Source organism: Erwinia sp. S43, from assembly GCF_016624745.1.
Taxonomy (GTDB): domain Bacteria; phylum Pseudomonadota; class Gammaproteobacteria; order Enterobacterales; family Enterobacteriaceae; genus Erwinia; species Erwinia coffeiphila.
In genome coordinates this window covers 1-57671 of record NZ_JACVTX010000031.1, presented here as the reverse complement: position 1 = coordinate 57671, position 57671 = coordinate 1, and the positions used below count along the sequence as shown (strand labels likewise).

Below are 57671 nucleotides of genomic sequence, written 5' to 3'. Positions count from 1 at the left end.
AGACCTGGCCTTTCTTGTCCGCCAGCGCTTTGAAGTCTTCGTACAGGGTATCCAGATTATAATCCGATTCGCTGTAGCCCATTTCTTCCATACGGTGCTTAACGGCTGCGCGACCGGAACGTGAGGTCAGGTTCAACTGTACCTGCTTCAGGCCAATGGATTCCGGGGTCAGGATCTCGTAGTTTTCACGGTTTTTCAGCACGCCGTCCTGGTGGATACCGGAGGAGTGAGCGAAGGCATTGGAACCAATTACCGCTTTATGCGCCGGGATTGGCATATTGCAAATCTGGCTGACGGTCTGGCAGGTACGGTAGATTTCCTGGTGGTTGATGCGGGTATGCACATTCATCAACTGACCGCGGGTTTTAATCGCCATGATGGTTTCTTCCAGCGCACAGTTACCTGCACGTTCGCCCAAACCGTTCATCGCACCTTCAATCTGGCGCGCACCGGCGTTGACGGCGGCCAGCGCGTTGCCAACGGCCATGCCCAGATCGTCATGGGTGTGTACGGACAGAATCGCTTTGTCGATATTTGGCACGCGTTCGCGCAGCTGGGTGAAGATGTTGGCGTATTCGTAAGGCAGGGTATAACCGACGGTATCCGGAATGTTGATGGTGGTGGCACCGGCGTTAATTGCGGCTTCCACTACGCGGCACAGATCGTCGATTGGCGTACGCCCGCCATCCTCGCATGAGAATTCCACGTCATCGGTATAATTACGCGCACGCTTCACCATCTTCACCGCACGCTCGATGACTTCCGGCAGGGTGCTGCGCAGTTTCGTGGCGATGTGCATTGGCGACGTCGCCAGGAAGGTGTGGATACGGTAGGCCTCTGCCACGCGCAGCGCTTCGTAAGCTGCGTCGATATCTTTTTCCACACAGCGTGCCAGCCCGCAGACGCGGCTGTTTTTGATTTGGCGAGCGATAGTCTGTACGGATTCAAAATCACCGGGTGAAGAAACCGGGAAGCCGACCTCCATCACATCCACGCCCATACGCTCCAGTGCCAGGGCAATCTGTAGTTTTTCTTTCACACTCAGGCTGGCCTGTAATGCCTGCTCACCATCACGCAGAGTGGTATCGAAAATAATGACTTGTTGGCTCATGGGTTAATTCCTTGTCTTGATTACGTCGGGCCTGGCCGCGAGCATAAAAAAACCCGCGCATTGGCGCGGGTTTCTTAGGTCTTGCAGGCCTGAATCAGTGATTGATTCCGCCCACTCGTCTACCGCGCAACGAAGATGCGTTTAGTAGTAGACCGAGTAGGCGGATGGAACGAATCATTGATTCAAACCTCATAAATTCAAAGTGACATTATTGATACCTGATAACGGGGCGGGCTGTCAACTTTCGCTATGGGGTTATTAGCGCGTGACCCACAATGCCTTAAGGAAAATATTCTGGCGGCTGGCTGCACTTCAGAAGAATAGCCAGCTGAAATGTGTTTTCGATCGAGAAATGACGGGCTTAACGATGATTTGCTGCGTTATTTTTATTTTTAACTGATTGATTTTAAATCTTTTTATTGGTTTTTTTGTAGTGATGGTTTGAAGTGATGCTTTCGGTTTTTTTGGATAAAAATATTATCTTTTCTTTAAAACTCAGAAGATATAACTAAAAAAAACCAACAGCCAGCGTGGCCCTCCATGTTTTTTATCCCGCTCAGTTTTAATAACAAAACGATCGCGCTGATAATTAACTAAAGTGCAGTACATTCAGCTTTTATAACGCTTTAAGTTCAGTGTTATTGTCGATAGCAGAGGCTGCGGGGCAGAGCCTTAATCATCCCTTTCCGTACCCTGTGTGTGGTTTGCCGTTTGCCTGCCAGGTTTTCTACGGTTATGGTAATCGGCATAACCTCAAACCAAAAAAATGACCAGGGTTCTGCCCTGTACCTGGATTTTGGAAATGACTTCCAATTTCTGAGCATATAAAACACGGGTTTTGATCTTATCTGACAGCGGGTTCAGCGAGTCAAAGAAAGGCTGCTTGTTGGATAACTCAGTACCTTAAAGCCTGGAGGCAAAGATGGAGATGTTGTCAGGAGCCGAGATGGTGGTCCGATCGTTAATCGATCAGGGCGTAAAACATGTATTCGGCTACCCCGGTGGAGCGGTCCTTGATATTTATGACGCTCTGCAAACCGTTGGTGGTGTTGACCATATCCTGGTCCGCCACGAGCAGGGCGCAGTGCATATGGCGGATGGTTATGCGCGCGCAACCGGCGATGTCGGTGTCGTGCTGGTGACCTCCGGCCCTGGCGCGACTAATGCGATCACTGGTATCGCTACGGCCTATATGGATTCCATTCCAATGGTTGTACTTTCCGGCCAAGTGATGTCCTCTCTGATTGGCTACGATGCCTTCCAGGAGTGCGACATGGTGGGAATTTCGCGCCCGGTTGTGAAGCACAGCTTTATGGTGAAAAGCGTTGAAGAAATTCCGACCATCATGAAGAAAGCCTTCTGGCTGGCGGCGAGCGGTCGTCCTGGCCCGGTTGTTGTCGATCTGCCGAAAGATATGATGAACCCGGCGAATAAGCTGCCTTATGTCTGGCCGGAAGAAGTCAGCATGCGTTCTTACAACCCGACAACGCAGGGTCATAAAGGCCAGATTAAACGTGCGCTGCAAACGCTATTAGCGGCGAAGCAGCCGGTGATTTATGCCGGTGGCGGCGTGATTAACGCCGCCTGTCATGATGAGCTGCGTCAGCTGGCGGAAAAACTTAACGTACCGGTTACCACCTCGCTGATGGGCCTGGGAGCCTTCCCCGGCACGCATCGCCAGTGCGTGGGCATGCTGGGCATGCACGGCACTTACGAAGCCAACATGACCATGCACCATTCCGACGTGATCTTTGCCGTTGGCGTGCGCTTCGATGACCGTACGACTAATAACCTGGCAAAATACTGCCCGAATGCCACCGTGCTGCACATTGATATCGATCCGACATCAATTTCCAAAACCGTGGCAGCGGATGTACCGATTGTCGGTGATGCGAAGCTGGTTCTGCAGCAGATGCTGGAACTGCTGGCACAAAGCGACGCGCAGCAGAACTATGACAGTCTGCGCGACTGGTGGCAGCAGGTTGACCAGTGGCGCGCGCGCCAGTGCCTGGAGTTCGATCGCACCAGCGATAAAATCAAGCCGCAGGCGGTTATCGAAACCATTTGCCGCCTGACCAAAGGTGATGCCTATGTTACCTCTGACGTGGGTCAGCACCAGATGTTTGCTGCGCTTTACTATCAGTTTGATAAACCGCGTCGCTGGATCAACTCCGGCGGTCTGGGCACGATGGGCTTCGGTCTGCCTGCCGCGCTGGGCGTGAAGCTGGCACTGCCGCAGGAAACCGTGGTGTGCGTAACCGGTGACGGCAGTATCCAGATGAATATTCAGGAGCTGTCTACCGCCCTGCAGTACGGCATTCCGGTGCTGGTGCTGAACCTCAACAACCGTTTCCTGGGCATGGTGAAGCAGTGGCAGGATATGATTTATTCTGGCCGCCACTCCCAGTCGTACATGGAATCGCTGCCTGATTTCGTTCGTCTGGCTGAAGCTTACGGCCACGTGGGCATCTCTATCAACCGTCCGGAAGAGCTGGAATCGAAGCTGGCCGAGGCGCTGGAGCAGGTGCGTAATGAGCGTCTGGTGTTTGTGGATGTGAATGTAGATGGCACCGAACACGTTTACCCGATGCATATTCGCGGTGGCGCTATGGATGAAATGTGGCTGAGCAAAACGGAGAGGACTTAATTATGCGTCGTGTATTATCGGTTCTGCTGGAAAACGAATCCGGCGCATTGTCCCGCGTGGTTGGGCTGTTTTCCCAACGCGGCTACAACATTGAAAGCCTGACGGTTGCACCGACTGACGATCCAACGCTGTCGCGCATGACGATTCAAACCGTCGGCGATGAAAAAGTGCTGGAGCAGATTGAGAAGCAGCTGCACAAACTGGTAGATGTGCTGCGCGTTAGCGAACTGGGTCAGGGCGCTTTTGTTGAGCGCGAGATCATGCTGGTGAAAATCCAGGCGACCGGTTACGGCCGCGAAGAAGTTAAACGCAGTGCGGAAATATTCCGTGGTCAGATCGTGGATGTGACGCCTTCGCTTTACACGGTTCAGCTTGCCGGCACCAGCGATAAGCTCGACGCTTTCCTCAGCACCGTGCGCGAAGTCGCGGAAATTGTTGAAGTTGCGCGTTCAGGTATCGTTGGCGTGGCACGCGGCGAGCGCATCATGCGTTAATCGTCGCTGACGATTTTACAGACAGTCTGCTAACCCGGCGTAATGCCGGGTTTTTTTATTTTTTGCTCAATTGCCCCCGCCGCTGATGAAAAGCTGTTGCCCGCTAAACTATTCTGCGGTTAGATGTTATAAACGACTTATCCATAGATGTACTGTGGCTATTGGCCGCAGATACGCGACAGAAGTGTGGGGTTATTGTGAAACTGGATGAAATTGCCCGCCTGGCCGGTGTATCACGCACGACAGCAAGCTATGTCATCAATGGCAAAGCAAAGCAGTATCGTGTCAGCGATAAAACCGTCGAGAAGGTAATGGCGGTGGTGCGTGAGCATAATTACCATCCGAACGCGGTAGCGGCGGGGCTTCGTGCCGGCCGTACCCGATCAATAGGACTGGTTATTCCTGATTTGGAGAATACCAGCTATACCCGAATAGCGAATTACCTGGAACGCCAGGCGCGTCAGCGCGGCTACCAGCTGCTGATTGCCTGTTCAGAAGATCAGCCGGATAACGAAATGCGCTGTGTGGAGCACCTGCTTCAGCGCCAGGTTGATGCGATTATCGTTTCAACCTCGCTGCCGCCGGAGCATCCGTTCTATCAGCGCTGGATCAACGATCCGTTACCGATTATTGCTCTGGACCGTGCGCTGGATCGCGAGCACTTTACCAGCGTGGTCGGTGCCGATCAGGACGATGCCCAGGCGCTGGCTGCTGAACTGCGCAAGCTGCCGGTTAAATCGGTGCTGTTCCTTGGCGCGCTGCCGGAACTGTCAGTTAGCTTCCTGCGTGAGCTGGGTTTCCGAGATGCGTGGAAGGGCGATGAACGACAGATCGATTTCGTCTATGCCAACAGCTTTGAGCGCCATGCCGCCGCTGCGCTATTTGAAAAGTATCTCGAAACGCACGACATGCCGGAGGCGCTGTTCACCACCTCTTTCGGTCTGCTGCAGGGTGTAATGGACGTGACGCTGAAATCGGAAGGACGGCTACCGCAGGATCTGGCGATCGCCACTTTCGGTGACCACGAACTGCTCGATTTCCTGGAATGCCCGGTACTGGCCGTGGGCCAGCGGCATCGCGACGTTGCGGAACGCGTTCTGGAGTTAGTATTAGCCAGCCTTGATGAGCCGCGTAAACCGAAACCCGGCCTGACGCGTATTCGGCGTAATCTTTATCGTCGCGGGCGTTTAAATCGTAAAGCGCTCTAACTATTCAGAGAGAAAAAGGCAGCTAAGGCTGCCTTTTTGATATCCATGCATTTACTCTGAGTTACTCTCTGAGGGCGTAGCATAAGATGGCAAATTTATCTTGTATTTGAGATTCATCTTATAGGTATTTAGTAAATATAAGTAAATGAGACAAAAAATTTTGCACCGCTGATTAAATAAGCTAGCGAATAATAATAATTCTGTGAACGTTCGATGCTGTCAGCTGCGCCATGCCTGCACCGTACTGGGAAAAGCCTCGGAAATACCCTAAAATGCAGCCCGCGTCGCAAAGCTGAGCACTTATTTCCTTTTATCTCTGAGTGGTATATTTTTGAGCAATTTAAATGGCCGGGCAAATTTCCTGCCACTATTCATTAGTTTATTCTCCGGTGCTCTCTTCAGGTGGTTTGTTTTTAACTTCTCCGCATTTTATTCCTCTGAGAAATAATGCCTTTCTGCCATGACTGCGGCTTGACAATGTTTTCCTTCGCTCCGTAAACTCTTTTAGTGGGAATTTGTGGTGTAAAGTGGTGTTTTGGGGTAACTGGAGGGGCAGACTGGCATGTTCCGCGGGGCAACGTTAGTTAATCTCGACAGCAAAGGTCGGCTTGCCGTACCAACGCGTTATCGCGATACGCTGATCGAGGAGTCTCAGGGGCAAATGGTTTGTACCATTGACCTCCACCAGCCATGCCTACTGCTTTACACGCTGCCCGAATGGGAAATTATCGAACAAAAGCTGTCTCGTTTATCCAGCATGATCCCGGCAGAGCGGCGCGTGCAGCGCCTGTTACTGGGGCATGCCAGTGAATGCCAGATGGACAGTGCAGGTCGCTTGTTGTTGGCGAACACCCTTCGTCAACACGCGGGCCTGACTAAAGAAGTGATGCTGGTTGGGCAGTTCAACAAGTTTGAGCTGTGGGATGAACAGACCTGGTATCAACAAGTCAAGGATGATATAGACGCAGAGCATTCCTCTCAGCAGCCTTTGTCTGAGCGGTTGCAGGATTTGTCGTTATAGCTATGCAGGATACTTTTAATCACACCACGGTGCTGTTGGATGAGGCGGTTAACGGCCTCAATATTAAATCTGACGGCATCTATATTGATGGCACCTTCGGGCGCGGCGGGCACTCACGCCTGATCCTCTCCCGCTTAGGCGATCATGGACGTCTTTATGCTATCGACCGCGATCCGCAAGCTATAGCAGCCGCTGCTGAGATTACCGATCCGCGTTTTAGCATTATTCATGGCCCTTTTTCAGCGTTGGCAGAGTACATGGCCGAGCGTGGGCTGAGCGGCAAGATCGATGGAATTTTGCTCGATCTGGGTGTTTCCTCCCCGCAGCTGGATGATGCGGAGCGCGGTTTTTCGTTTATGCGTGATGGACCGCTGGATATGCGTATGGACCCAACGCGCGGGCAATCAGCAGCAGAATGGCTGCTGCAGGCCGACGAGAGCGATATCGCTTTCGTGTTGAAAACCTTTGGTGAAGAGCGCTTTGCCAAACGCATCGCTCGGGCGATCGTAGAACGCAATCGCGTGGAGCCGATGACCCGAACAAAAGAACTGGCCGATGTGATTTATGCCGCAACGCCGGTGAAAGATAAGTTCAAGCATCCGGCAACGCGCAGCTTCCAGGCGATCCGCATATGGGTTAACAGCGAGCTGGAAGAGATTGAACAGGCGCTAAAAGGTGCGCTTAGCGCGCTGGCACCGGGTGGACGGCTGTCGATTATCAGCTTCCACTCACTGGAAGACCGTATCGTGAAGCGTTTTATGCGCGAGCAGAGTCGCGGACCTCAGGTGCCACACGGCCTGCCAATGACCGAAGCGCAGCTTAGCAGCCTTGGCGGTCGTCAGCTGAAAGCGCTGGGCAAAATGATGCCGGGTGAGGCGGAGACCGCTGAAAACCCACGTGCGCGCAGTTCCGTACTGCGTATTGCGGAGAGAACAGCGTCATGATCGGCAATGAGCGTCACAGTTTACCCGGCGTTATCGGTGGTGACCTGTTACGCCACGGTAAGATCCCGCTGATCCTGCTGATTTCGGTGCTGGTCTCATCGGTACTGGTGGTGACGACCGCACACAAAACGCGTCTGCTTACCGCTCAGCGCGAGCAGCTGGTTCTGGAACGTGACGCGCTGGATATTGAATGGCGCAACCTGATCCTTGAAGAGAATGCGCTGGGCGATCACAGTCGTGTGGAGCGGATAGCAACAGAGAAACTTCAACTGCAGCACGTTGATCCTTCTCAAGAAAATATTGTGGTACAGCAATAAGGAAACACGGACTCAATGAGAGCCGCAGGCAAAACGCAGAAACTGAAACGCACGGAAGATAAGGCCAGCTTCGTTAGCTGGCGTTTTGCGTTGCTGTGCGGCGGTATTTTTCTGGCGTTAGTCGGACTGCTGCTGCGTGTTGCCTATTTGCAGGTGATCAATCCGGACCGGCTGGTGCGCGAAGGGGATATGCGTTCCCTGCGCGTGCAGGCGATCCCCACGTCTCGCGGCATGATCAGCGATCGCGCCGGGCGTCCGCTGGCGGTTAGCGTGCCGGTCAATGCCATTTGGGCTGACCCGAAAGAGCTGCACGATAAGGGCGGTATTACACTCGATAGCCGCTGGAAAGCGCTTTCAGATGCACTATCCATTCCTCTCGATCAATTGGCAACGCGCGTTAACGCGAATCCCAATGGGCGTTTTGTCTATCTGGCACGCCAGGTCAATCCAGCGATTGGCGATTACATCAAAAAACTCAAGCTTCCTGGTATCTATCTGCGCGAAGAGTCCCGCCGTTACTACCCGGCAGGGCAGGTGACTTCCCATTTGATTGGTTTTACCAATATTGATGGCCAGGGCATTGAGGGTGTTGAAAAAAGTTTTGATAAATGGCTGACTGGCCAGCCCGGTGAGCGGACGGTGCGTAAAGACCGCAATGGACGAGTGATTGAAGATATCTCCTCCGTAGATAGCCAGGCTGCGCATAACCTCGCGTTGAGTATCGACGAGCGTCTGCAGGCGCTGGTGTACCGCGAGCTGAACAACGCGGTGGCGTTTAACAAGGCCGAATCAGGTACTGCGGTGCTGGTTGATGTGAACACCGGCGAAGTCCTGGCGATGGCCAACAGCCCGGCATATAACCCGAATAACCTTTCCGGCACCACCAAAGATGTGATGCGTAACAGGGCGATTACCGACATCTTCGAACCGGGTTCCACGGTGAAGCCGATGGTGGTGATGACCGCGCTGCAGCGTGGTGTGGTGCGTGAAAACAGCGTACTGAATACGATCCCTTACCGAATTAACGGCCACGAAATCAAAGACGTGGCGCGTTACAGTGAACTCACCCTGACCGGGGTGCTCCAGAAGTCGTCTAACGTTGGGGTTTCTCGCCTTGCGTTGGCGATGCCATCCAATGCGCTGGTAGATACTTACGCGCGCTTTGGTTTTGGCAAAGCGACCAATTTGGGGTTGGTCGGAGAAAGCAGTGGCTTATATCCTCAAAAACAACGGTGGTCTGACATAGAGAGGGCCACCTTCTCTTACGGCTACGGGCTGATGGTAACGCCGTTACAGTTAGCGCGAGTCTATGCAACCATCGGCAGCTACGGCGTGTATCGCCCGCTGTCGATCACCAAAGTTGACCCCCCTGTGGCGGGTCAACGCGTCTTCCCGGAACAAATCGTTCGCACCGTGGTGCATATGATGGAGAGCGTGGCTCTGCCGGGCGGCGGCGGCGTTAAAGCTGCCGTTAAAGGCTACCGTATTGCGATTAAAACCGGTACGGCGAAAAAAGTCGGTCCGGACGGCAAATACGTCAATAAATACATTGCTTATACCGCCGGTGTGGCACCGGCAAGCAACCCTCGTTTTGCGCTGGTGGTGGTGATTAACGATCCGCAGGCCGGCAAATATTACGGTGGTGCGGTTTCTGCACCGGTATTTGGCGCCATCATGGGCGGCGTACTGCGCACCATGAACGTTGAACCGGATGCGCTACCGACCAGTGACAAAAACGAGATGGTAACTAATAAGAGTGAGGGATCGCGTGACCGATCGTAATCTGCACGACTTACTGGCACCCTGGGTGACTGGTTTGCCCGCGCGCACGCTGAATGAAATGACACTGGACAGCCGCGTGGCGGCTTCCGGCGATCTCTTTGTCGCGATTAAAGGACATGCGGTTGATGGCCGCCGTTTTATCCCCCAGGCGATAGCCCAGGGCGTTGCGGCGGTAATTGCTGACGCCGATGGTGAAGCCGAAGATGGCAGCGTTGTGGAAATGCACGGCGTGCCGGTGATTTACCTGTCGCAGCTTTCCCAGCGCCTGTCTGCGCTGGCCGGGCGCTTCTATCAGCAGCCGGGTGAAAAGTTAAAGCTCATCGGCGTGACCGGAACCAACGGAAAAACCACCACGACACAGCTGTTGGCACAGTGGGCACAGCTGCTGGGCGAAACCGGCGCGGTGATGGGAACTGTAGGTAATGGCCTTTACGGTCAGCTGGCCGCAGCGGAAAATACCACCGGCTCAGCGGTTGATGTTCAGCATCAGCTGGCGTCGCTACTGGAAAAAGGCGCGACGCTGGCGGCAATGGAAATTTCTTCTCACGGTCTGGTGCAGCATCGCGTTGCCGCGCTGCCGTTTGCCGCAGCGGCATTTACCAACCTGAGCCGCGATCACCTCGACTATCACGGTGATATGGCCCGCTACGAAGCAGCAAAATGGCTGCTTTTCTCCGAGCATCAGGTGGGTGAAGCCATCATTAATGCCGATGATGAAGTTGGCCGCCGCTGGCTGCAACAGCTACCTGATGCTGTTGCCGTGACCATGGAAAATAATTTGCAGTCTGACTGCCACGGGCGCTGGTTAAAAGCGACCGAGGTGCAGTATCACGACGGCGGCGCGAGCGTGAAGTTTGCCTCCAGTTGGGGCAACGGTGAATTTGAAAGCCGCCTGATGGGAGCCTTTAACGTCAGCAACCTGCTGGTGGCGCTGGCGACTCTTCTGGCATTGGATTATCCACTGGCCGCGTTGACCGCAACCGCAAACCAGCTACAGCCGGTGACCGGGCGTATGGAAGTGTTCACTGCGCCGGGCAAACCGACGGTGGTGGTGGATTATGCTCACACCCCTGATGCGCTGGAAAAAGCACTGGCTGCGGCCCGCCTGCATTGTAAAGGCAAACTGTGGTGCGTGTTCGGCTGCGGCGGCGACCGTGACAAAGGCAAGCGTCCTTTGATGGGGGCTATCGCCGAGCAGTTTGCCGATGTGGTGGTGATCACCGATGACAATCCGCGCAGTGAAGATCCGGCGGCAATTGTGGCCGATGTGCTTACCGGCCTGCTGGACCCGAGCCGTGCTCGCGTTGTTCTTGGTCGTGCGCAAGCGGTCACTAACGCCGTGATGCAGGCGCAGGAAGGTGACATCGTGCTGGTGGCGGGTAAAGGCCACGAAGATTATCAAATCATCGGCCAGCAGCGTTTTGATTATTCCGACCGGGTCACCGTCGCGCGGCTGCTGGGGGTGGTGGCATGATCGCCTTTAGCCTCAAGCAACTGGCAGACATCACCGGAGGAACGCTGTTCGGTAACGATGCCACCATCGACGCGGTGACTACCGACACCCGGAAAATTACCGCCGGTTGCCTGTTTATTGCGCTGAAGGGTGAACGCTTCGATGCGCATGACTTCGCCGAGGATGCGGTTAAAGCCGGTTCTTCAGCACTGTTGGTGAGTAAGCGCTTACCAGTAGAGATCGCACAGGTCGTGGTTGCCGATACCCGCCTTGCGCTTGGCCGTATTGCAGGCTGGGTGCGTCAGCAGTCTTCTGCCCGCGTGGTGGCGCTGACCGGCTCCTCCGGTAAAACCTCCGTTAAAGAGATGACCGCCGCGATCCTGCGCGAATGCGGCGAAACGCTCTACACCGCGGGCAATCTGAATAACGACATCGGCGTGCCGTTGACGCTGCTGCGCCTGACGGCGGAACATCAGTATGCAGTGATTGAACTGGGTGCGAACCACCAGGGCGAGATCGACTACACCACCGAATTAACCCGCCCTGAAGCCGCGCTGGTCAATAATCTGGCCGCAGCGCATCTGGAAGGCTTTGGCTCCCTTGCCGGAGTAGCAAAAGCTAAAGGCGAAATCTTCAACGGGCTGCCGCTGCACGGCACCGCCATTATCAACAGCGACAGCAATGACTGGCCGCACTGGCAGCCGTCGCTTCAGGGCAAAACCGTCTGGCGTTTTTCGCCGGAGCAGCAGGCCGACAGCGATTTTTATGCCAGCAAGGTGAGTTTCAGCACTCGCGGAACGCTCTTCGTGCTGCATACGCCGCAGGGAGAGATCGATATCACCCTGCCGCTGCCGGGCCGTCACAATATTGCCAACGCGCTGGCCGCCGCTGCGCTGGCCTTGTCGGTAGGCGCGCCGCTCAGTGCCATTCGTCAGGGATTGAGTTCGCTGCAGGCCGTTCCGGGTCGTCTGTTCCCGATTGTGCTTGATGACGATCGGCTGTTGCTGGACGACAGTTACAACGCCAACGTCGGATCAATGACGGCGGCCGCACAGGTGCTGGGTGAAATGCCTGGCTACCGTGTGATGATCGTCGGTGACATGGGTGAGTTGGGGGCGGAAGCCGCCGAATGCCATCGTCAGGTCGGTGAAGCGATTCGCCTGGCCGGGATTGATAAAGTTTTAAGTACAGGCAGCCTCAGCCATGACATCAGTGATGCCAGCGGCGTTGGGGAGCATTTCAGTGATAAGGCATTACTTAGCGCTCGCGCGCTGGCGCTGCTTTCTGAACATCAAAAGATAACCGTATTAGTCAAAGGATCGCGTAGTTCTGCAATGGAGCAGATCGTACGTACCTTACAGGAGAAAGGCGCATGTTAGTCTGGCTGGCCGAGCATTTGGTCTCTTTATATTCTGGCTTTAACGTCTTTTCCTATCTGACGTTTCGCGCCATTGTCAGCCTGCTGACCGCACTGTTTATCTCGCTGTGGATGGGGCCGCGTATGATTGCCCGCCTGCAGGAAATGTCATTTGGTCAGGTCGTGCGTAATGATGGCCCGGAGTCGCACTTCAGCAAGCGCGGCACGCCGACCATGGGCGGGATTATGATCCTGACCTCGATCACCATTTCCGTTCTGCTGTGGGCGTATCCTTCTAACCCTTACGTCTGGTGCGTGCTGTTTGTGCTGGTGGGTTACGGCATCGTCGGCTTTGTGGATGATTACCGTAAGGTGGTACGTAAAGATACCAAGGGGCTGATCGCTCGCTGGAAATACTTCTGGCAGTCAGTGATTGCTCTGGGAGTTGCCTTTGCCATGTACGCGATCGGCAAAGACACGCCCGCCACTCAACTGGTTGTGCCGTTCTTTAAAGACGTGATGCCGCAGCTGGGTCTGCTCTATCTGCTGCTGACCTACTTTGTGATTGTCGGCACCAGTAACGCCGTTAACCTGACCGATGGCCTGGATGGCCTGGCCATTATGCCAACGGTGTTTGTTGCCGCAGGCTTTGCCTTAGTTGCCTGGGCCACCGGTAACGTGAAATTTGCTGAGTATCTGCATATTCCTTATCTGCGCCATGCCGGTGAGCTGGTGATTGTCTGTACCGCTATTGTCGGTGCCGGGCTTGGATTCCTGTGGTTTAACACTTACCCGGCTCAGGTCTTTATGGGCGATGTCGGCTCGCTGGCCCTCGGCGGTGCGCTTGGGACTATCGCCGTGCTGCTGCGTCAGGAATTCCTGCTGGTGATTATGGGCGGCGTGTTCGTGGTTGAAACCCTGTCCGTTATCCTTCAGGTCGGCTCGTTTAAATTACGCGGCCAGCGTATTTTCCGTATGGCACCGATTCATCACCATTACGAACTGAAGGGCTGGCCGGAGCCGCGCGTGATTGTGCGCTTCTGGATTATTTCACTGATGCTGGTGCTGATTGGCCTGGCAACGCTGAAGGTACGTTAATCATGGCTGACTATCAGGGTAAAAAAGTTGTCATCATCGGGCTGGGCCTGACCGGCCTTTCCTGTGTTGATTTCTTTTTAGCGCGTGGCGTGACGCCGCGCGTGATGGATACCCGTGTCGTTCCGCCTGGGCTGGAAAAACTCCCGGCGGCGGTTGAATGCTGGCTGGGGTCGCTGAACGACAGCTGGCTTCTGGACGCTGACCTGATAGTCGCCAGCCCGGGAATGGCGCTGGCGCATCCTGCGCTGATGGATGCAGCGGAAGCGGGCGTTGAAATTGTCGGTGATATCGAACTGTTCTGCCGCGAGGCTCAGGCACCGATTGTCGCCATTACCGGCTCTAACGGTAAAAGCACCGTCACCACGCTGGTCGGCGAAATGGCCGAGGCCGCAGGCTGGCAGGTGGGTGTTGGCGGCAATATCGGCCTGCCGGCGCTGATGCTGCTGGATAAACCGGCGCAGCTGTACGTACTGGAGCTTTCCAGCTTCCAGTTGGAAACCACAAGCAGTCTGCACGCGGCGGCGGCAACGATCCTCAACGTGACTGAAGATCATATGGACCGCTACCCGCTCGGCATGCAGCAGTATCGTGCGGCTAAGTTACGAATTTATGAAAACGCTGCGGTATGCGTGGTCAACGCGGATGACGCTATGACCATGCCGGTACGCGGTGCAGACCAGCGCTGTGTCAGCTTCGGCGTGGACGTTGGTGACTACCATCTTAATCGCCAGCAGGGCAGTACCTGGCTGCGGGTTAAAGGTGAGAAGGTGCTGAATACTGCGGAAATGAACCTGACGGGCCAGCATAACTACACCAATGCGCTGGCCGCGCTGGCGCTGGCGGATGCCGCTGGCCTGCCGCGTGCGACCAGCCTGAAAGCACTGACGACCTTTGCCGGGCTGGCGCATCGCTTCCAGCTGGTGCGTGAAAATAACGGTGTGCGCTGGATTAACGACTCTAAAGCCACCAACGTCGGCAGTACCGAGGCGGCGCTGAATGGTTTACAGGTTGCTGGCACGCTCTGGCTGCTGCTGGGCGGGGACGGCAAGTCCGCCGATTTCAGTTCGCTGACCCGGTTCCTGCAGGGCGATAACATTCGCGTTTACTGCTTTGGTCGTGATGGTGCTGAGCTGGCGGCGCTGCGGCCTGAAATTTCCGTACAAACAAACACGATGGCTGAAGCGATGGCGCAGATTGCCGCTCAGGTGAAATCGGGCGATATGGTGCTGCTGTCACCCGCCTGTGCCAGCCTCGATCAGTTCAAAAACTTTGAGCAGCGCGGCGACCTGTTTGCCCAGCTGGCACAGGAGATGGGCTGATGCGATTACCCGGTCTGAGCCTTGCTGGTGGCATTTCCGATCGCCTGAAGGGCTGGGTGATGGGATCGCGCGAAAGCGATACCAACTCAATGGTGCTGTACGACCGAACGCTGCTGTGGCTGACCTTTGGCCTGGCGATTATCGGCTTTGTGATGGTGACGTCAGCATCCATGCCGGTGGGGCAGCGCCTCTCAGACGATCCGTTTTATTTCGCCAAGCGTGATGCGTTCTATATTGCACTGGCGTTCGGCATGTCGCTGGTCACGCTACGGGTGCCAATGGCCTTCTGGCAGCGCTACAGCAATATCATGCTGATGGTGACGATTTTTATGCTGTTGGTGGTACTGGTGGTGGGAAGCTCGGTGAACGGTGCATCGCGCTGGATTGCCCTCGGGCCGCTGCGTATTCAGCCTGCGGAGCTGTCAAAGCTGTCCCTGTTTTGCTATCTGGCCAGCTATCTGGTGCGCAAAGTTGAAGAGGTTCGCCATAACTTCTGGGGCTTCTGTAAGCCAATGGGCGTGATGGTGGTGCTGGCCGTGCTGCTGCTGGCGCAGCCTGACCTGGGAACCGTGGTGGTGCTCTTTGTTACTACGTTGGCGATGCTGTTCCTTGCGGGAGCGAAGTTATGGCAGTTCCTGGCGATCATCGGCTCCGGGATTTTTGCCGTTTGCCTGCTGATTGTAGCGGAACCGTATCGTATGCGACGCGTCACATCGTTCTGGAACCCGTGGGAAGATCCGTTTGGTAGCGGCTACCAGTTAACCCAGTCGTTGATGGCTTTTGGTCGCGGAGAATTCTGGGGCCAGGGTCTTGGGAACTCGGTGCAAAAACTGGAATATTTACCCGAGGCGCATACCGATTTTATCTTCTCGATTATTGGGGAAGAACTGGGTTATATCGGTGTGGTTTTCGCGTTGTTAATGGTATTCTTCGTCGCTTTTCGCGCGATGTCCATCGGGCGCAAGGCGTTAGAGATCGATCAGCGATTTGCGGGCTTTCTGGCGTGTTCAATCGGCGTCTGGTTCAGCTTCCAGGCTCTGGTTAACGTTGGCGCTGCGGCGGGTATGTTACCGACCAAAGGCCTGACGCTGCCGCTGATCAGTTACGGTGGATCGAGTCTGATTATTATGTCGACCGCCATCGTGTTGTTGTTACGTATTGATTATGAAACGCGTCTGGCAAAAGCCCAGGCGTTTACGCGAGGTTAGTCGATGAGTGGAAAGCGACTGATGGTGATGGCCGGTGGAACCGGGGGGCACGTTTTCCCCGGGCTGGCAGTTGCGCACCATCTGATGGCACAGGGCTGGCAGGTGCGCTGGCTGGGAACCGCAGATCGAATGGAAGCGGACCTGGTGCCAAAACACGGAATCGACATCGAGTTTATCCGCATTAGCGGACTGCGCGGTAAAGGTATCAAGGCGCAGCTGGCTGCTCCGCTTCGGATCTTTAACGCCTGGCGCCAGGCGCGGGCGATAATGAAAAGCTGGCAGCCGGATGTGGTGCTGGGAATGGGCGGTTATGTTTCCGGTCCTGGCGGTCTGGCGGCATGGAGCTGCGGTATTCCGATCGTGTTGCATGAGCAAAATGGTATTGCCGGGCTGACCAACAAGTGGCTGGCAAAAATTGCCAAAAAAGTGATGCAGGCGTTCCCGGGGGCGTTTCCGAATGCGGAAGTTGTCGGTAACCCGGTGCGTACCGACGTGCTGGCGCTGCCGTTACCGGCAGAACGTCTGACCGGTCGCGATGGCCCGGTGCGAGTACTGGTGATCGGCGGCAGTCAGGGTGCGCGCGTACTGAATCAGACTCTGCCACAGGTGGCTGCGATCCTGGGCGACAGCATTACATTGTGGCATCAGGTCGGGAAGGGCGCGCTGGACAGCGTTAATCAGGCTTATGCACAGGTGGGGCAGACCCAGCATAAAGTCACCGAATTTATTGATGACATGGCCGCAGCCTATGCCTGGGCGGACGTTGTGGTATGTCGCTCCGGTGCGTTAACCGTCAGCGAAGTCGCGGCGGCAGGATTACCGGCGATTTTCGTTCCGTTCCAGCATAAAGATCGCCAGCAGTACTGGAACGCGCTACCGCTTGAGCAGGCCGGTGCCGCAAAAATTTATGAGCAGCCGCAGTTTACCGCTGAAACGGTTGCCTCAACGCTGGCAGGCTGGGATCGCGCAACGCTGCTGCAGATGGCCGAAAAGGCCCGCGCCGTTGCCATCCCGGATGCTACAGAGCGCGTCGCTGCTGAAGTCAGCAAAGCGGCGCTGTAAACACTATTTGCAGAGTCGGGATTACCCGACTCAAAGAAACACAGGTGTGGCAAAGAAGAGATGAATACACAACAACTGGCAAAACTGCGTTCTATCGTGCCCGAGATGCGTCGCGTCCGGCACATCCATTTTGTTGGCATCGGTGGTGCCGGCATGGGCGGTATTGCCGAAGTGTTGGCGAATGAAGGTTATGAAATCAGCGGCTCCGACCTGGCACCGAATGCGGTGACCCAGCATCTGAGCACGCTGGGCGCAACGATCTATTTCAACCACCGCCCGGAAAACGTTAGCGACGCCAGCGTGGTGGTGGTGTCGACTGCGGTGGCACAGGATAACCCGGAAGTGGTGGCTGCCCGTGAAGCACGTATCCCGGTGATCCGCCGCGCAGAGATGCTGGCCGAACTGATGCGTTTCCGTCACGGCATTGCAATCGCCGGAACTCACGGGAAAACCACTACGACGGCGATGGTTTCCAGCATTTATGCCGAAGGCGGACTGGACCCGACATTCGTAAACGGTGGGTTGGTTAAAGCCGCGGGCACCCATGCTCGTCTGGGCAGCAGCCGTTACCTGATCGCTGAAGCGGATGAGAGTGATGCGTCATTCCTCCATCTGCAGCCGATGGTGGCGATTGTTACCAATATCGAAGCCGATCATATGGATACGTACCAGGGCGACTTTGAGAACCTAAAGCAGACGTTTATCAACTTCCTGCACAACCTGCCGTTTTACGGCCGTGCGGTGCTGTGTATCGATGACGCCGTAATTCGCGATCTACTGCCGCGCGTCGGGCGTCAGATCACTACCTATGGCTTCAGCGATGATGCTGATGTGCGGGTTGAAAATTACGAACAGCGTGGCGCACAGGGCATTTTCACGCTGGTTCGCCACGATAAGCCGCTCATGCACGTCACGCTGAACGCGCCGGGCCGCCATAACGCGCTGAATGCCGCTGCTGCCGTGGCGGTTGCCACAGAAGAAGGCATTGAGGATGAAGATATTCTCAGCGCGCTGGAAAGCTTCCAGGGCACCGGACGTCGCTTTGACTTCCTCGGCGAATACCCGCTGGCAGAAGCCAATGGTCAGGCGGGTACGGCGATGCTGGTTGATGACTATGGACATCATCCGACCGAAGTTGACGTTACGATTAAGGCCGCACGCGCGGGCTGGCCGGACAAAAACCTGGTGATGATTTTCCAGCCGCATCGCTACACGCGTACTCGCGATCTGTATGACGATTTCGCTAACGTGCTGTCGCAGGTCGATGTATTGCTGATGCTGGACGTCTATTCTGCCGGTGAAACCGCCATTCCCGGGGCCGATAGCCGGTCACTGTGCCGCACGATTCGCGGCCGCGGCAAAGTAGACCCGATTCTGGTTTCCGATCATGACGCCGTACTGGAAACTCTGCTGCCGAAGCTTTCCGGCAATGATTTGATTCTGGTGCAGGGCGCAGGAAACGTTGGGCGTATTGCCCGCAAACTGGCAGAGCTGAAGTTACAACCGCAGACGAAAGAAGAGGAATATCATGGCTGATAAAGTAGCGGTATTGCTGGGTGGAACGTCCGCAGAGCGTGACGTATCTCTGTTATCAGGTGCGGCCGTGCTGGCCGGACTGCAAGAAGCGGGCGTGGATGCACATCCGGTAGATATTCGCGATGTTCCTGTACTGAGCCTGAAAGAACAGGGCTTCACCAAAGCCTTTATTGCTCTACACGGTCGCGGTGGCGAAGACGGCACGCTGCAAGGGGTTCTGGAGTTCCTGAATATTCCTTACACCGGCAGTGGCGTGATGGCATCAGCGATTACCATGGACAAGCTGCGCAGTAAGTTCCTCTGGCAGGGCTGTGGGCTGCCGGTTTCGCCGTATGTGGCGTTAACCCGCAAGCAGATGGATGCCGGTATCGACGGTGAGGTCGCTGACAGCATCGCTGCCCTCGGTATGCCGCTGTTTGTGAAGCCAAGCCGTGAAGGTTCCAGCGTGGGGATTTCCCGCGTGAACCATGCTTCTCAGCTGCATGCAGCGCTGGTGGAAGCTTTCCGCCACGATGACGAAGTGCTGGTTGAAGCCTTCCTCAGCGGTCCGGAATACACCGTTGCGGTGATCGGCGACCAGATTATGCCATCTATTCGAATTCAGGCAGCCAGCGAATTTTATGATTATCAGGCGAAGTACATTTCTGATGATACGCAATATTTCTGCCCGTCAGGGTTAAACGATGAGCAGGAAGCAGAGCTGAGCCAACTGGTGATCGCCGCATGGCGCGCGCTGGGATGCAGCGGCTGGGGCCGTGTTGACGTGATGATGGGCGGTGACGGTCGTTTTTACCTGCTTGAGGTGAACACCTCGCCAGGGATGACCAGCCACAGTCTGGTACCGATGGCGGCTAAGCAGGCGGGCCTGAGCTTCTCACAGCTGGTAGTACGTATTCTGGAACTGGCCGACTGATATGTCTCAGGCGGCGTTAAACGTTCGAAACCGCGAAGCGCAGGAGAAAGCGCGAACCGGGCGTAGCAATGGCTCACGCCTGGCCGGGATACTGTTTTTGCTGATGGTTATCGGCACCATGCTGGCCGGCGGTTTTGTCGTATTGAAGTGGATGAACGATGCATCAAGACTGCCGTTATCGAAGCTGGTAGTAACGGGGCAAACCCACTACACCAGGAACGATGATATTCGTCAGGCGATTTTATCGCTTGGCGAACCCGGCACCTTTATGTCGCAGGACGTGGACATCATCCAGCAGCAGATCGAACGTTTGCCGTGGATACAACAGGTGAGCGTGCGCAAGCAGTGGCCGGACGAATTAAAGATTCATCTGGTTGAGTATGTTCCGGTTGCACGGTGGAATGATGTGCACATGGTTGATGCCGACGGGAAATCGTTCAGCGTTCCGGCCAGCCATCAGGATAAAGAAGTGTTACCGCTGCTGTATGGCCCGGAAGGGAGCGAAACGGAAGTGTTGACCGGCTACCACCAGATGCGGGATGTACTGGCGGCGAGCAAGTTTAAGTTAAAGGCTGCGTCAATGACCGCACGTCGATCATGGCAGCTGGTGTTAGATGATGATACCCGCCTGGAGCTGGGGCGTAGCGAAGATATGAAGCGGTTAAAACGCTTTATCGATCTCTACCCGACTCTGCAACAGCAGGGCCAGGCGGAAAACAAGCGTATCAGCTACGTGGACCTGCGTTATGACTCTGGCGCGGCAGTAGGATGGACACCCGAACTCATTACTAGCGCTGAAAGTCATCAGCAACAGAATCAGGTACAGGCTAAACAACAATGATCAAGTCGACGGACAGAAAACTGGTAGTTGGACTCGAGATAGGCACCGCGAAGGTTGCCGCCCTGGTAGGAGAAGTCCTGCCCGATGGCATGGTCAATATTATCGGGGTGGGCAGCTGCCCGTCTCGCGGCATGGATAAAGGTGGCGTTAACGACCTGGAATCGGTAGTGAAGTGCGTTCAGCGCGCTATCGACCAGGCTGAGCTAATGGCAGATTGTCAGATTTCTTCGGTTTATCTGGCGCTGTCGGGCAAACATATCAGCTGCCAGAACGAAATAGGGATGGTTCCTATTTCAGAAGAGGAAGTAACCCAGGAAGATGTGGAAAACGTGGTTCACACTGCGAAATCCGTCCGTGTTCGTGATGAACACCGCATCCTCCATGTTATTCCGCAAGAATACGCGATCGACTATCAGGAAGGGATCAAAAACCCGGTTGGATTATCCGGCGTGCGCATGCAGGCAAAAGTGCATCTGATCACCTGCCACAACGATATGGCGAAGAACATCGTCAAAGCGGTAGAACGCTGTGGCCTGAAAGTAGATCAGCTGATTTTTGCCGGGCTGGCCTCAAGTTTTGCTGTGTTGACCGAAGACGAACGTGAACTGGGCGTCTGCGTGGTGGATGTCGGCGGTGGCACGATGGACATCGCGGTTTATACCGGCGGCGCGCTGCGTCACACCAAAGTTATTCCTTATGCGGGTAACGTGGTAACCAGCGATATCGCTTATGCTTTTGGTACGCCGCCAACGGATGCCGAGGCGATTAAAGTCCGTCACGGTTGTGCGCTTGGTTCTATCGTTGGCAAAGATGAAAACGTTGAAGTGCCGAGCGTGGGTGGCCGACCACCGCGCAGCCTGCAGCGTCAGACGCTGGCTGAGGTTATCGAGCCGCGTTACACCGAGCTGCTGAATCTCGTCAACGACGAGATCCTGCAATTGCAGGAACAGCTTCGCCAGCAGGGCGTTAAACATCACCTCGCGGCCGGTATCGTTCTGACCGGCGGCGCGGCGCAGATTGAAGGATTGGCGGCTTGCGCCCAGCGTGTTTTCCACACGCAGGTGCGTATCGGACAGCCGCTAAACATCACAGGATTAACGGATTACGCGCAGGAGCCTTACTACTCAACGGCGGTTGGCTTACTGCACTACGGAAAAGAATCTCACCTCAGCGGTGAAGCAGAAGTAGAAAAAAGAGCCTCAGTGGGTAACTGGTTCAAGAGAATCAACAGCTGGCTGAGAAAAGAGTTTTAATTTTTACCATAGAGATCATGCTAGTCTTATTAGTATTAGTGATCTCCAGGCGAACAGGCACATAAACGGAGAGAAATTATGTTTGAACCTATGGAATTAACCAATGACGCGGTGATTAAAGTCATCGGCGTCGGCGGCGGCGGTGGTAATGCCGTAGAGCATATGGTGCGTGAACGTATCGAAGGCGTTGAGTTCTTCGCGGTAAATACAGATGCTCAGGCCCTGCGCAAAACCGCAGTCGGCCAGACAATCCAGATTGGTAACGGAATTACCAAAGGTCTGGGCGCGGGTGCAAACCCGGAAGTCGGCCGTAACTCTGCCGAAGAAGATCGTGAAGCACTGCGTCAGGCACTGGATGGTGCGGACATGGTGTTTATCGCTGCCGGTATGGGCGGTGGTACCGGAACAGGTGCTGCGCCTGTTGTTGCCGAAGTGGCGAAAGAGCTGGGCATCCTGACCGTTGCCGTGGTGACCAAGCCATTTAATTTCGAAGGCAAAAAACGCATGGCGTTTGCCGAGCAGGGTATTGCCGAGCTGTCTAAGCACGTCGATTCACTGATCACTATCCCGAACGACAAGCTGCTGAAAGTTCTGGGCCGCGGAATTTCCCTGCTTGATGCATTTGGTGCGGCTAACGACGTACTGAAAGGCGCCGTGCAGGGTATTGCGGAACTGATCACCCGACCGGGTCTGATGAACGTTGACTTTGCTGACGTGCGTACCGTGATGTCCGAAATGGGCTATGCGATGATGGGTTCCGGCGTGGCTTGCGGTGAAGATCGTGCGGAAGAAGCAGCAGAAATGGCGATCTCCAGCCCGCTGCTGGAAGATATCGACTTGTCTGGTGCACGCGGCGTGTTGGTTAACATTACCGCTGGCTTCGATCTGCGTCTCGACGAATTCGAAACCGTGGGTAACACCATCCGTGCCTTCGCATCCGACAATGCTACCGTAGTTATCGGTACATCACTGGATCCGGAAATGAACGACGAACTGCGCGTCACCGTGGTGGCAACCGGTATCGGCATGGACAAACGTCCAGAAATCACGCTGGTGACTAACAAGCAGTCTTCTCAGCCTGTAATGGACCATCGTTACCAGCAGCACGGTATGTCACCGCTGCCGCAGGAACAGAAACCTGCTGCAAAAGTGGTTAACGATCAAAGTCCTCAGACCAACAAAGAGCCAGATTACCTGGATATTCCGGCCTTCCTGCGTAAGCAGGCGGATTAAGAATTTACCTAAAAAGTGGGAAAATTCACTCTTTGTGTTAAACTATTCGCCCGCCAGTGCAGTAAACTGGCGATCGGATAGGATTTTTTTGCGAGATAATGCGATGATCAAACAACGGACATTAAAACGTATTGTTCAGACGACTGGCGTCGGTTTACACACCGGCAAAAAAGTCACGCTGACGTTACGCCCTGCGCCGGCTAATACCGGGGTCATCTATCGCCGCACTGACTTGAATCCACCGGTAGATTTTCCGGCTGATGCAAAATCCGTGCGTGATACCATGCTCTGTACTTGCCTGGTGAATGAGCATGACGTGCGTATTTCGACAGTCGAACATCTGAACGCTGCCCTTGCCGGCCTCGGCATCGATAATATTGTGGTGGAAGTTAACGCGCCTGAAATTCCTATTATGGACGGTAGCGCCGCACCCTTTATCTATCTGCTGATGGATGCCGGTATTGAAGAACTGAATAGCGCGAAGAAATTTGTCCGCATCAAACAGCCTGTCCGGGTTGAAGACGGCGACAAATGGGCCGAGCTTTCGCCGCATAATGGTTTCTCTTTGGATTTCACCATTGATTTTAACCATCCGGCAATCGACTCCAGCTCTCAGCGCTACCGCATGGACTTCTCTGCTGAAGCCTTTGCGCGTCAGATCAGCCGTGCTCGTACTTTCGGTTTTATGCGTGATATCGAAGCGCTGCAGTCTCGTGGCCTGTGCCTGGGCGGCAGTTTTGACTGTGCAATCGTGGTGGATGACTACCGCGTATTGAACGAAGACGGTTTACGCTTCGAAGACGAATTCGTACGTCACAAAATGCTCGACGCGATCGGTGACCTGTACATGTGTGGCCATAACATTATTGGTGCGTTTACCGCATTCAAATCGGGTCATGCATTGAACAACAAGTTACTGCAGGCGGTTCTGGCTAAGCAAGAAGCGTGGGAATGGGCAACGTTTGAACACGAAGCTGAACTCCCGGTGACATTCAAAGCACCAAATCTGGTTCTGGCGTAAGCCATAACCACTCTAACGACTGGTTGAGCTGGTACTCTCTCCGGCCAGCGAGGCCAGTCGTTCTAATATCTTTTTAAGTTTTTCCGGGCTTTGGCTCGCGACACTGCGTAAAATCTCCGCACTATGTTCACTCAACTGCCTCACTGGCGGTTTTTCTGCTTTCTGCGCCTGAATGCTGCTTTCTTGAACGGATTCATGTCCTTTTGCCGCGAGGGAAGGATTAATCCTGATGTCGATCGACGTCAATGATGGTAATATTTGGGCACGTAATGCTGACAGCAGGCTGGATTGCTCATAGCGTAAACGCATCAACCAGCTGGCGTTAGCCGTTTCGATCACCAGAATTCCCTGGCGAAAATTAGCCACACGGCACCAGGGATGCAGCTGAGCGGGAATAACTCCCTGCACTGCGCGATTCAGCTTATTCAGGGCAATCGCGCGCTGCTGAATATTTTGCAGCATGCTTTTATCCTGGGCCTGGTCGAAATAACTTTCAATTGATTGTGGGCGACTATCACGCATAGTTAGCTCCGGCGGAACACAGTGATCGGTATTCTAAATCGTTGGCGACAATTTGGCAGACGCTATTTCTGGCCGCATCTCCTGTTGGGGATGGTCGCGGCGAGTCTCGGCCTGCCTCAGGCGTCAGCGCATGACCGCACTACCTTAGCAGAAACCTCTTCCAGAAGCCTGAATATCGGCAGCGCTGCGCGTTTTGACAGCCTGGCGCTGTTACAGGAAAGCGTTCGCCGCCCTTCATTTAGCGTAGACTACTGGCATCAACATGCGATTCGTACGGTCATCCGCCACCTGTCGTTTGCCCTTACGCCTTCTGTCGTTCCGGCTGCTGAAGAAGCTCAGCCGTTGCAGGCGCAAAAGCTGGCTCTGCTGGATACACTTAACGCGCTACTGACACATGAGGCCCGGCCTCCGGTCATTATTCGCCGTACCGATCCGCGTGAAGTGGCTGTTCTTCCGTCTCATCATATCGGCCTGTGGCTGGCCCAGGTTCGCGGTATTCGTGCCGGACCCTCTCTTCTCAGCTAAATTCATATAAAAATCGTTAATAATCAAACAGTATGACCGCGGCAAAAAGCCGTGGCTGAGAGAAATTACTTATTATGTTTACAAAATTACTGACTAAAGTTTTTGGTAGCAGCAATGACCGCACCCTGCGTCGCATGCGCAAAGTCGTTGAGCAGATTGGTAAAATGGAACCGGATTTCCAGAAGCTAACCGATGAAGAGCTGAAAGCGAAAACCGGCGAGTTCCGTGCCCGCCTGGAAAAAGGTGAAGTGCTGGAAAACCTGATCCCGGAAGCCTTCGCTACCGTACGTGAAGCCAGCCGTCGCGTGTTCGGTATGCGCCACTTCGACGTCCAGCTGCTGGGCGGTATGGTACTGAACGATCGCTGCATCGCCGAGATGCGTACCGGTGAGGGTAAAACCCTGACGGCAACCCTGCCGGCCTACCTCAATGCCCTGAGCGGCAAAGGGGTTCACGTGGTAACCGTCAACGACTACCTGGCTCAGCGTGACGCCGAAAACAACCGTGGGCTGTTCGAATTCCTTGGGCTGAGTATCGGTATCAACCTGCCGGGTATGCCTGCACCAGCCAAGCGTGCCGCCTATGCTGCGGATATCACCTACGGTACCAACAACGAATACGGTTTTGACTACCTGCGTGACAACATGGCGTTCAGCCCGGAAGAGCGCGTACAGCGTAAGTTGAACTATGCGCTGGTGGATGAGGTGGACTCAATCCTGATCGATGAAGCGCGTACACCGCTGATTATCTCCGGTCCTGCGGAAGACAGCTCAGAACTGTACATCAAGGTTAACAAAATCATTCCTCACCTGATCCGTCAGGAGAAAGAAGACTCCGACTCATTCCAGGGCGAAGGTCATTTCTCTGTTGATGAAAAAGCGCGTCAGGTTCACCTGACCGAGCGTGGGCTGGTGACGATTGAAGGGCTGATGGTCAGCGAAGGCATTATGGAAGAAGGCGAGTCCCTTTACTCACCGGGCAACATTATGATGATGCACCATGTGACCGCTGCGCTGCGTGCCCATGTGCTGTTCACCCGCGACGTTGACTACATCGTAAAAGACGGTGAGGTGATCATCGTTGATGAACACACCGGCCGTACCATGCAGGGGCGTCGCTGGTCTGACGGCCTGCATCAGGCGGTAGAAGCCAAAGAAGGCGTGGATATTCAGAACGAAAACCAGACGCTGGCTTCGATCACTTTCCAGAACTACTTCCGCCTTTATAACAAGCTGGCCGGTATGACCGGTACTGCGGATACCGAAGCGTTTGAATTCAGCTCGATCTACAAGCTGGATACCATTGTTGTACCAACCAACCGTCCAATGGTGCGTAAAGATCTTCCTGACCTGGTCTACATGACCGAGAAAGAGAAAATTGATGCGATCATTGAGGACATCCGCGAACGTACCGCTAATGGTCAGCCGGTGCTGGTCGGTACTATCTCGATTGAAAAATCAGAAGTGGTTTCCAACGAGCTGACCCGTGCGGGCATCAAACACGAAGTTCTGAACGCCAAGTTCCACGCCCGTGAAGCGGATATCGTAGCGCAGGCCGGTCAACCGGGTGCGGTAACTATCGCCACCAACATGGCCGGTCGTGGTACAGACATTGTGCTGGGCGGCAGCTGGCAGGCCGAAGTTGCCGAGCTCGTGGAGCCAACTCAGGAACAGATCGACGCGATTAAGAGTGCCTGGCAGATCCGTCATGATGCGGTACTGGCTTCCGGTGGTTTGCATATTATCGGTACCGAGCGCCATGAATCTCGCCGTATTGATAACCAGCTGCGCGGTCGTTCTGGTCGTCAGGGTGATAATGGTTCATCCCGTTTCTATCTGTCGATGGAAGATGCTCTGATGCGTATTTTCGCCTCTGACCGCGTTTCCAATATGATGCGTAAACTGGGGATGAAGCCGGGCGAAGCGATTGAGCACCCATGGGTGACCAAAGCGATTGCCAACGCGCAGCGCAAAGTGGAAAGCCGCAACTTCGATATTCGTAAGCAGCTGCTTGAATATGATGACGTAGCTAACGACCAGCGCCGTGCTATCTACACCCAGCGTAACGAACTGCTGGATGTTTCCGACGTGTCAGAAACTATTATCAGTATTCGCGAAGATGTCTTTAAAGCCACCCTCGACAGCTACATTCCACCGCAGTCGCTGGAAGAGATGTGGGATATTCCTGGCCTGCAGGAGCGTCTGAAAGCTGATTTCGACCTCGATCTGCCGATTAGCGAATGGCTGGATAAAGAACCAGATCTGCATGAAGAAACGCTGCGCGATCGTATTATGGACCAGGCGAAAGAGCAGTATCAGCGTAAAGAAGAAGTCGTTGGCGCTGAAATGATGCGCAACTTCGAAAAAGGCGTGATGCTGCAAACGCTGGACTCACTGTGGAAAGAGCACCTGGCCGCTATGGACTACCTGCGTCAGGGCATCCATCTGCGTGGTTATGCGCAGAAGGATCCGAAGCAGGAGTACAAGCGTGAATCCTTTGCCATGTTTGCCGCGATGCTGGAGTCGCTGAAGTATGAAGTTATCAGCACGCTGAGCAAGGTTCAGGTACGTATGCCGGAAGAAGTTGAGCAGATGGAAGAACAGCGCCGTCAGGAAGCTGAACGCCTGGCTCAGCAGCAGCATCTCAGCCATGTCGATGATGAAACTGAAGCCGCTCAGGAACTCGCTGCGCAGACCGGTGAGCGTAAAGTGGGCCGTAACGACCTCTGCCCGTGTGGTTCAGGTAAAAAATATAAACAGTGTCACGGCCGTCTGGCGTAATTTGCCAGCCAGCTAAACGCTGAAACAGGGCCGGGTGATTACCCGGCTTTTTTTGTCTGAAGGAAAAGTAAGAAAGAATAAGTAAAGAGGGAGCGAAGGTCGGAGAATGATCCTTATGCCACGTTTCTGGAAATAAACAGAATAAGCCCCGCAGCGGCGAGTCCTGGCCCGAAGGGAAAGGGGGCTGATAACGAGCGCCGGTAAATCAGACGGCTGGCACAAAGCCAGATAAGGCTGCTGAGTGATGCCAGCAGTAACAGCAGCGGTAAGGCCTGCCAGCCCAACCAGGCACCTAAGGCTGCCAGCAGCTTGGCATCACCCAGTCCCAGCGCCTCTTTCCCCCGCAGCAGGCGATAGCCATACGCAAGCAGCCACAGCACCAGATAGCCGACCAGTGCGCCGATCACGCTCTGCTGTAATGAAATATGCGGCAGGCAGTGGAGGAGCTGAAACAGCATACCCAGCCATAACAGCGGAAGCGTCAGTAAATCGGGCAACAGCTGATGTTCAATATCGATCAGGGTCAGTGCCAACAGTAGCCAGACAAGTATCCATGAGGCGATCAGCGTTCCTCCTGGTGGCAACAGTGCGGCCATCATTACCCACAACAGCATGCAGCTTAATTCGACCAGCGGATAACGGCACGATATGGCATGCGAACAGTAGCGGCAACGTCCCCGTAGGATCAGCCAGCTAAAAAGAGGGATAGTGTCAAAGCAGCTAAGCTGATGTGCACATAGCGGACAATGAGATCGTGGCAGCCACAGATTATAGCCGTCCTCCTGATGCTTGATCATGTGCGGCAGGCGATAAACCACCACATTGAGCAGACTGCCAAAGCAGATCCCCAGCAGCGCAGCGAAAAAGAACAGAGCGGAATTATTCATCAGGTAACTCCTTTTACCTTTTATCCGGGGCGATAAGCCTGTTACTGCGTTACTGCGTTACTGCGTTACTGCGTTACTGCGTTACTGCGTTACTGCAGTGGTTGAGTGAAGCTATCGCCATTTATCCGTCAGGTACAGCATAAATGGCGGCTTTATTGCGGCTATGGAAACCCGATCGCAGCTTCTCTTCGTTTTTACATTCATGTTGTTAGATAAATACGATCAGAGCCACAAACATACACAGGATAAAAGCATTCTGCGTAATTGATGATTGTGAAAAATACGGTGAACGCATTAACTGCTCTGATAGTGCAACATTGTTGTGCTGTGTATTAGGTGTATTTATTACCGTATTCTCAATACCCATATCAGAATCTGAATTGATTGCGCTTACTTCCTGCTTCACTGATGTATATTCTTCAACAGGTGCTTTTGCCAGCGTTTTCCACTGATTCTCATTTAATTTCAAACCATAATACGGTACGGTAATCAGCAAATTTGCGGGTAAGCTATTACGATGTAACAAAGCTCTGATCTGGAATGTCAGTTGATGATAATTGTTGTCACTAATTCGCTGGTGGTTTTCGTACCAAACGATATTGATAATATCCCGCTTGGTGTAGACTTTCTTAATCAGACATACGAGTAAACGTTTTTGTGCTTCATTTAAATCGATGCTGAGCTGGCGCGATGCTATCTCTAGAGTATTAGTATTACAGTTAACAATTACACCTTCAGATAACTCCAGCGTATCGTGATTAAGTATTTCAATACATTCTTCAGTGCTAAACATGATGTAATCCTTATGCGTTGATGTTTTCAATGCCGATAATGCTAATTTTAAGTGTTATTGCTTGCAAGGGGGAGGATTTATTAAGACGTGATTAATAATAAATTAATGTGTTTATCTTATTGTTTTTAAAATGATTGATTGTGATTTCCTGATGTTGTTTAATAATAAATTAAAAAGAATATTATTGGTTTTTTTTATCTTTTTTCATAATGACTTTCATTTTTCCATGGTGGTTTAATACATTTTTATATGCTTTTTGTTCATCTTTTAATGAAGTCGGGGCTTACTGGCTTTGACTGAATTCTCTACAGGGAACATACACTGAAATCATGAGAAGAGTGTTGCGGATGCACCAGGGTAAATGCTAATGTTTAACAGGTTTTTCTATCAGAGTGATAATTATGAAGTATCTGCACATTGCTGTGGGGATTATACGTGATGCACAGCAGCGTATTTTTTTGACTCAGCGTTCGGCTGATTCTCATATGGCAAATAAATGGGAGTTTGCTGGCGGGAAGTTGGAGTCTGGTGAAACGGCTGAACAGGCATTAAAGCGTGAGCTGAATGAAGAAGTCGGCATTGACGCGATTAGTTTTCTCCCCTTTATGACAATTGAACATCAATTTGACGATCGGCACGTGACAATCGATTTCTTTATTGTGGAAGAATGGCTGGGTGAACCCTATGGACGGGAAGGTCAACCACAGCGTTGGGTGGCTCAAAGTGAACTGGTGGCTGAAGAATTTCCACCGGCTAATGCTGAAGTTATTGCTCGTCTGAAAGCCAGCGCGTAAAACGCCAGGTAATATTCGACGAGCTATAACATTAAACTAGCCGTTATCGGAATTCGTCTTGCTGCTCACTCCAGTCATCGCTATCGTTTCGATCGCTATGGCTGGGGATATATTTCTCTTCAGCAGCCCATTCACCTAAATCAATCAGCTGACAGCGCTTGCTGCAGAAAGGGCGCCATGTGCTTTGTTGATCCCAGATCACCTGTTTACCGCAGGTGGGGCAATCAACCATCGTTACGTCACTCATTTTTTATAACCTTAACAACAGGCCAGCTCGAAATCGAGACGGGCAGGGACTTCACCATTTTCACTGTCCAGCGGCAGGAAGCGAATGGCATAACGGCTCTTATGGCCGGAAACTTGGGGATATAGCGAATCCTCAAGCTTTAACTGTAAACGCAGCAGATCGGAGCTTTCGGCGTTGTCCTGAAAGAACCCATTCAAACTGGTGTGATTGCGGAAGATCCCTGCCTGGCGAATCAGGTCAAGAATGGTGGTGAGTGCAGCTCGAATCGGTTCCAGCGAACTGAGCCACTTACTGACCTGGCGATCGCGCACCGATTGTTCAACGTGCAGCCAGATGTGCAACGTCGGGAGATCAAAACTACAGCATCCACCGGGAATGCTTAAACGCTGACGGACCAGACCGATCATCCGATCTTCACGTAGAGCCTGTCCCATCCGCGGTGCAGCCATCAGCGCATCGTTGCGCTTTCTGAGGTCGCTGCTCAGGGCATTGACTAAGGTGATATCAACACCGGGCAGTTCAGCCCATGAACGCAACTTCTGCTGCTGCCGTTCCAGTTCTTTTAAAATTTCGGTTCTTAACTCGCCGCGTTCAAAAACGTCCAGCAGTTCTGCCGCATTGCGAAAAAAAGTCAGTGCGCCAAGATGGTCAACAATATTCTGGCTTGCGGATAGCTGCTTGAGTAAGAACTCAATGCGTAGCCAGGTGCGCATTTTTTCATTCAGTGGGTATTCAAAAAGAACCGTTGTGCTCATGCTGTTAATCCCGATCTTTTGCCGCAGCCAGTGCGATGTAGCGCTGGTTAAGTACGGCAACATGCGCTATCACCTCTTCCGGCGACGCGCTGTTATCAATAATGTCATCAGCCACCGCCAGGCGCTCATCGCGTGAAGCCTGGGCGGCCAAAATGTTTTCAGCCTGTTCACGACTGATATTGTCGCGAGCCGTGGTGCGGATCAGTTGGGTTTCTCGATCCACATCAACAACCAAAACCCGGTCAGCCAGGCGTTGTAGTCCATTTTCTACCAGTAGCGGGACAACCCACAAACACCATGCAGAACGTGCTAATGCTAACTGTCGTTGTGTCTCTGCGTGGATAAGAGGGTGTAACAAATTGTTAACCCAGTTTTTCTCTATGCCAGAATTAAAAATGATATGGCGTAACGCCGATCGGTTCAGGCCGCCGGTTGGCAACAGAACATCGTCACCAAACCTTTCCTGCAAGGCCAACAGCGCCGGTTGACCGGGCTCGACCACCTGACGGGCAATGATATCGGCATCAATAACGTCAATGCCCAGCTGCGCAAAGGCATTGGCCACGGTACTTTTCCCGCTGCCGATCCCGCCGGTCAGCGCTACGGTGTAAGGCATAGCTTGATTCTCGCTCCCTTGCAACGGTACATCTGCAACGTCACCGGGCTTTTACAATGCGGAAGACGGCAAATATGAGGCACAGATCACAAGAGATATTTACAGGTAAATTTATCGGATTGTAGCGTAAATATTTCATGTTTCGCAGTCTTGTCGACGCGTTTTTAGCGCGTATGATAACGTCACTGGAACTGGCATTCAGCCTGTGATCGGAGATCTCCCCGGAAAGGGGACATTTCTGAATCAACGCCATAAACCAGGAAAATCGTTATGCGTATTGAAGAAGATATCAAGTTAGGCTTCAAAGATGTCCTCATTCGGCCTAAGCGTTCAACGCTACAAAGCCGTTCTCAGGTGGAACTGGAACGTCAGTTTACCTTCAAGCATTCGGGTATTGCCTGGTCAGGTGTACCGATTATCGCCGCCAATATGGATACCGTTGGTACCTTCAGCATGGCGGAGGCGCTGGCTTCTTTCGATGTTCTCACCGCGGTGCATAAGCATTACAGCGTTGAGCAGTGGAGCCAGTTTATCGCCCGGGTGCCGCAGTCTGTGCTGCAACATGTCATGGTTTCAACCGGTACCTCTGCTGAAGACTTCAATAAACTGCAGAAAATTCTCGCACTTTCACCTCATTTGAACTTCATCTGTATTGATGTTGCCAATGGTTATTCAGAGCATTTTGTTACGTTTCTTAAACGGGCGCGAGAAGCCTGCCCTGGCAAAACGATCTGTGCCGGAAATGTGGTAACCGGTGAAATGGTGGAAGAACTTATCCTTTCCGGTGCCGATATTGTAAAGGTTGGCATCGGGCCGGGTTCAGTCTGCACTACGCGGGTAAAAACCGGCGTCGGTTATCCGCAGCTTTCCGCCGTTATTGAGTGCGCCGATGCCGCACACGGCCTGGGCGGACAGATCGTCAGCGATGGTGGCTGTTCCGTACCGGGCGATGTTGCTAAAGCTTTTGGCGGTGGCGCGGACTTCGTCATGCTGGGCGGGATGCTTGCCGCTCATGATGAGTGCGAGGGCGAAATCATTGAAGAGAACGGCGAGCAGTTTATGCTGTTTTACGGCATGAGTTCTGAGTCTGCGATGAAACGCCACGTCGGCGGCGTAGCGCAGTATCGTGCAGCAGAAGGTAAAACCGTTAAACTGCCGCTGCGTGGTCCGGTTGAACTGACCGCCCGTGACATACTGGGTGGCTTACGCTCGGCTTGCACCTACGTTGGTGCGGAACGACTGAAAGAGCTGACCAAACGCACAACGTTTATTCGCGTTGCCGAGCAGGAAAACCGCGTTTTTAACCGCTAGCGGTCGTCGTTGAACCTCCCTGCGTTGATGGAAAAGGGAGGTTCAGCCCAGCGCATCCCCAAGGCGAAATACCGGCAAATACATTGCCACCACCAGCGTTCCTACGATAATACCAATCACCACCATCATCATTGGTTCCAGTGCCGCCGCAAGCGTATCGGCCAACTGGTGTGTCTCGGCCTCATGCCAGCTGGCAAGTCGGGTCAGCATCGCATCCAGCGATCCAGACTCTTCACCCACCTTGATAAGCTGGTAGCACAGAGGCGTAAACAGACAGTGTGGTTTCAGCGCCTGGTGCAAAGGATTACCTGAGGCAATATGCTGCTGAAGCTTAACGATGGCTTCCTGCCAGAGTAATGCACTGACCGTTTTCTCTACCGCCTGTAGGCTTTGCAATAAAGTCAGACCCGCGTGCTGAGTCAGCGCCAGGGTCGTGTAAATCTGGCTGAGCTGGCTGCCCCGATAAAGCGGTGATAATAACGGAGTCTTCAGCAGAAGCCTTTGTTCAACTCTTTGCCAGTTCGGGATGTTTTTACGCTGCCTGCGATAGAACATGCCAGCAGCGATGACCGGCACTATCAGCAGCGGTGCCTGCTGCTGTAACCATTCTGAAAAGGCAATCACCGCCGCGGTAAAGGCAGGCAGTGGCGCATCAAAAGTCTGATAGATTGCGACAAATTCCGGCAGCACAAAAATCAGCATGCCGATGCTCACCAGTAGCGCGATGGCCAGAATAAACAGCGGATAGCGCAGCGCTTTCTTCACTTTTTGCTGCAACAGCTGCTGCCGTTCCTGCTGCTGTGCAAGACGCAGGCAGCATTCATCCAGCTCGCCTGTGAGTTCACCGATATGAATCAGCGCAGGATAGAGTGGCGAGAACACATCTGGCCACTCCCGTAGTGCTGATGAAAATGGCTCGCCGTGCGTTATCTTCTCCTGCAGGTTTAGCAGGAGTGCCCGCCAGCCTGAATCGGGATGGCCTTCAGCGAGCAGCTGAAGCCCACTGACCAGTGGCATTCCCGCTTTTAACAGCGTTGCAAGTTGACGGATGAAGGCGATTTTATGTTGCCACCGCCAGTCACCAGCACGGTAGCGGCGACCGCGGGAAATTTTTAACGGTAGCTGTTTCATACCGACGATTTCATCAACGACCCTGGCAGAATCTGGCGCAAAGCCGCAGCCGCTGTGAATGGCACCATTATCGTCGATCGCCTGCCAGCGAAATAAATAGCGCCTGCTCATCCCGGTCCTCCGGTCACTCGCGTCAACTCTTCGAGTGTTGTCTCTCCTCTATTTACGCAGTGCAGCCCGCCGACGAATAAAGGTTCCATACCCTGTTGGAGAGCTAACTTTGCCAGTGCTTCCGGGCTGGCATTCTGCGCAAGGGCATTTTGCAGTGATGGAAAAACGGGCAGCATCTCAAACAGCGCCAGCCGACCGTAATATCCTGAAAAGCAGCGTTCACACCCAACGGCTCGCCAGTTCTGCACCGTTCCCGGCCAGATATCGCTGGGAAAATGCGCCAGTGCTTCCGCTGGCTCGCGGCAGTGCGAACAGAGCTTCCTCACCAGGCGCTGCGCAACGATCAGTTTGAGTGCGGAGGCCAGCATATAACCCGGAACACCCATCTGCCCCATGCGAACCAGCGTTTCCGTGGTGGAGTTAGTGTGCAGGGTAGAGAGCACCAGATGCCCGGTTTGCGCGGCTTTGACGGCTATTTCAGCCGTTTCAGCGTCGCGGATTTCCCCCAGCATAATCACGTCCGGGTCCTGGCGAAGCAGCGCCCTCAGCACAAGATTGAAACTCAACCCGGAACGCGTGTGGATCTGGGTCTGATTGACTCCCGCAAGCGGGATCTCTACAGGGTCCTCTACGCTGCACAGATTGCGGCTGGGTGCATTAAGCCAGCTCAGGCCGCTGTAAAGCGTAAACGTCTTGCCGCTGCCGGTAGGGCCGGTCACCAAAATTAACCCCTGTGGTTTAGAGAGCGCGCTACGGTAGTGTTTTAGCAACGTCGCAGGCATGCCGAGTTTTTCCAGTGATATTGCCTGTTCATCACTTTGCAGTAGTCGTATTACTGCTTTTTCTCCGCAGCGCGTGGGCAGGGTCGATAACCGGAAAGACTCGGTTTTATCGGCAAGCACCAGCGAAAACTGGCCATCCTGCGGGACTCGCCGTTCAGCGATATCCAGACTGGCAAGTATTTTAAGCCGGGCGATTAGCGGCGCGCTGCCCTCACTGAGAACCATTGCCTGCTGTAAAACGCCGTCCACCCTTATCCTGATCCGCAGACCGTGCTCCTGGGGTTCAATATGCACATCGGAAGCGCGTTTTTGCAGTGCCATACTCAGCAGTTGGTTAACTCTGTCTACTGCGCCAGCGCCTGCCTCATCAGTGCGCTCTGCCCCTTCCTGGGGTCCCTGATTACGGTGTAAATATTGCTCGAGCCGTGCCTGCGGCCAGCATTCCACGTCGATTACGCCAGGTGTGAGAAAACGCAGTTCCGTCATCATCTCGTGCGGTGGCGTACCGGACAGCGCAATGTGCAGGCGCTGGTGACTGAACTCAACGATTGCGGCCTGATAGCGCTCGCAGATGGCTTCAACGGCACGCTGGCTGGCGCTAATCATTGTTTCTGCTCCTGTTCAAAGCGGAACAGGTCCTCACAGGCTTCCTTTAATCCACTGCTGTCGCTGGTGCAGCTACGTTGCCAGCTGAGATAGCCGTCGCTGCTGTCCCACTGTGGTGTTAATGTCACGTTCAACCCTTTCAGGCTTTCCTGACCGGTGAGCGAGATAATGCCTGCGCTTATCGTTATCGCAGAAACGTAGCGCGAAGTTCGCGTTGAAGGTACACCCTGACTGCCAGCATCACAGCCGGTAATGCCGCCGTGCTCAATCGCACATAGCTCAACACCGGTTTTATACGGCATAGCCGTTTGCAGCATGTCTGTCAGTGCAGCCTTCTGCAGGTAGTTCTGGTATGCGGGCAGGCCAATCGCACTCAATATGGCGACAATGGCAATAACGATCATCAATTCAATCAACGTAAATCCCTGCTGGCTCATGGTAAGTCTCCTTGTGGTTAACAGGAGGCACCATAATCCTGAATAAAAACGTGGAATAGCGGCAAAGCAGGCAATTCAGAGGCTGATTCAAAACAATTAAATGGGGTAGCTTTGTTGCATAAAAGGTTTGCGGCAAGTACCGCAGTTTGTCCCTTAAGGGCTTTTGAGGGACAGGCGCAAGGCGTATCTTTCGCCACTCCCGGCCATGTATTTCAGGCCGAAGGGCACCAGTTAAAGGGATTTCAGGGATAAAAAAGGTCAGCACAAAAGGCTGACCAGGGGAGGTATATGGAAAGCGGCAGAGGCTTAACGAAAACGCATCGACAGATCCAGCGCCCGCACGTGCTTGGTCAGTGCGCCAACAGAAATATAGTTGACCCCGGTTTCGGCAAAGGTCCGCAGCGTTTCATCGGTGACGTTGCCAGACACTTCCAGCAGCGATCGGTTATTGCTCAGAGTGACGGCTGCGCGCATCTGCTCAACGCTGAAATTATCCAGCATGATAATGTCTGCGCCAGCATCCAACGCCTGTTCCAGTTCGTCCAGGGACTCGACTTCAACTTCAACCGGCACGTCCGGGTGCAGCCAGAATGCTTTTTCAACCGCTTTGGCAATCGAACCACAGGCGATAATGTGGTTCTCTTTAATCAGGAAAGCATCGGACAGGCCAAGTCGATGGTTAGCACCACCTCCGCACAGCACGGCATACTTCAGCGCTGTGCGCAGTCCCGGCAGCGTCTTTCGTGTGTCCAGCAGCTGAGTGTGTGTGCCTTCCAGCAGGGCAACATAGCGGCTAACCTCCGTTGCCACACCGGAAAGCGTTTGAACAAAGTTCAGCGCTGTGCGTTCCGCCGTCAGGATCAGCTGCGCCGGGCCGCTAACCTCAAACAGCGTCTGGTTGGCGGTAATCGCATCCCCATCGGCAACGTGCCAGGTAATTTGCGTTTTATTCCCCAGCTGGATAAACACCTCTTCAACCCAACGTTTGCCGCAGAAGATCCCCGGTTCACGGGTGATCACCACCGCGTGAGCCTGGGTATCCTCTGGCAGCAGGCCAGCAGTGATGTCTTTGCAGGGATCGACTTCGCCACCAAGGTCTTCACGCAGCGCCTGGGCGACGGCAGGGGGAATATCGTCCTCAATACGCTCCATCAACTCGATACGGCGGTTATCAGGATCGTAACGGCGGGATGTCATGATTTAACTCCGAAAGGTCGGGTAACAGATATTGCCATGCTAGCCTGTTTTTCCCCCGTTTGTCAGCCATCGGTGGGGCCTGTTACCCGACATTTTCTTATCGACTCCGGTGCCAGAAACATCGGTATTCGCTCTACTCTGGCGTTAACCCGACTGGCTACCGAGTAGAAAGGGAGATATGCCCAACGCGATAGCTCTCTGTACTCGGGGCATCGTCAAACGGCAGTTCGCTTAGCTCAAAGCAGAGCCGCCGCCACTGCTGTACATCCCAGGCAAGGATGCGGGTGATACCGGCTGCTGGTTCGGGGAGGTTGCTGATTTGGCTTAAATCGCTGTCTGCGGCAATGGGCACGATCTCTCGTCGGGCAAAGGCGGACCGTTGCAAAGTGCTACCCGGACGGAAGCCCAACACCGGCCAGCAGTCGATAGCGGGCCTGCCGAAGTCTGTAACCAGTTTTTTGAATCCGTTGCTTTGTAAAAAACGGGCCATGCCAGCGCTGTCGTGCCACAAATAGAACGGCGCGTAGAGGGGGGGGCTGGCCGTCTGCGGGTCGCGACCGCAGGCATAGCACCAGGCTTTGATAACCAGGCCGGGAAAGTTATCCAGCAGGTGTCCGTTTTCCCGCACGCGATTTTCAATAATCGTCATGTCGTAATCGGTGGGCAGGCGAAAGCGATATTGCATGGCGATCATAGCGGCTGCTCCTGCGGCCAGTTGAACGGATTTCCGTTGGCAAATGACCAGTCTTCAGGCTGGCTGAAGCTCAGCGTGATCATCACATCTTCCGGGCGCACCGCTAGCTCAGTTGAAAGGCGTCGGGCAAGATTCTGATAGAAAAGATGTTTCTGCTCAACGCTGCGTGACCGGCCTGCGGTGATATGGAACCAGATGAATCCCTCTGAACGCGGTCCGCCAAGATAGTGACGAGGGAAAACACGCAGCCCGGGGGCATATTCATCAAACAGCTGGAAGCAGTCATCCTGCGGTACATCGAAGAAATCGACCAGCGTTTGGTGTAACAGAGTTGAAAGCGTTTGACGGAACGCCGCGGTTTTTCCAGCAGGCAGAGCGATACGGGTAAAGGGCATGGTTTACTCCTCCGGAAAATGTAAATGACCGAGTGCGGTGACTGCGGCGGGCCAGCCGCAATAAAACGCCAGATGGGTAATGGCTTCGGTCAGCTCGTCACGTCTGAGGCCATTTTCCTGGGCAAAATTCAGATGCCACGGCAGCTGCTGATGGCGGCCTGTGGCAATCAATGCGGCAACGGTAATCAGGCTGCGATCGCGCCTGCTCAGCTCGCTGCGCTGCCAGATAGCGCCAAACAAAGTTTCATCTGTAATCGCAGCAAAATGGGGGGCAATTTCTGCCAGATCGTCGCGGGTAAGTGAGTGAGGCATCTTAACTCCCTGTGGATGTTGATGAGTGAATGCCAGAATAGAGGGAAGTAATTGTTTATAAAATCGCATATATTTGGATTGATAATCCCGAAAATCAGGATGTTTATGTCTCAGAACAAACGTGTGACTTTTGACCTTGAAGCGCTGCGCACTTTGGTCACCGGTATTGAGCTGGGCAGCTTTGCGCTGGCAGCCGTAAAACTTAATCGTTCAACGTCAGCGGTCAGCGCCCAGTTGAAAAAGCTGGAACAGCAAAGTGGCCTGCCGCTGCTGCAAAAGTCCGGACGTCGACTGGAACTCACTGCTAATGGTGAATTGCTAATGGCATATGGTCGCCGCCTGCTTGCCCTCAATGACGAAGCTTTCAGCGCGCTCTGTGGCCGTCATCTGGCGGGCAGCGTAAGCCTGGGAATGCAGGAGGACTTTGGTGAGGCGCTCTTGCCAGACTTGCTGGGGCAGTTTGCCCGTGCTTTTCCACAGGTTGAAGTCTCAGCGCGTATTGGTCGCAATGGTGAACTTGTGCAGGCGATGCGTCAGGGAGAGCTTGATCTGGCGCTGTGCTGGCAGGGTGACGAAAATACGCGGTTTATGCAGGCACTGCCTGCCGCACCGCTTCACTGGATTGGACGTTCTGATGCCGATCTGGCGCGCTGGCTGACAGGAGAGGAGACGCTGCCGCTACTTCTGTTTGATGCGCCCTGCATGATGCGAAGCAGTGCAATTGATGCCCTTGACCGGGCGGCGATCCCCTGGCGGGTGGCTTTCACCAGCCGTAGCCTGAGCGGTATCTGGGCTGCCGCCGCAGCCGGGCTGGGTATTACGCTTCGCAGTCGTTTTGGTCTACCTGCCGGGCTGCAGGTGCTACAGCATGCGCGGCTGCCATCGCTGGGCAAGTTGGGAATAGCGCTGCATACGGCCGACGAGCGACTGAACCCTGCGGCAGAGCGGCTGCGCGATATCATTTTAGAACGGCTTGTACCCACCGTGTCGCAGCCGTCCTCTACAGTAGAGATATTTTACCGCTGAATAGTACGGGGCCAGTAGGTTGGCCGGTTGGTGAACCGCCCGGCGGCTCCAGACTGATTGCGAGATCCGGTAAGGCATCAGGTTTTAGAGGTGCAAGGTCCACCTGACGGTTGCCGGAGACATCCAACAGTCCTAATGACTGCGGCTTGCCGCCTGGTGGGATCAGCCAGAGTTGCAGACTGTGGTCAGGCCCGATGTTCGGTGCCGCCGCCGTCTGCACGGTCAGCCTGTTTTGCGCCGGGTTGATGCCGATAACCCAGATCCCCTGTTGCTGACTGTTGCTCAAAACGGCAATCGCCTGAGGGGGCACGGGGGCAGGAACCAGCTGGGTATAGAGCAGTGCACCGGCAAATGAGGCTGCCAGACCCCAGCCAAGCCACAAAGGCCATGCACTGCGCGGTATTTTTACCGGTTGCGTGACAGGTGGGGACGACAACGTGCCGGGTTGTAATTCTGTGGGCAGATCGCCAACAATGCGCGGCCACAGTATTTCTGGCGGTGTAACGGGGATTACATCGCTATCCAGTGCGATCAGCGCGTTTTGCCAGCGCTGGACTTCAGCTGCCAGTTCGGGGTCCTGCTCTATACGGCGCATGAAACGCAGGCGAGCCGCACCACGCAGCGTACCCAGGGCATATTCTGCGGCCAGGGCGGAATCAAAATCGTGTTTGCTTTTCATATGCCCACGCAGCCTTTTAAATGCATTAAGGCCCGACGTATCCAGCTTTTGACGGTACCGGCAGGCTGTTGCAGATGCAGCGCGATTTCACCGTGTGAAAGACCATGATGATAAGCCAGAACGATGCTTTGCCGCTGCTCTGCGGGCAGGGCGTCCATGCAGGTTAAAAGTCTGCGTGATTCGTATGTCGAAGGTACGGGATCGCACGTACCTTCACCCGCGGTCGCATCGCCCTCATCGTCCAGTTCCAGAACGCGATTGTCCTGCAAACGCAAATAATCAATCGCACGATGGCGAACAATATTGGTCAGCCACGTTTTGGGCGCGCTTTGGGTCGGATCGAAGCTGCCAGCCCGCTGCCAGAGAGCGAGAAAACTGTCATGCAGTACTTCCTCCGCCCAACCACGACGGTGAAGAAGACGTAGCGCGATGGCAAACAGATAGGGCGAGTAGCTGCGGTAAAGCGCTTCGAAAGCGCGTTTATCACCGGCTGCCACTGCCCGAATCAGTAAAACCTGACTGTCGATTGATTCTTCCGCCATGAATCGTCTTGATAGAAGTGCAGAGGTGAACAACGCGTTCCCCCTGCACAGGGTATAGACCCTTTTTATCGTTATGGCATTAGCACAGTATCAATAACGTCGATTGCGCCATTTTTCTGCTGAACGTCATAGGTACTGATGTTGGCGACATTACCCTGGTTATCTTTCAGCTGCAGGTTGTGTGGGCCATTCTGCATCACCCACAGCGAAGCGCCGTTAACGGTTTTCAGCTCGGCACGGCCATGGCCCTGTTTGACCTTTTTCTCCAGCGCCTTCATGTCATATTTCCCGGCCACGACGTGATAGGTGAGCACGGCGGTCAGTTTGCTTTTATTTTCAGGTTTTAGCAGCGTATCGACGGTACCCATAGGCAGTTTGGCGAAAGCCGCATTAGTCGGGGCAAATACGGTGAAGGGGCCGGGGCCTTGCAGCGTATCGACGAGGCCTGCTGCTTTAACTGCGGCGACCAGCGTGGTGTGATCCTTCGAGTTCATCGCATTTTCAACGATATTTTTAGAAGGGTACATGGCTGCCCCTCCCACCATCACAGTGTTTTGTGACATCTCTGCCAGAGCGGCAGCGCTAAACAGGAAAGATGCACACAGAGCGGAACGGATGACAGTTTTCATGCTGAATTCCTCGGGTAAGAGAAGGCGTATTTGCCTCACATTGCTATCTACGTTCAGCGATGAAAAACGGATGCAGAAAAATGAAAATATCTTTTTTACGCGATAAGCGTGCGGTGAGAAGTTTGCCGGAGCCAAAATAAATCATGTTAATCTGAGCAGATTCTGATGACAGGGGAGTAGGGCATGCAGTTGCAAGATGGCTGGATTAACGAGGCCAGAAAAGTTCCGTCGCCGCATTTTAACCAGCGACCGAATGATGAAAAACCTTCGCTGTTGGTGATCCACAATATTAGCCTGCCGCCCGGTGAGTTCGGCGGCCCCTGGATTGACGATCTGTTTACCGGTCAGCTTGATCCCAATGCTCATCCTTATTTTGCCGGTATCAGCCATTTGCAGGTTGCCGCTCATTGCCTGATCCGCCGTGATGGAGAGGTTGTGCAATATGTGCCGTTTCAGCTACGTGCATGGCATGCGGGCGTGTCAAACTATCAGGGGCGCGATGCCTGCAACGATTTTTCAGTCGGTATTGAACTTGAAGGCACCGATACGTTGCCCTACACCGATGCGCAGTATCGTTCGCTGCAGGCCGTTACCGAGCAGCTGATTGCTGAGTATCCGGCAATAGCCCTGAATATTACCGGGCACAGCGACATTGCACCGCAGCGTAAAACCGATCCCGGCCCGGCATTCGACTGGGCTCGATTCCGCACCGCTCTGGCGCAGCAAGTCCAGGGTAAAAATGATGGGAGTTAAGGCATGACGTTATTTAGCCTGTTGTTGGTTCTCGGATGGGAACGCCTGTTCAAAATGGGTGAACACTGGCAGTTGGATCACCATCTGATGCCATTATTCCGCAGATTTAAGCATTTCTCACTGCTGCGCACCCTGTTGATGACGTTGTTAGCGATGGCCGTAGTGGCCGCGATGATGCTGGCGCTGAAAGGCTGGTTTTTCGGTGTGCCTCAGTTAATTTTTTGGATTCTTGTTGGCCTGCTGTGCATCGGGGCAGGCTCGGTTCGCCTTCACTACCACGCTTATCTGCGTGCTGCCAGCCATAATGATGTACATGCACATGATGCGATGGCGGAAGAGCTGACCCTGATCCACGGTGTGCCGGGTGAGTGCAGCGAACGTGAGTATCTTGGTGAGTTACAGAATGCGCTGCTGTGGATTAACTTTCGCTTTTATCTTGCTCCACTATTCTGGTTTGTCGTTGGTGGTCCGTGGGGGCCTGTGCTGCTGGTGGGTTATGCCTTCCTGCGTGCCTGGCAAAGCTGGCTGGCACGTCAGCGCGACCCTCTGATCCGTTCCCAGTCCGGCGTGGATGCGCTGCTTCACTGGATTGACTGGCTGCCGGTTCGGCTGGTTGGTGTTGCTTATGCGCTGCTGGGGCACGGCGAGCGCGCCCTACCTGCCTGGCTGGCCTCGCTGGGCGATCGCCATACGCCGCAGTACCAGGTACTGACTCGCCTTGCACAGTTCTCACTGGCACGTGACCCGCATATGGATAAGGTAGAGACGCCACGGCTGGCGGTAACGCTGGCGAAGAAGGTATCGTTGGTGCTGGTGGTAGTAGTCGCAATACTGACGATTTACGGTACGTTGGTATAACCCCAACAGGGAACGACAGGTAGTACAGCAGTAATAAAAAATCAGGCCAGCATCTGCTGGCCTGATTGCATTTTTCCGGGGCGATTATGCCTTCTGAGAACGGTTTTTCAGCCAGTAGCCGATAGCCAGAATCAGTATCCATACAGGAATCAGCCAAACAGAGATAGCCATTCCCGGGGTGATTGCCATCAGCACCAGAATACCGGCGAGGAACAGCAGGCAGATCCAGTTGCCCAGCGGATACAGCAGTGCCGGGAAGCGGGTTTTCACGTCCTGCTGATCCTTTTTACGGCGGAACTTGATGTGCGCCATGCTGATCATTGCCCAGTTGATCACCAGTGCAGAGACCACCAGTGCCATCAGCAGACCAAAGGCTTCACCAGGCATCAGATAGTTCAACAGTACGCAAAGCCCGGTGGCAATCGCGGAGAACAGAATCGAAATCACCGGTACGCCACGACCATCTACTTTCAGTAGCGCTTTTGGCGCATTGCCCTGCTGAGCCAGACCAAACAGCATGCGGCTGTTGCAGTATACGCAGCTGTTATACACCGACAGCGCGGCGGTCAGGATTACGACGTTCAGCGCGTTAGCCACCAGAGCATCACCCAGCTCGTGGAAGATCAATACGAACGGACTGGTATCTGAAGTGACGCGAGTCCACGGCAGCAGTGACAGCAATACGGCCAGTGAACCGATATAGAAGATCAGGATGCGCCACAGCACCTGGTTAGTGGCTTTAGGAATGCTGGTTTCCGGATTATCCGCTTCTGCTGCGGTGATCCCCACCAGTTCCAGACCGCCAAAGGAGAACATGATAATGGCCATCATCATGACAAGGCCGCTAAAGCCGTTCGGCAGGAAGCCGCCCTGATCCCACAGGTTGCGTACGGTAGCCTGTGGGCCGCCGTTGCCGCTGAACAGCAGCCAGCCGCCGAACAGGATCATGCCGATGACCGCGACCACTTTGATAATGGCAAACCAGAACTCCATTTCCCCGAACACTTTCACGTTGGTCAGGTTAATGGCGTTAATCAGCACAAAGAAGGCGGCTGCGGAAACCCAGGTTGGGATCTCCGGATACCAGAATTGAATATATTTACCGACGGCCGTCAGTTCTGCCATGGCTACCAGCACGTACAGTACCCAGTAGTTCCAGCCGGAGGCAAAACCGGCGAAGTTACCCCAGTACTTATAGGCAAAGTGGCTGAATGAACCGGCGACCGGCTCTTCCACGACCATCTCTCCCAGCTGGCGCATAATTAAAAATGCGATAAACCCGGCAATCGCGTAACCCAGAATAACGCCAGGCCCGGCAGATTGAATAACAGACGCACTTCCCAAAAACAGGCCGGTACCCACGGCCCCACCCAACGCGATCAGCTGAATGTGGCGGTTTTTCAGGCCACGGTGCAGCGTTTCGCCCTGCTGTTGTCCCATGTCTAACCTCATGATGTTTTATTATTTTTCGTCTTTTCAGCAGGCCCTGCCGCCATGCTGTATCGAAAAGTTTACGATTGTTGTGTGAGTAAATATGAGCCAGAACGTAGCCTCAGGAAGAGAATAGTGCTAAGCGCAGAGGTTTGCACTCGCTTTCTGCTCTACACTCGCAGAAATGACTAAAAAAGCAGCGTGCTGTCTCATTTTTTACTATCTATGTTTTGTCACAAATTGGTGCAAATGACGAATAACATTCTCTTATGACCGGTGGGATTACTTGGCTGGTGGATAGGTGCCTGGGAAGCTATCCTCTGCGGCGATGGATAGGCGATTGGGAACCCGTCTCTGCGGCGTCCGGGCGGTCCTCGCGCCCTGCTGTGCAGGGTGCCTTCAGCTTCGGCATCGGGACTGTCGGATCGGCCCGGAGCGGGCGTCCTGCCCGCGCCAGGCCTGAGCCCAGCATCCATGCTGGTCTCTCCGGCCCCGCTGCCTGCGCCTCAGCGCTGTGGATTACCCGGCCGCCGCAGAGACGGGTTCCCTTTTGACTCAATCACTCGCTGTAAGCAACGGAAAGAGAGGGACGGTTTTTCTGGCGGGCTTGGGTGGTGTTTTTCGGCTGCGATCTGTTTATCAGGCAAAACCAATATTAGAAAGTGACCGATTGCAGACCTGAACGGGCTATCCACGGCACTAAAGGGAAGAGGGGAAAGGGAACAAGCTTGTGACCAGATTTGCCTGTTCGTCAGGCAATCTCGATATCAGAAAGTGAATTGATTTCAGTCCAACTTGGTTAACCATTCCGCAGATTGGTGAAAGAAGCTGAGTTCGCGAATAAACCGATCTTATTCTCAGGCAAAACTGACTCCAAAAATCGGTCTGGCTGCTGCCCCGGAAGAGCTAATTACAGTGCGGAATGAACAAGGGGAAAAACCTGCGAACGGACCGATCTGTTTATCAGGCAATACCAATATCAGAAAGCGGACTGGCTGCTGCCCCGAACGGGCAATCCGCAGCGCTGAACGGAGAGAGGAAGCCAGGATTCGCCCACAGGGAAGTGGGCGAAAGGGACAGCCGCGCAGGACGCGCGTCTGTCCCGGTCCGTCAGGCTGACGAGCGAAGTGAAGGGACCGCAAAGCGGCGCGAGGACCCGCCCGGCAGGGGCAGCAGCCAGTCAGCGCTATCACTGTTATCCCAGAGATAACCAACAACATAAGACCAGTCAGCGCCGCCACCGTTATCCCAGAGATAACCAACCCCGTGAAACGATTAAGACTTCACCGAACGGCGCTTAAACGCATAGCCAATCGCCATCACGCCAATCCACACCGGAATCAACCACACGGAAATCGCCATTCCCGGCGTCATCGCCATAATTACCAGCACACCGGCCATAAAGGCCAGGCACAGCCAGTTGCCGAACGGATAGAACAGCGCCTTAAAGCGTGGTTCAATCCCCTGCTGGTTCGCACGCTTGCGGAAACGCAGATGCGCCAGACTGATCATCGCCCAGTTAATGATTAATGTAGAAACCACCAGTGACATCAGCAGCGAAAACGCCTCGCCCGGCATCAGATAGTTGATCAGCACGCCGATAGCGGCGGCGGCGGCGGAAATCAGAATGGCATTCACCGGCACACCACGACGATCGACCTTCATCAGCGCCTTCGGTGCGTTACCCTGCTGCGCCAGACCAAACAGCATGCGGCTGTTGCTGTAAACACAGCTGTTATACACCGACAGCGCTGCGGTCAGGATCACCACATTCAGCGCATTTGCGACAAAGGCATCACCCAGTTCGTGGAAAATCAGCACGAAAGGGCTGGTATCTTCAGTAATACGGATCCACGGCATCAGCGACAGCAGCACGGTCAGTGAACCGATATAGAAGATCAGAATACGCCACAGCACCTGATTGATCGCTTTCGGGATGCTCTTCTCAGGATTCTCGGCTTCCGCTGCGGTCAGGCCGATCATCTCCAGCCCGCCGAATGAGAACATAATGATGGCCATCATCATCACCAGGCCGTGCAGACCGTTCGGCATAAAGCCACCGTGATCCCACAGGTTACTGACCGTAGCCTGCGGGCCACCGTTGCCGCTGAACAGCAGCCAGCCGCCGAAACCAATCATGGCGACGACCGCCACCACCTTAATAATGGCAAACCAGAACTCCAGTTCGCCGAACACCTTCACATTGGTCAGGTTAATGGCGTTGATCAATATAAAGAACACCGCAGCGCTAACCCAGGTCGGGATCTCGGGATACCAGAACTGAATATATTTACCGACGGCAGTCAGTTCGGCCATGGCAACCAGCACATACAGCGCCCAGTTGTTCCAGCCGGATGCCAGCCCGGCAAACGGTCCCCAGTACTTATGCGCAAAGTGGCTGAAGCTGCCGGCAACCGGCTCTTCAACAATCATCTCACCCATCTGACGCATAATCAGAAAAGCAATAATACCGGCGATGGCGTAGCCAAGAATGACGGCGGGTCCGGCTGATTTGATGACCGATGCGCTGCCCAGAAACAGGCCTGTACCGACGGCACCGCCTAATGCGATAAGCTGAATGTGGCGGTTTTTTAACCCGCGATGCAGCGTCTCGCCCTGCTGATGTTCCATACTCTTCCTCGTGATGCTTGTTTTTATTTATGTCTGCCAGAGTGGTTAAATCTAATAACGTACTGAAATATTTACGCTTCTCGATTAGGGAAAACCTGGCCGTATCTGGCGTCGCGCAGAGAATAGTGTTAGGCGGAGGGCTTTGCACTTTCTTTCTCATTCTGTGCGCCTGCGTGGTTAAAAAATCACCGATCGCACCGGGTGAGTGCATAACGATTTTAGGGAGCAGCATAAGGGAAATCGTGCATCGCATTTGGTGCTTTTAGTGGGGTGCAATTCAACTAAGCTGCTGCCGTGTTTCAAAAAAGTTTTAAAAATTAACATTTATTATGCATTCGAGGGCGCTCGAAAAATTCCGCTTACCCCTTGCCAGGAACGAGACGGGGGTCTGGTTTCGCCGGGTTGTCATATAGACATCAGGTGAATACTTTGTTACTTTACGGGCACCTTTTTTAAATTGGTATTACCAATTAACTCTGGCACATCGTAGAAGAAGGGATAATGGCCTACAGTAAGATCCGCCAACCAAAGCTCTCTGACGCCATCGAGCAGCAGCTTGAGTCCCTGATTATGGAAGGGACGCTGCGTCCCGGAGAGAAATTACTGCCCGAGCGCGAGCTGGCTGTGCAGTTTGATGTCTCCCGTCCTTCCCTACGAGAAGCAATCCAGCGTCTGGAAGCAAAAGGTCTGCTACTTCGCCGTCAGGGCGGTGGCACCTTCGTCCAGAAAACCCTGTGGCAAAGCCTGAGCGATCCGCTCATCGAACTGCTTGCCGGCCATCCTGAATCCCAGTTCGACCTGCTGGAAACGCGTCATGCGCTGGAAGGGATTGCCGCCTATTATGCCGCGCTTCGCGGGACCGACGACGATATTGCACGTATTCAGCACTGCCATCTGCAGATTCAGACCGCCCAGGACAGCGGCGATCTGGACGCAGAAGCTGATGCGGTGATGCAGTATCAGATTGCTGTCACAGAAGCCGCGCATAATGTGGTGCTGCTGCATTTGCTACGCAGTATGGGTCCGATGCTGGAACAGAACGTAAGACAGAACTTCGAGTTGCTCTACTCGCGTCGGGAGATGCTGGTGAAAGTGAGTGAACATCGCGCCAGTATTTTTCAGGCGATTGTGGCACGCGAGCCGGAACAGGCCCGTGAAGCCTCACACCGCCACCTGGCGTTTATCGAGGAAATATTGCTGGACAGAAGTCGGGAGCAGAGCCGTAGAGAGCGTTCCCTGCGACGTTTACAGCAACGTAAGGAATAACGTAAGTAAAACGCGTAACTATAACGCGGCACTATACCCGAAACCATTGGCGTAACGGCTAACACAGCGCCAGCACCAGGGCTCAAGGGTATAAACGACGAGCCTGTCTCTTTGTGTTTTGAACGACAGAATGCAAAGAGACAGGCTCCAGACAATTCAACGTATTAGACACAGATAAGGAATACCCCCCATGTCAGAACGTTTAAACAATGACGTGGATCCGATCGAAACTCGCGACTGGCTACAGGCGATCGAATCGGTCATCCGTGAAGAAGGTGTTGAGCGCGCACAGTATCTGATTGACCAGGTACTGAGTGAAGCACGTAAAGGCGGCGTGAAAGTGGCTGCCGGTGCTGGGGCCAGCAACTATATCAACTCTATTGCTGTTGAAGATGAGCCGGAATACCCTGGCAACACATCTTTAGAACGTCGTATCCGTTCTGCTATTCGCTGGAACGCCATTATGACCGTTCTGCGCGCATCGAAGAAAGATCTGGATCTGGGCGGCCACATGTCCTCCTTCCAGTCTTCTGCCACTATCTATGAAGTGTGTTTCAACCACTTCTTCCGTGCGCGTACGGAAAAAGACGGCGGCGATCTGGTTTACTTCCAGGGCCACATTTCTCCGGGCGTTTATGCTCGTGCCTTCCTGGAAGGTCGTCTGAGCGAAGATCAGATGAACAACTTCCGTCAGGAAGTTCACGGTAAAGGTCTGTCTTCTTACCCACACCCTAAACTGATGCCTGACTTCTGGCAGTTCCCGACCGTATCAATGGGTCTGGGTCCATTGGGTGCAATCTATCAGGCTAAATTCCTGAAATATCTGGAACACCGTGGCCTGAAAGATACCTCTCAGCAGACCGTTTACGCCTTCCTGGGCGACGGTGAGATGGATGAGCCAGAATCTAAAGGTGCGATCACTATCGCTACCCGTGAAAAACTGGATAACCTGGTCTTCATCATCAACTGTAACCTGCAGCGCCTGGATGGCCCGGTAACCGGTAACGGTAAGATCATCAACGAACTGGAAGGCATCTTCGGTGGTGCTGGCTGGGAAGTGCTGAAAGTGATCTGGGGCGGTCGTTGGGATGAGCTGCTGCGTAAAGACACCAGCGGTAAACTGATCCAGCTGATGAACGAAACCGTTGACGGCGACTATCAGACCTTCAAATCCAAAAACGGCGCGTACGTGCGTGAGCACTTCTTCGGTAAATATCCGGAAACCGCTGAGCTGGTGAAAGATCTGAGCGACGACGAGATCTGGTCACTGAACCGTGGTGGTCACGATCCGAAGAAAGTCTACGCTGCACTGAAGAAAGCGCAGGACACCAAGGGCAAACCTGTGGTTATCCTGGCTCATACCATCAAAGGTTACGGTATGGGTGACACCGCGGAGGGCAAAAACATTGCTCACCAGGTGAAGAAAATGAACATGGACGGCGTGCGCTACATCCGCGACCGCTTCAACGTGCCGGTTGACGATGCTGCCATCGAAAAACTGCCGTACGTGACCTTTGCTGAAGGCTCAGAAGAGCACACCTACCTGCACGCACAGCGTCAGAAACTGGGTGGCTACCTGCCAACTCGCGAACCTAAGTTCAGCGAGAAGCTTGAAATGCCAACGCTGGAAGATTTCCGCCAGCTGCTGGATGAGCAGAACAAAGAGATCTCTACCACTATCGCTTTCGTGCGTGCCCTGAACGTGATGCTGAAGAACCCGTCGATCAAAGATCGTCTGGTACCAATCATCGCCGACGAAGCGCGTACCTTCGGTATGGAAGGCCTGTTCCGTCAGATCGGTATTTACAGCCCGAACGGCCAGCAGTACACCCCGCAGGACCGTGAGCAGGTTGCTTACTATAAAGAAGACGAAAAAGGTCAGATCCTGCAGGAAGGCATCAACGAACTGGGTGCAGGCGCATCGTGGCTGGCGGCGGCAACGTCTTACAGCACCAACAACCTGCCAATGATCCCGTTCTACATCTACTACTCCATGTTCGGTTTCCAGCGTATCGGCGACCTGTGCTGGGCAGCAGGTGACCAGCAGGCTCGCGGCTTCCTGGTAGGCGGTACTTCAGGTCGTACGACGCTGAACGGTGAAGGTCTGCAGCACGAAGATGGCCACAGCCACATTCAGTCTCTGACCATCCCTAACTGTATCTCTTACGATCCAGCTTATGCGTACGAAGTTGCCGTGATCATGCATGACGGTCTGGTTCGTATGTACGGTGATGCACAGGAAAACGTGTACTACTACATCACCACGCTGAACGAAAACTACCACATGCCAGCGATGCCGGAAGGCGCTGAAGAAGGTATCCGTAAAGGTATCTACAAGCTGGAAACTATCGAAGGTAGCAAAGGTAAAGTTCAGCTGCTGGGTTCAGGCTCTATCCTGCGTCACGTGCGTGAAGCGGCAGAAATCCTGGCGAAAGACTACGGCGTTGGCTCTGACGTGTACAGCGTCACCTCCTTCACCGAACTGGCCCGCGACGGTCAGGACTGTGAGCGTTGGAACATGCTGCACCCAACTGAAGAAGCACGCGTACCGTACATTGCTCAGATCATGAGTGATGCACCGGCCGTAGCGTCTACCGACTACATGAAACTGTTTGCAGAACAGGTTCGCAGCTACATCCCAGCCAGCGACTATCGCGTACTGGGTACTGACGGCTTCGGTCGTTCAGACAGCCGTGAGAACCTGCGTCACCACTTCGAAGTGGACGCATCTTACGTTGTAGTTGCAGCACTGGGCGAACTGGCTAAACGCGGCGAAATCGATAAGAAAGTGGTGGCGGACGCTATTGCCAAGTTCGAAATCGATGCTGATAAAGTTAACCCGCGTCTGGCATAAGAGGTAAAGAGTAATGGCTATCGAAATCAATGTACCGGATATCGGCGCGGACGAAGTTGAAGTCACCGAAATCCTGGTGAAGGTTGGCGACACTGTTGAAGTTGAACAGTCGCTGATCGTGGTGGAAGGCGATAAGGCTTCTATGGAAGTCCCTTCTCCGCAGGCGGGCGTGGTTAAAGAGATCAAAGTTGCGACCGGCGATAAAGTCGAAACCGGCAAACTGATCATGATCTTCGAAGCAGCAGGTGGCGCAGCTGCGCCATCCGCTCCGGCTGAAGAGAAGAAAGAAGAAGCGGCTGCACCTGCTGCTGCGGCACCGGCTGCGGCCAGCGGCCCGAAAGACGTTAACGTACCGGATATCGGCGGCGACGAAGTTGAAGTTACCGAGATCATGGTAAAAGTGGGCGACACCGTTGAAGCGGAACAGTCGATCCTGACCGTTGAAGGCGACAAAGCCTCAATGGAAGTGCCGGCTCCGTTCGCGGGCACCGTGAAAGAGATCAAAGTAGCAACCGGCGACAAAGTCAGCACCGGTTCACTGGTGATGGTCTTTGAAGTAGCGGGCGCTGCGCCAGCTGCTGCGGCTCCCGCTGCGAAAGCTGAAGCACCGGCTGCGGCCGCACCGGCTAAACAGGAAGAGAAAGCGGCTCCGGCTGCTGCCCCTGCGAAAGCTGACGCGAAATCCGACTTCGCTGAAAACGACGCTTACGTTCACGCGACTCCGGTTATCCGCCGCCTGGCGCGCGAGTTTGGCGTAAACCTGGCTAAAGTCAAAGGCACCGGTCGTAAAGGGCGTATTCTGAAAGAAGACGTTCAGACCTACGTTAAGGACGCGGTAAAACGCGCCGAAGCACCAGCCGCTGCTGCGGGTGGTGGTCTGCCTGGCATGCTGCCTTGGCCGAAAGTGGACTTCAGCAAGTTTGGTGAGATTGAAGAAGTTGAACTGGGCCGTATCCAGAAAATCTCTGGTGCAAACCTGAGCCGTAACTGGGTGATGATCCCGCACGTTACGCATTTCGACAAAACTGATATCACCGAGCTTGAAGCCTTCCGTAAGCAGCAGAACGATGAAGCGGCTAAACGTAAGCTGGACGTGAAATTCACCCCAGTGGTCTTCATCATGAAAGCCGTTGCTGCGGCCCTTGAGCAGATGCCTCGTTTCAACAGTTCACTGTCTGAAGATGGTCAGAAGCTGACGCTGAAGAAATACATCAACATCGGTGTGGCGGTTGATACGCCAAACGGTCTGGTGGTTCCAGTGTTCAAAGACGTGAACAAGAAAGGGATTACCGAACTGTCTCGCGAGCTGATGGCTATCTCCAAGAAAGCGCGTGATGGCAAGCTGACCGCTGGCGAAATGCAGGGCGGCTGCTTCACCATTTCCAGCTTGGGCGGCATCGGGACAACTCACTTCGCGCCGATCGTTAACGCGCCTGAAGTGGCTATCCTGGGCGTCTCCAAGTCTGCTATGGAGCCGGTCTGGAACGGTAAAGAGTTCACTCCGCGTCTGATGATGCCGATGTCGCTCTCCTTCGACCACCGCGTAATCGACGGTGCAGATGGTGCACGCTTCATCACCATCATCAATCAGGCACTGGCTGACATTCGCCGTCTGGTGATGTAACAGCAGACAAGGCCGGCGCAAGCCGGCCTTGTTATAAGGGATGTAGATATTCGTGGCACCGCGGTTTGCAGATTATTAACAATTCTGTAAACTCTTGCGGTGAACGCGTCCCGGTGGAAGAAGGGCGTTGAATCAAAAGCTGTCTGACCCGCCGGACTATCAAATAAGAGGTCATGATGAGTACAGAAATTAAAACTCAAGTCGTGGTACTTGGGGCAGGTCCTGCAGGCTATTCTGCAGCCTTCCGTGCAGCGGATTTAGGTCTGGAGACCGTCATCGTTGAGCGTTACAGCACCCTTGGTGGTGTTTGTCTGAATGTCGGCTGTATCCCTTCTAAAGCCCTGCTGCACGTGGCGAAGGTGATTGAAGAAGCGAAAGCGCTTGAAGCTCACGGTATCGTGTTCGGCAAGCCGCAAACCGACGTAGACAAGATCCGCGCCTGGAAAGAGAAAGTCATCAACCAGCTGACCGGCGGTCTGGCAGGTATGGCGAAAGGCCGTAAAGTGAACGTGGTTAACGGCCTGGGCAAGTTTACCGGCGCAAATACTCTGGTTGTGGAAAATGAGAAGGGTGAAACCACCACGATCACTTTCGACAATGCCATCATCGCAGCGGGTTCCCGCCCAATTCAGCTGCCGTTCATCCCGCACGAAGACCCACGCGTTTGGGATTCTACCGATGCGCTGGAACTGAAATCAGTCCCAGAGCGTCTGCTGGTTATGGGCGGCGGTATCATCGGTCTGGAAATGGGTACGGTTTACCATGCCCTGGGTTCACAGATTGATGTCGTAGAGATGTTTGACCAGGTGATCCCTGCTGCAGATAAAGACGTGGTGAAAGTGTTCACCAAGCGTATCTCCAAGCAGTTCAACCTGATGCTGGAAACCAAAGTTACTGCCGTTGAAGCAAAAGAAGACGGCATCTATGTAACAATGGAAGGCAAAAAAGCGCCGGCAGAACCACAGCGTTACGATGCGGTGCTGGTAGCTATCGGCCGCGTACCGAACGGTAAAGGTCTGGATGCTGGTAAAGCGGGCGTGGAAGTGGACGATCGCGGCTTTATCCGCGTCGACAAGCAGATGCGTACCAACGTACCGCACATCTTCGCTATCGGCGACATCGTGGGTCAGCCAATGCTGGCACACAAAGGCGTGCATGAAGGCCACGTAGCGGCAGAAGTGATTTCTGGTAAGAAACACTACTTCGACCCGAAAGTGATCCCATCTATCGCCTACACCGAGCCAGAAGTTGCCTGGGTGGGTCTGACCGAGAAAGAAGCGAAGGAGAAAGGCATCAGCTACGAAACCGCCACCTTCCCGTGGGCTGCTTCTGGCCGTGCTATCGCTTCCGACTGCGCAGACGGTATGACCAAGCTGATCTTCGACAAAACCACTCACCGCGTGATCGGTGGTGCGATTGTTGGTACTAACGGCGGCGAGCTGCTGGGCGAAATCGGTCTGGCAATCGAAATGGGCTGCGACGCTGAAGACCTGGCGCTGACCATCCACGCTCACCCGACTCTGCACGAATCGGTTGGCCTGGCAGCTGAGATCTTCGAAGGTAGCATCACCGACCTGCCAAACCCGAAAGCGAAGAAGAAGTAATCGCTGACGGCTCCGCAAGGGGTAATTCGCGTTAGTTAGCGAAAACTAAGCCGCTATTGTTAACAGATAGCGGCTTTTTTACGGATACTCCCGGACGATCGACCTGACGCGGCCTCACCTGAGCGTCACGAATGGTTGAAGCGAGTTTTCGCTATTAGCCTGGTTTTAACCGACTTGTAAACCAAAAACGTATTTTTCCTTTTACGCTAAATAGCGTATCTTTGCCGCTCACGTTTTCAGATTTAAGGCTCTCCGTGTCAAACAACGTCGCCCTGATTACCGGTGCCAGCCGTGGCATTGGCCACCATCTTGCCCGCCATTTCTATGCGCAGGGATATCATCTGATTCTGCTGGCACGTGATGCGCAGGCGCTGAATGCGCTTGCTGCCGGGTTCGATCCGTCCCGCGTGCAGACGCTGGCGCTGGACGTGTGTGATTTTGCCAGCGTGTCGCAGCAGGTGCAGCACGCGCTATCCCGCTACGATCGGCTTGATGTGCTGATTAACGCCGCCGGTATTTTCCGCGCAGGCTCCACGCAGACGCCGCTGGATGACTTCAGCGCGCTGCTGGCCACCAACGTTACCGCCATCCATCATCTCTGCCAACTTTGCACGCCGTGGCTGCAAAAGTCTGAAGATGGCCGCATTTTTAATCTGGCTTCGGTCAGCGGCGTGCAGCCCTACGGCAGCGTCGCCAGCTATGCCGCCAGCAAGCACGCGCTGGTCGGCTACAGCCGCTCGATTGCCCGCGAGCTGGGCTCGCTGGGGATTAAAGTCACCACGCTGTGCCCGGATGTGGTGGATACCGATATGGCCGCCGGTTCGGGGCTGTCTGCGGAAGAAATGCTGAGCACGGACGATATCTGCCGCGCGGTGGATTTTGTGATGTCGCTGTCACCGGCTGCGGTCATTGAGCAACTGACGATTGGTCGCCAGTATCGTCCGCGTAAACCGTCCTGAGCGAGGCATTCAGATGATTGAACTGAAAGAGGTTTCCCACGCTTACGGCGATCGCAAGGTGTTGAAGAATATCAACTTACAGCTAACCGAGAAGCGTATCGGCATCGTTGGCAGTAACGGCTGCGGCAAAAGTACCTTCGTTCGCCTGCTGAATGGCTTGCTGTTGCCTTCTCAGGGCGATGTGCTGATCGACGGCCTGAATACCCGTCAGCAGGGCAAAGCGGTGCGGCGTAAAGTCGGCTTTGTTTTCCAGAACCCTGACAATCAGATCGTCTTTCCGGTGGTGGAAGAGGATCTGGCTTTCGGCATGAAGAACCTCGGGCTGGATAAAGCCACGATCCGCGAGCGTACCGACGCGGCGCTGGCCCGCTATGATATGCAGGATCTGCGTCAGCACCCGGCGCATCTGCTCAGCGGTGGGCAAAAGCAGCTGCTGGCGATCTCCGGCGTGCTGGTGATGGAGCCGGAATATATCGTTTTTGATGAACCCACCACGCTGCTGGATCTGCGCAACAAACGGCGAATTGCCGCCGCGATTGCCGAGCTGGATCAAACCGCGATCGTCGTTTCACACGACCTGGAATTTTTGCAGGATTTTGACCGCGTACTGGTGTTTGAACGCGGGGAAGTTGCCGTAGATGATGTGCCCGCCGTGGCGCTGAAAGAGTATGTCAGGATGATGTCATGACCTTGAGTGATTACGTACCGGGTAACTCGTTTATCCATCGCCTGCCGTCGGGGATCAAGATCCTTTCCCTGGCGCTGGTGGGTACTCTGCTGTTTGTTTTCCCCCTGCTGGCGGTGGTGCTGTCCACGCTGGTTGTCGTTGCTACGCTTTACCCGCTGGCGGGTATCGGGCCAAAAATAATGCTGCTGCAGCTGAAACCGCTGCTGTGGGTGCTGGCGCTGCTGTTCGCCGTACAGTGGTGGATGGTGGACTGGGTTTCCGGCGTGCTGGTCGTTACGCGACTTTCCGCGCTGCTGCTGCTGGCGGCGCTGGTGACGCTGACCACGCGTACCACCGATATGATTGATGCGCTGGAAAGCGGGCTGTCCTGGCTGCGTTTTTTGCGTATCAACCCGGCGAAGGTCAGCCTGGCACTCTCGCTGGCCCTGCGTTTTATCCCGGTGCTGGCCGCCATCACCGCCGAGGTGCGTGAAGCGCAGAAAGCGCGCGGCCTCGACCGCAGTGTGATTGCAGTGGCGATCCCGGTTATTGTTCGTACCCTGAAAATGGCTGATGACATTGCGGCGGCGCTGGAAGCCCGCGCATACGATCCCCAGCTTAAACGTCCCCAAAGCGATGCTGAAAAGTCGAGAGGCTCTTAATGTCCACCAGAGATATTGTTTATATAGCGCTGTTTGCCGCGATGACCGCAGCGCTGGGTCTGTTTCCGGCGTTTAGTCTGCCGGTGATTGGCGTGCCGATTACCGCGCAGACGCTGGGCTGTATGCTGGCGGGGGCGATTGCCGGTGCTAAGCGCGGTGCGCTGGCGATGGTATTGTTCGATCTGCTGGTGGCTATCGGGCTGCCGCTGCTGGCCGGTGGCCGTGGCGGGCTGGGGGTTTATATGGGGCCGGGCGGTGGTTTTATTCTCTCCTGGCCGCTGGCGGCACTGGTCATCGGCTTGTTGTACCAGCGTGGTCTGCGTTCATTGACGCTGGTGAAGGAGCTGCTGATTATCGCGCTGGGCGGGATTGTGGTGATTTATGCATGCGGTATTCCTTGGATTGCCGCCGTTGCGGGTATCACGCTGAAGCAGGCCGCGCTGGGTTCGCTGGGGTTTGTGCCGGGCGATATCGTGAAGGTGGTGCTGGCGGCGGTGATTGTGCGGGCGGTGCGGCGGGCGTATCCGACGTTGGGATAGAGTACGCCGCTGTGGACTTGTTGGTTGGGGTGCAGTCTCTGCTGCTGCTCCATGGCAGTCCTCGCGCCGTATTTCGCCATAAGACGCCGCTGTTGAATTAGTGTGTGGGGTTCAGCCTCTGCTGCTGCTCCAGGGCGGTCCTCGCGCCGCGCTGCGGTGCCTTCGGTTACGCCATTACGCCGAACGGATCGGCCAGGATTGAACGTCCCTGTTCAAACCCGGCCTGACGCCAGC

General features: G+C 54.3%; 54 protein-coding genes (1 of these 54 running past the window's edge). 34 read left to right on the top strand and 20 right to left on the bottom strand.

Annotated features, from left to right (window positions below; genetic code table 11):
• Positions 1-1111, bottom strand: partial view of a 2-isopropylmalate synthase gene (gene leuA, locus IBT47_RS23820; protein ID WP_105595339.1) — the 5' portion only. The gene continues 458 nt to the left of window position 1, outside the view; only the first 1111 of its 1569 coding nucleotides appear in the window; the start codon lies at positions 1109-1111; its stop codon lies beyond the left edge, outside the window.
• A gap of 94 nt (positions 1112-1205) precedes the next feature.
• The gene (gene leuL / locus IBT47_RS27395) at positions 1206-1289 is read right to left on the bottom strand and encodes a leu operon leader peptide (protein ID WP_105595400.1); all 84 of its coding nucleotides are present in this window, start codon (positions 1287-1289) and stop codon (positions 1206-1208) included.
• Between the two features lie 744 nt (positions 1290-2033).
• Here leuL and ilvI point away from each other — a divergent pair.
• The 19 genes from ilvI (at position 2034) to lpxC (ending at position 23818) form a co-directional block, all read left to right on the top strand.
• Positions 2034-3758 (top strand): acetolactate synthase 3 large subunit, encoded by a 1725-nt coding sequence (ilvI, locus tag IBT47_RS23810; RefSeq protein WP_200545171.1) that lies wholly within the window; start codon positions 2034-2036, stop codon positions 3756-3758.
• Positions 3759-3760: 2 nt separating this feature from the next.
• Positions 3761-4252 carry an acetolactate synthase small subunit gene (ilvN, locus tag IBT47_RS23805; RefSeq protein ID WP_105595341.1) on the top strand — a complete coding sequence of 164 codons (492 nt, stop codon included), beginning with the start codon at positions 3761-3763 and terminating at the stop codon, positions 4250-4252.
• A gap of 197 nt (positions 4253-4449) precedes the next feature.
• Positions 4450-5460: a catabolite repressor/activator gene (gene cra / locus IBT47_RS23800; protein ID WP_105595342.1), complete on the top strand. Its 1011-nt coding sequence runs from the start codon at positions 4450-4452 to the stop codon at positions 5458-5460.
• 562 nt (positions 5461-6022) lie between these two features.
• Positions 6023-6481: a division/cell wall cluster transcriptional repressor MraZ gene (mraZ, locus tag IBT47_RS23795; RefSeq protein ID WP_105595343.1), complete on the top strand. Its 459-nt coding sequence runs from the start codon at positions 6023-6025 to the stop codon at positions 6479-6481.
• Between the two features lie 2 nt (positions 6482-6483).
• Complete coding sequence (rsmH, locus tag IBT47_RS23790; RefSeq protein WP_105595344.1) at positions 6484-7425, top strand: 16S rRNA (cytosine(1402)-N(4))-methyltransferase RsmH; 942 nt, start codon at positions 6484-6486, stop codon at positions 7423-7425.
• Positions 7422-7742, top strand: a complete 321-nt coding sequence (ftsL, locus tag IBT47_RS23785; RefSeq protein WP_105595345.1) for a cell division protein FtsL — start codon at positions 7422-7424, stop codon at positions 7740-7742. The genes rsmH and ftsL overlap by 4 nt, the downstream gene beginning before the upstream one ends.
• A 15-nt stretch (positions 7743-7757) precedes the next feature.
• Positions 7758-9524, top strand: a complete 1767-nt coding sequence (locus tag IBT47_RS23780; protein WP_105595346.1) for a peptidoglycan glycosyltransferase FtsI — start codon at positions 7758-7760, stop codon at positions 9522-9524.
• A complete protein-coding gene (gene murE / locus IBT47_RS23775) occupies positions 9511-10998 on the top strand; it encodes a UDP-N-acetylmuramoyl-L-alanyl-D-glutamate--2,6-diaminopimelate ligase (protein WP_105595347.1) in 1488 nt (495 codons plus the stop codon). The genes IBT47_RS23780 and murE overlap by 14 nt, the downstream gene beginning before the upstream one ends.
• Positions 10995-12356: a UDP-N-acetylmuramoyl-tripeptide--D-alanyl-D-alanine ligase gene (gene murF / locus IBT47_RS23770; protein WP_200563472.1), complete on the top strand. Its 1362-nt coding sequence runs from the start codon at positions 10995-10997 to the stop codon at positions 12354-12356. The genes murE and murF overlap by 4 nt, the downstream gene beginning before the upstream one ends.
• On the top strand, positions 12350-13432 hold the full coding sequence (gene mraY / locus IBT47_RS23765; RefSeq protein WP_105595349.1) for a phospho-N-acetylmuramoyl-pentapeptide-transferase: 1083 nt from the start codon (positions 12350-12352) through the stop codon (positions 13430-13432). Before murF ends, mraY begins: the two co-directional genes overlap by 7 nt.
• Positions 13433-13434: 2 nt before the next feature.
• The gene (murD, locus tag IBT47_RS23760) at positions 13435-14751 is read left to right on the top strand and encodes a UDP-N-acetylmuramoyl-L-alanine--D-glutamate ligase (protein WP_200563470.1); all 1317 of its coding nucleotides are present in this window, start codon (positions 13435-13437) and stop codon (positions 14749-14751) included.
• Positions 14751-15959 (top strand): cell division protein FtsW, encoded by a 1209-nt coding sequence (gene ftsW, locus IBT47_RS23755; RefSeq protein WP_105595351.1) that lies wholly within the window; start codon positions 14751-14753, stop codon positions 15957-15959. Before murD ends, ftsW begins: the two co-directional genes overlap by 1 nt.
• 3 nt (positions 15960-15962) lie before the next feature.
• Positions 15963-17021, top strand: coding sequence for an undecaprenyldiphospho-muramoylpentapeptide beta-N-acetylglucosaminyltransferase (gene murG / locus IBT47_RS23750; RefSeq protein ID WP_200563468.1), 1059 nt, complete (start codon positions 15963-15965; stop codon positions 17019-17021).
• 60 nt (positions 17022-17081) lie between these two features.
• Positions 17082-18557, top strand: a complete 1476-nt coding sequence (gene murC / locus IBT47_RS23745; protein ID WP_200563466.1) for a UDP-N-acetylmuramate--L-alanine ligase — start codon at positions 17082-17084, stop codon at positions 18555-18557.
• Entirely contained in the window at positions 18550-19470 is a 921-nt protein-coding gene (locus IBT47_RS23740; RefSeq protein ID WP_200563464.1) for a D-alanine--D-alanine ligase, read from the top strand. Before murC ends, IBT47_RS23740 begins: the two co-directional genes overlap by 8 nt.
• A gap of 1 nt (position 19471) precedes the next feature.
• The gene (ftsQ, locus tag IBT47_RS23735) at positions 19472-20311 is read left to right on the top strand and encodes a cell division protein FtsQ (RefSeq protein WP_105595355.1); all 840 of its coding nucleotides are present in this window, start codon (positions 19472-19474) and stop codon (positions 20309-20311) included.
• On the top strand, positions 20308-21564 hold the full coding sequence (gene ftsA / locus IBT47_RS23730; RefSeq protein ID WP_105595356.1) for a cell division protein FtsA: 1257 nt from the start codon (positions 20308-20310) through the stop codon (positions 21562-21564). Before ftsQ ends, ftsA begins: the two co-directional genes overlap by 4 nt.
• Positions 21565-21642: 78 nt before the next feature.
• On the top strand, positions 21643-22797 hold the full coding sequence (gene ftsZ / locus IBT47_RS23725) for a cell division protein FtsZ (protein ID WP_105595357.1): 1155 nt from the start codon (positions 21643-21645) through the stop codon (positions 22795-22797).
• A 103-nt stretch (positions 22798-22900) separates the two neighbouring features.
• Positions 22901-23818, top strand: a complete 918-nt coding sequence (gene lpxC / locus IBT47_RS23720) for a UDP-3-O-acyl-N-acetylglucosamine deacetylase (protein ID WP_200563478.1) — start codon at positions 22901-22903, stop codon at positions 23816-23818.
• A gap of 12 nt (positions 23819-23830) precedes the next feature.
• On the opposite strand, the gene IBT47_RS23715 is transcribed toward lpxC, so the two are convergent.
• A complete protein-coding gene (locus tag IBT47_RS23715; RefSeq protein WP_105595359.1) occupies positions 23831-24340 on the bottom strand; it encodes a DUF721 domain-containing protein in 510 nt (169 codons plus the stop codon).
• A 21-nt stretch (positions 24341-24361) separates the two neighbouring features.
• On the opposite strand from IBT47_RS23715, the gene secM reads away from it, so the two are divergent.
• Together secM and secA are read left to right on the top strand one after the other, a co-directional pair.
• Positions 24362-24865, top strand: coding sequence for a secA translation cis-regulator SecM (gene secM / locus IBT47_RS23710; RefSeq protein ID WP_200563462.1), 504 nt, complete (start codon positions 24362-24364; stop codon positions 24863-24865).
• 74 nt (positions 24866-24939) lie between these two features.
• The gene (secA, locus tag IBT47_RS23705) at positions 24940-27645 is read left to right on the top strand and encodes a preprotein translocase subunit SecA (protein WP_200563460.1); all 2706 of its coding nucleotides are present in this window, start codon (positions 24940-24942) and stop codon (positions 27643-27645) included.
• A 113-nt stretch (positions 27646-27758) separates the two neighbouring features.
• On the opposite strand, the gene IBT47_RS23700 is transcribed toward secA, so the two are convergent.
• Positions 27759-28535 carry an A24 family peptidase gene (locus tag IBT47_RS23700; protein WP_370569944.1) on the bottom strand — a complete coding sequence of 259 codons (777 nt, stop codon included), beginning with the start codon at positions 28533-28535 and terminating at the stop codon, positions 27759-27761.
• Positions 28536-28740: 205 nt separating this feature from the next.
• A complete protein-coding gene (locus IBT47_RS23695; protein WP_200563456.1) occupies positions 28741-29325 on the bottom strand; it encodes a helix-turn-helix domain-containing protein in 585 nt (194 codons plus the stop codon).
• Positions 29326-29726: 401 nt separating this feature from the next.
• Between IBT47_RS23695 and mutT the strand changes: the two genes are divergently transcribed.
• On the top strand, positions 29727-30119 hold the full coding sequence (gene mutT, locus IBT47_RS23690) for an 8-oxo-dGTP diphosphatase MutT (protein ID WP_105595364.1): 393 nt from the start codon (positions 29727-29729) through the stop codon (positions 30117-30119).
• A gap of 43 nt (positions 30120-30162) precedes the next feature.
• Here mutT and yacG read toward each other — a convergent pair whose 3' ends face one another.
• Genes yacG through coaE form a run of 3 tightly spaced genes read right to left on the bottom strand, consistent with a single transcriptional unit; the run spans position 30163 to position 31737 of the window.
• Positions 30163-30366 (bottom strand): DNA gyrase inhibitor YacG, encoded by a 204-nt coding sequence (gene yacG, locus IBT47_RS23685; RefSeq protein ID WP_200545192.1) that lies wholly within the window; start codon positions 30364-30366, stop codon positions 30163-30165.
• An 11-nt stretch (positions 30367-30377) separates the two neighbouring features.
• Positions 30378-31121 (bottom strand): cell division protein ZapD, encoded by a 744-nt coding sequence (gene zapD, locus IBT47_RS23680; RefSeq protein WP_200563455.1) that lies wholly within the window; start codon positions 31119-31121, stop codon positions 30378-30380.
• 4 nt (positions 31122-31125) lie between these two features.
• Positions 31126-31737: a dephospho-CoA kinase gene (gene coaE, locus IBT47_RS23675; RefSeq protein ID WP_200563453.1), complete on the bottom strand. Its 612-nt coding sequence runs from the start codon at positions 31735-31737 to the stop codon at positions 31126-31128.
• A 270-nt stretch (positions 31738-32007) separates the two neighbouring features.
• On the opposite strand from coaE, the gene IBT47_RS23670 reads away from it, so the two are divergent.
• Positions 32008-33048, top strand: coding sequence for a GMP reductase (locus tag IBT47_RS23670; protein ID WP_200563451.1), 1041 nt, complete (start codon positions 32008-32010; stop codon positions 33046-33048).
• A 42-nt stretch (positions 33049-33090) separates the two neighbouring features.
• Here IBT47_RS23670 and hofC read toward each other — a convergent pair whose 3' ends face one another.
• The 7 genes from hofC to IBT47_RS23635 form a co-directional block, all read right to left on the bottom strand.
• On the bottom strand, positions 33091-34290 hold the full coding sequence (gene hofC / locus IBT47_RS23665; RefSeq protein ID WP_200563449.1) for a protein transport protein HofC: 1200 nt from the start codon (positions 34288-34290) through the stop codon (positions 33091-33093).
• Complete coding sequence (gene gspE / locus IBT47_RS23660) at positions 34287-35678, bottom strand: type II secretion system protein GspE (RefSeq protein WP_200563447.1); 1392 nt, start codon at positions 35676-35678, stop codon at positions 34287-34289. Before gspE ends, hofC begins: the two co-directional genes overlap by 4 nt.
• Positions 35675-36115, bottom strand: a complete 441-nt coding sequence (gene ppdD, locus IBT47_RS23655; protein WP_200563445.1) for a prepilin peptidase-dependent pilin — start codon at positions 36113-36115, stop codon at positions 35675-35677. Before ppdD ends, gspE begins: the two co-directional genes overlap by 4 nt.
• 306 nt (positions 36116-36421) lie before the next feature.
• Positions 36422-37312, bottom strand: coding sequence for a carboxylating nicotinate-nucleotide diphosphorylase (nadC, locus tag IBT47_RS23650; protein WP_200563443.1), 891 nt, complete (start codon positions 37310-37312; stop codon positions 36422-36424).
• 157 nt (positions 37313-37469) lie between these two features.
• Complete coding sequence (locus IBT47_RS23645) at positions 37470-38006, bottom strand: DUF4865 family protein (protein WP_200563441.1); 537 nt, start codon at positions 38004-38006, stop codon at positions 37470-37472.
• A complete protein-coding gene (locus IBT47_RS23640) occupies positions 38003-38401 on the bottom strand; it encodes a tautomerase family protein (protein ID WP_200563439.1) in 399 nt (132 codons plus the stop codon). The genes IBT47_RS23645 and IBT47_RS23640 overlap by 4 nt, the downstream gene beginning before the upstream one ends.
• Before the next feature lie 3 nt (positions 38402-38404).
• Positions 38405-38713, bottom strand: coding sequence for a carboxymuconolactone decarboxylase family protein (locus IBT47_RS23635; RefSeq protein ID WP_200563437.1), 309 nt, complete (start codon positions 38711-38713; stop codon positions 38405-38407).
• Between the two features lie 105 nt (positions 38714-38818).
• Here IBT47_RS23635 and IBT47_RS23630 point away from each other — a divergent pair, with 105 nt between their 5' ends.
• Positions 38819-39739 carry a LysR substrate-binding domain-containing protein gene (locus IBT47_RS23630; protein ID WP_200563435.1) on the top strand — a complete coding sequence of 307 codons (921 nt, stop codon included), beginning with the start codon at positions 38819-38821 and terminating at the stop codon, positions 39737-39739.
• Here the strand turns inward: IBT47_RS23630 and IBT47_RS23625 are convergent.
• The 3 genes from IBT47_RS23625 to IBT47_RS23615 form a co-directional block, all read right to left on the bottom strand.
• Entirely contained in the window at positions 39714-40418 is a 705-nt protein-coding gene (locus tag IBT47_RS23625; RefSeq protein ID WP_200563433.1) for an anti-sigma factor domain-containing protein, read from the bottom strand. The two genes, IBT47_RS23630 and IBT47_RS23625, sit on opposite strands and share 26 nt — an antisense overlap.
• Positions 40415-40960, bottom strand: coding sequence for a sigma-70 family RNA polymerase sigma factor (locus IBT47_RS23620; protein ID WP_200563430.1), 546 nt, complete (start codon positions 40958-40960; stop codon positions 40415-40417). Before IBT47_RS23620 ends, IBT47_RS23625 begins: the two co-directional genes overlap by 4 nt.
• Before the next feature lie 71 nt (positions 40961-41031).
• Positions 41032-41589: a fasciclin domain-containing protein gene (locus IBT47_RS23615; RefSeq protein ID WP_200563428.1), complete on the bottom strand. Its 558-nt coding sequence runs from the start codon at positions 41587-41589 to the stop codon at positions 41032-41034.
• A gap of 183 nt (positions 41590-41772) precedes the next feature.
• Here IBT47_RS23615 and ampD point away from each other — a divergent pair, with 183 nt between their 5' ends.
• The gene (gene ampD, locus IBT47_RS23610; RefSeq protein ID WP_200563426.1) at positions 41773-42342 is read left to right on the top strand and encodes a 1,6-anhydro-N-acetylmuramyl-L-alanine amidase AmpD; all 570 of its coding nucleotides are present in this window, start codon (positions 41773-41775) and stop codon (positions 42340-42342) included.
• 3 nt (positions 42343-42345) lie between these two features.
• The gene (gene ampE, locus IBT47_RS23605; protein WP_200563424.1) at positions 42346-43200 is read left to right on the top strand and encodes a beta-lactamase regulator AmpE; all 855 of its coding nucleotides are present in this window, start codon (positions 42346-42348) and stop codon (positions 43198-43200) included.
• Positions 43201-43284: 84 nt separating this feature from the next.
• On the opposite strand, the gene aroP (IBT47_RS23600) is transcribed toward ampE, so the two are convergent.
• Positions 43285-44640: an aromatic amino acid transporter AroP gene (gene aroP / locus IBT47_RS23600; RefSeq protein WP_200563422.1), complete on the bottom strand. Its 1356-nt coding sequence runs from the start codon at positions 44638-44640 to the stop codon at positions 43285-43287.
• Between the two features lie 1266 nt (positions 44641-45906).
• Positions 45907-47262 carry an aromatic amino acid transporter AroP gene (aroP, locus tag IBT47_RS23595; protein WP_200563420.1) on the bottom strand — a complete coding sequence of 452 codons (1356 nt, stop codon included), beginning with the start codon at positions 47260-47262 and terminating at the stop codon, positions 45907-45909.
• A gap of 501 nt (positions 47263-47763) precedes the next feature.
• On the opposite strand from aroP (IBT47_RS23595), the gene pdhR reads away from it, so the two are divergent.
• The 8 genes from pdhR (at position 47764) to IBT47_RS23555 (ending at position 57437) form a co-directional block, all read left to right on the top strand.
• Positions 47764-48528 carry a pyruvate dehydrogenase complex transcriptional repressor PdhR gene (pdhR, locus tag IBT47_RS23590; protein WP_105595383.1) on the top strand — a complete coding sequence of 255 codons (765 nt, stop codon included), beginning with the start codon at positions 47764-47766 and terminating at the stop codon, positions 48526-48528.
• Positions 48529-48718: 190 nt separating this feature from the next.
• The gene (aceE, locus tag IBT47_RS23585) at positions 48719-51382 is read left to right on the top strand and encodes a pyruvate dehydrogenase (acetyl-transferring), homodimeric type (protein ID WP_105595384.1); all 2664 of its coding nucleotides are present in this window, start codon (positions 48719-48721) and stop codon (positions 51380-51382) included.
• A gap of 13 nt (positions 51383-51395) precedes the next feature.
• On the top strand, positions 51396-53006 hold the full coding sequence (aceF, locus tag IBT47_RS23580) for a pyruvate dehydrogenase complex dihydrolipoyllysine-residue acetyltransferase (protein WP_105595385.1): 1611 nt from the start codon (positions 51396-51398) through the stop codon (positions 53004-53006).
• A 176-nt stretch (positions 53007-53182) separates the two neighbouring features.
• Entirely contained in the window at positions 53183-54610 is a 1428-nt protein-coding gene (lpdA, locus tag IBT47_RS23575) for a dihydrolipoyl dehydrogenase (RefSeq protein ID WP_105595386.1), read from the top strand.
• Between the two features lie 254 nt (positions 54611-54864).
• Positions 54865-55569 carry an SDR family oxidoreductase gene (locus IBT47_RS23570; protein ID WP_200563418.1) on the top strand — a complete coding sequence of 235 codons (705 nt, stop codon included), beginning with the start codon at positions 54865-54867 and terminating at the stop codon, positions 55567-55569.
• A gap of 13 nt (positions 55570-55582) precedes the next feature.
• On the top strand, positions 55583-56257 hold the full coding sequence (locus tag IBT47_RS23565; RefSeq protein ID WP_200563416.1) for an energy-coupling factor ABC transporter ATP-binding protein: 675 nt from the start codon (positions 55583-55585) through the stop codon (positions 56255-56257).
• On the top strand, positions 56254-56898 hold the full coding sequence (locus IBT47_RS23560; RefSeq protein ID WP_200563414.1) for an energy-coupling factor transporter transmembrane protein EcfT: 645 nt from the start codon (positions 56254-56256) through the stop codon (positions 56896-56898). The genes IBT47_RS23565 and IBT47_RS23560 overlap by 4 nt, the downstream gene beginning before the upstream one ends.
• Positions 56898-57437: a biotin transporter BioY gene (locus IBT47_RS23555; protein ID WP_200545234.1), complete on the top strand. Its 540-nt coding sequence runs from the start codon at positions 56898-56900 to the stop codon at positions 57435-57437. Before IBT47_RS23560 ends, IBT47_RS23555 begins: the two co-directional genes overlap by 1 nt.
• Positions 57438-57671 lie beyond the last annotated feature (234 nt).

Coding starts and splice junctions, on each gene's coding strand:
- ampD (WP_200563426.1), top strand. CDS start 41,773: ATGCAGTTGCAAGATGGCTGGATTAACGAGGCCAGAAAAGTTCCGTCG.
- ampE (WP_200563424.1), top strand. CDS start 42,346: ATGACGTTATTTAGCCTGTTGTTGGTTCTCGGATGGGAACGCCTGTTC.
- ftsW (WP_105595351.1), top strand. CDS start 14,751: ATGCGATTACCCGGTCTGAGCCTTGCTGGTGGCATTTCCGATCGCCTG.
- IBT47_RS23645 (WP_200563441.1), bottom strand. CDS start 38,006: ATGATCGCCATGCAATATCGCTTTCGCCTGCCCACCGATTACGACATG.
- lpxC (WP_200563478.1), top strand. CDS start 22,901: ATGATCAAACAACGGACATTAAAACGTATTGTTCAGACGACTGGCGTC.
- IBT47_RS23780 (WP_105595346.1), top strand. CDS start 7,758: ATGAGAGCCGCAGGCAAAACGCAGAAACTGAAACGCACGGAAGATAAG.
- lpdA (WP_105595386.1), top strand. CDS start 53,183: ATGAGTACAGAAATTAAAACTCAAGTCGTGGTACTTGGGGCAGGTCCT.
- ftsQ (WP_105595355.1), top strand. CDS start 19,472: ATGTCTCAGGCGGCGTTAAACGTTCGAAACCGCGAAGCGCAGGAGAAA.
- ftsA (WP_105595356.1), top strand. CDS start 20,308: ATGATCAAGTCGACGGACAGAAAACTGGTAGTTGGACTCGAGATAGGC.
- secA (WP_200563460.1), top strand. CDS start 24,940: ATGTTTACAAAATTACTGACTAAAGTTTTTGGTAGCAGCAATGACCGC.
- IBT47_RS23740 (WP_200563464.1), top strand. CDS start 18,550: ATGGCTGATAAAGTAGCGGTATTGCTGGGTGGAACGTCCGCAGAGCGT.
- ilvN (WP_105595341.1), top strand. CDS start 3,761: ATGCGTCGTGTATTATCGGTTCTGCTGGAAAACGAATCCGGCGCATTG.
- IBT47_RS23635 (WP_200563437.1), bottom strand. CDS start 38,713: ATGCCTCACTCACTTACCCGCGACGATCTGGCAGAAATTGCCCCCCAT.
- IBT47_RS23620 (WP_200563430.1), bottom strand. CDS start 40,960: ATGGCGGAAGAATCAATCGACAGTCAGGTTTTACTGATTCGGGCAGTG.
- ppdD (WP_200563445.1), bottom strand. CDS start 36,115: ATGAGCCAGCAGGGATTTACGTTGATTGAATTGATGATCGTTATTGCC.
- ftsL (WP_105595345.1), top strand. CDS start 7,422: ATGATCGGCAATGAGCGTCACAGTTTACCCGGCGTTATCGGTGGTGAC.
- mraZ (WP_105595343.1), top strand. CDS start 6,023: ATGTTCCGCGGGGCAACGTTAGTTAATCTCGACAGCAAAGGTCGGCTT.
- gspE (WP_200563447.1), bottom strand. CDS start 35,678: ATGATTAGCGCCAGCCAGCGTGCCGTTGAAGCCATCTGCGAGCGCTAT.
- IBT47_RS23695 (WP_200563456.1), bottom strand. CDS start 29,325: ATGTTTAGCACTGAAGAATGTATTGAAATACTTAATCACGATACGCTG.
- IBT47_RS23670 (WP_200563451.1), top strand. CDS start 32,008: ATGCGTATTGAAGAAGATATCAAGTTAGGCTTCAAAGATGTCCTCATT.
- ilvI (WP_200545171.1), top strand. CDS start 2,034: ATGGAGATGTTGTCAGGAGCCGAGATGGTGGTCCGATCGTTAATCGAT.
- IBT47_RS23615 (WP_200563428.1), bottom strand. CDS start 41,589: ATGAAAACTGTCATCCGTTCCGCTCTGTGTGCATCTTTCCTGTTTAGC.
- coaE (WP_200563453.1), bottom strand. CDS start 31,737: ATGCCTTACACCGTAGCGCTGACCGGCGGGATCGGCAGCGGGAAAAGT.
- IBT47_RS23625 (WP_200563433.1), bottom strand. CDS start 40,418: ATGAAAAGCAAACACGATTTTGATTCCGCCCTGGCCGCAGAATATGCC.
- mraY (WP_105595349.1), top strand. CDS start 12,350: ATGTTAGTCTGGCTGGCCGAGCATTTGGTCTCTTTATATTCTGGCTTT.
- rsmH (WP_105595344.1), top strand. CDS start 6,484: ATGCAGGATACTTTTAATCACACCACGGTGCTGTTGGATGAGGCGGTT.
- aroP (WP_200563420.1), bottom strand. CDS start 47,262: ATGGAACATCAGCAGGGCGAGACGCTGCATCGCGGGTTAAAAAACCGC.
- IBT47_RS23565 (WP_200563416.1), top strand. CDS start 55,583: ATGATTGAACTGAAAGAGGTTTCCCACGCTTACGGCGATCGCAAGGTG.
- pdhR (WP_105595383.1), top strand. CDS start 47,764: ATGGCCTACAGTAAGATCCGCCAACCAAAGCTCTCTGACGCCATCGAG.
- mutT (WP_105595364.1), top strand. CDS start 29,727: ATGAAGTATCTGCACATTGCTGTGGGGATTATACGTGATGCACAGCAG.
- IBT47_RS23630 (WP_200563435.1), top strand. CDS start 38,819: ATGTCTCAGAACAAACGTGTGACTTTTGACCTTGAAGCGCTGCGCACT.
- murC (WP_200563466.1), top strand. CDS start 17,082: ATGAATACACAACAACTGGCAAAACTGCGTTCTATCGTGCCCGAGATG.
- yacG (WP_200545192.1), bottom strand. CDS start 30,366: ATGAGTGACGTAACGATGGTTGATTGCCCCACCTGCGGTAAACAGGTG.
- IBT47_RS23640 (WP_200563439.1), bottom strand. CDS start 38,401: ATGCCCTTTACCCGTATCGCTCTGCCTGCTGGAAAAACCGCGGCGTTC.
- leuL (WP_105595400.1), bottom strand. CDS start 1,289: ATGATTCGTTCCATCCGCCTACTCGGTCTACTACTAAACGCATCTTCG.
- aceF (WP_105595385.1), top strand. CDS start 51,396: ATGGCTATCGAAATCAATGTACCGGATATCGGCGCGGACGAAGTTGAA.
- nadC (WP_200563443.1), bottom strand. CDS start 37,312: ATGACATCCCGCCGTTACGATCCTGATAACCGCCGTATCGAGTTGATG.
- aroP (WP_200563422.1), bottom strand. CDS start 44,640: ATGGGACAACAGCAGGGCGAAACGCTGCACCGTGGCCTGAAAAACCGC.
- ftsZ (WP_105595357.1), top strand. CDS start 21,643: ATGTTTGAACCTATGGAATTAACCAATGACGCGGTGATTAAAGTCATC.
- murD (WP_200563470.1), top strand. CDS start 13,435: ATGGCTGACTATCAGGGTAAAAAAGTTGTCATCATCGGGCTGGGCCTG.
- IBT47_RS23560 (WP_200563414.1), top strand. CDS start 56,254: ATGACCTTGAGTGATTACGTACCGGGTAACTCGTTTATCCATCGCCTG.
- hofC (WP_200563449.1), bottom strand. CDS start 34,290: ATGAGCAGGCGCTATTTATTTCGCTGGCAGGCGATCGACGATAATGGT.
- aceE (WP_105595384.1), top strand. CDS start 48,719: ATGTCAGAACGTTTAAACAATGACGTGGATCCGATCGAAACTCGCGAC.
- IBT47_RS23715 (WP_105595359.1), bottom strand. CDS start 24,340: ATGCGTGATAGTCGCCCACAATCAATTGAAAGTTATTTCGACCAGGCC.
- zapD (WP_200563455.1), bottom strand. CDS start 31,121: ATGAGCACAACGGTTCTTTTTGAATACCCACTGAATGAAAAAATGCGC.
- murG (WP_200563468.1), top strand. CDS start 15,963: ATGAGTGGAAAGCGACTGATGGTGATGGCCGGTGGAACCGGGGGGCAC.
- IBT47_RS23555 (WP_200545234.1), top strand. CDS start 56,898: ATGTCCACCAGAGATATTGTTTATATAGCGCTGTTTGCCGCGATGACC.
- murF (WP_200563472.1), top strand. CDS start 10,995: ATGATCGCCTTTAGCCTCAAGCAACTGGCAGACATCACCGGAGGAACG.